The organism is Nitrospirota bacterium (genome assembly GCA_015233895.1).
In the GTDB taxonomy this organism is placed as follows: domain Bacteria; phylum Nitrospirota; class Thermodesulfovibrionia; order Thermodesulfovibrionales; family Magnetobacteriaceae; genus Magnetomonas.
This window is the reverse complement of record JADFXG010000025.1, coordinates 1-44221: the sequence shown is the minus strand read 5'-3', so window position 1 is coordinate 44221 and position 44221 is coordinate 1. Positions and strand designations below refer to the sequence as shown.

The window sequence follows — 44221 nt, the reverse complement described above, 5'->3', positions numbered from 1 at the left end:
GATAGATAGATAGATGTTACTGCGTTTAATTGCATATTTCTCAGAGAACTATAAAACATAAACGCTTAAGCATCTCCCCTTCCTGCCCGTGATTGAGGAGACTTTAGCATATGTAAAAAAATAAGTCAAGAAAAAAAATATTTATCGCTTTTAGTAGATTTCATCGTGAGAGCTTATATTAAGCAGATGTACAGTATCTTTATTAATTTGAACAGTAGAGGGATATAGTTGAATATCAGAGCAGGTGTCTTTTACCCTGTTAATTATTCACTATCTTTCCCAAATCCAATTATCCTCTTTGGCTTAATAGCTGGGTTCATAAGCTGGCTAATAACATCAAAGACTGTTTTAAACTGAGAGTCATATTTACTCTCCATCTCGTTAAGTTTTAGTGCAAGGTCCTTGTGAGTGGAAAGAATCTCCCTGAGTTTTACAAAAGCCCTCATTATCGTAATATTGACTTCTATCGCTTTGTCACTCTTAAGCACGCTGGAGAGCATTGCCACACCCTGCTCGGTAAAAGCATATGGTAGTGAACCGCCAAGATACTTTTTGTGAGGTATCACATTTTGTGATACCAATGATTCCACCTCAGTGTCATAAATCTGAAACATGAAATCTTCTGGAAACCGTTTGATATTTCTTTTAACAGCCTGAACCAACGCTCTGGTCTCCACTGCATAAAGTTCGGCAAGGTGCGGGCTGAGCATAACCCTATGTCCACGGATTAAGATTATCCTATTCTCTATAATCTCATGCAGTTTAAGATTGGTCACTTCAGACTCTTTTACTATATCTTAAAAGCAAAAATCGTATTTTCACTAAACTATATCATTATTATGTGTAACTCGGTATTTTACAAAACAGCTGGCTTCAAACCGCTAATCACATGCAGTCTTTTTCAGAGAACTATAAAACATAAACGCTTACTGCACTCCTCTCTCTGACCGTTGTTGGGGAGACTTTAGCATATGTAAAAAAATAAGTCAAGAAAAAAATTATAATGTCTTTACAGTAATTTATAAGTTTTTTTAGGTTATATGATAGTAGAGATGTTAGTTCTGGTACTTTTTATTATTTATACACACTACCTCTGACGTCAGCTTTATAAAAAAGAACTAAGGAACTTTCATCATTCACTTCATACAAAAATCTATATTTCCCTATCCTTAGTCTGTAATGTTTCTTTTTCCCTTGCAGCGCTTTAATGCCCAGGTTATTATAATAAGGATTTTCTGCTAATTTGTTAAAAATACAAAGCAAATTTTCTTTAGTTTAATATCTTTTAATTTTATGAATTTATATACATCCTTAGAAAAATGGAGTTCATACATCAATCAATTCTTTCCTGAGTTGATCCAAAGATATAGTTTCTTTTGCCTCCAGTTCTCCTAATGCCTTTTCATATGAGACTTTATCTTCTTCTGTAAAAAAAGTATCATCAATTATCTCAATTTTATCTTTAGGTAATTGATTCAAAAACCAGAGAACATTATCGTAAATGCTTTCATCTATCTCTATATGTACCTGCTGCATTCAAACACCCCCTTTTCAAACACCTTACGACAGATGTTATTTCTGTTGTCAAAGCTCCTGATGTTAGTTTAATCCAACCACTTTGATTTTGTAAATTTGTATGTAAATATTTTTTACCTGTTATGGTCTCTTATCGTCAATTTCCCAGTACCACACGCTTTTTTTGTGTATTAAGGCCTAAAAGATTGGCAATAATCCTAATTGCACATGGGTTGTTAAAAATTATACGACAAGAAGGATAAAAGTGAGTTATCTAATAGGGATGGTTTTGCTGATGTCCGTTTTTGATGTCAATGTATAGCCAAATAAAGAGAGTTTTTAATAGTTTTTCGATAGTATCAACAATTTTGTCACACGAGCACTCTATCATGGCGTTAACTGTTGTTGCGGTAAATTCTCCGACATTTCTTACATCAGTTCTTATGCCGACTATTTTTTGTCTTTGCTGCTTGTGTTTAGTGAAATATCCGACCTCCCAGGCCGTGCCATCGTCCACCTGACTTCCGTCTAAAACTGCCACCAATATATCCACCTCATCAAGATGGCTCCTGCAGCGATTGAATATTTCAAATTTTGCATTTTCACCTAAAGCCAATATCTCCTTATAGGATATTAGCTCCTGAGGGTTTATTATGTTGACATCGAGGCCCTTATCCTCCGCAAATCGTTTAATATACCCCTTTATAAGATTAACCCACCTGCGTTCAGCTTTAGAAAACAAAGGGCCTGCTAAATATATAGTTTTCAAAATGTTTTTCTCATTTTATTTTCTCCAGATTACCACTCTTATTTTATTCGGCAGAACAGAGCAAAATCTTTACAGGGTAAAGGCGTAACAATCATCTTGACCAGAGAACCACTAAAAAAGTTAAAGTAGATTATATGGCTGATTTTAAATTTGGTTTCATACGCTCTCATATAAGCAAAAAATCTGTGCTTATTTTCATAGTAATTGTAATAGCCTGTTTGACTCCGCTAATGTATAAGTCGTGGACTAATACATCGCTTGAGTGCGTAAACTGCCACGGCAATCAGAGTGTAATGGAAAAGGCAGGTTATCCCTTTTTTTATGTTACAAACGAAATGGCTCAAAGGCAAAGTAAGCATCCGTTTGTCGAGTGCCGCGCCTGCCATCTGGGTAATGGACGGGCAAAGGACAAAGACACGGCCCATAAGGGTATGCTAAAGGCGCTTTTTGTCTCAGAAGATGGCACTCTTATTAAAAGAGACAATATATTTAAGGGCCCGCTTTTGCCCCATGGGGAGGATAAAATCTACGAGCTTATTCCTAAAGTTGAAGCCGGGGGCAAATCAGTTATCCCCTTTGAATTAAGAAATCTCCTCTGGCATGACAGAAACCCGGAAACCCTTAACTTTGATCCCCAAATTGCCAAACAGACTTGCGGCGCTCCCTCCTGCCACCCTGAGGAACTAAAACAGTTCAAACACTCCGTTATGGGCAGAAACTACCGGCAGCGTTATATGAAAACGTGGGTTAACCCTTATGGTCCTCACAACTGCGGACCGTCTTTTGCCGACACACCGCCTGTTGAGGTGCTTGAAAGCGCTGGTTTTGACTATAAAAACACTAAAGAAATCGCTAAAAACCTTAATGTTCCGTTTACTAAACATCAGGCAGAGGACAAACAGAAGTTCTGTAACGTCTGCCATGCCGGATGTCTTGACTGCCACTACAGTCCTAATGTTAAGGAGGGAGTCCATTCCTTTAATAAATCTCCAAAGTCTGAGACCTGCGCAGGCTCAGGGCGAGGCACAAGCATATGCCACCCTGGAGCTATGCAGTCCCGCCGCGGTGAGACCTACATAGGCGGCGATTACTCTATTCCAACAGGGATGAAGCCCGATGTCCACTACACGCGTGGTATTCACTGCGTAAGCTGTCATCCTACAGGGGAAAAAGGCATGGCCGATATGGAACGCAAAGCGACATGCCAGGATTGCCACATTGAAATTGAAGACGCTCACGCACGCAGTATTCACAAAAATCTGGACTGCAGCTCTTGCCATATAAGCGAGCTGCGCGGTTATCAAATCACTATATGGGGGCCGGGCAAAATTGCAGGCATAGAAAATCCATTTAAAAAGTATTCGCTCTACTATGGCATACAGAGCCCTCCTATAATAATGAAAGACGAAAAGGGTATATGGCGCCCTTATAAGGTGTGGCCCCATAGTGTGGGAAATATTAAAAATGATGTTCCTCCCTCTAAGTCTGTAATGTTTAGGTGGCCTAACGGCGAAACTAATGACGCATACTTTATAAACGGTACGTTTGACAATTTAACAGCTAATAACAAACATCTGCTGTGGATTCAGTTTGATCAGGCAGCACATCCTTTTGGTAAAGCACGAGAGTGTGCCTCTTGCCACGGCCATGCCCAAAAGTCCAGTTCAACGTGGGAGTTTTTCGATGATGAAGGAGCATATTCGTTTACCGGTTCCCACTCTATCAAGGCCGATGAAAACGGCCTCAGAATTGAGGATATGAAAAACACATCCCCTATTGAGCTAATGGAAGGGGCAAAGCTTGAAGATTTTGCGTCGTGGGTATTTTTAAAAGACAAGTGGCAAATGCCGGGGGATTTCTCTGTTAAGGCGGATGCTGAAAAATACAAAAAATACCTGCAAATTTCGGAGGAAATCGAGGGGAAAATAAAAATTCTGGCAAAAGCTGCCAGTACACTTGATAATGTTACACGAAAACGTGTAAAATCAACCGTTGGTGTTGCACTCCATGACCCTGATGAGACTGCAGCTCTTGATGGTTTTTTTAGGAAATGACTAAAAGTCATAGGCGGGGTTTATACAGCTGAAGTGGATTTGGCAACATAAAGTACAGTAAGAGCAGCAACAAGCGGAGGATTCAATGAAAAGAGTAGCCGTAACTGAAATATACGAGGATGGGCAGGCGATAATCAAGCAAGGCACACATGGGGAGGGGACGTATGTGATACTTTCCGGCTCTGTTGCAATTAAAATAAAAGTAGATGGTGTGGATATAGTCATTGCAACTTTGAACAAAGGCGATATATTTGGACATATGAGCTTTATAGACAAACAACCTCGTTCGGCCACAGCTGTTTCAATAGGACAAACAAAAGTAGGGATTTTCGATATGGATTATCTTGAAAATGAGATAAACAAGACCTCTGAGGATTTTAGAATGATTATAAAAGCATTAACTGAAAGACTCAGGGAAACAACGTCAAAAATGGTCAGTTTAACAGCTAAGTACTATAAACTTACTGGTAAGACTGAATAAAACATAGAGGATTTTAATAAGGAAGGGTACTAAAATTGAAGTTTTTTGCAAAATATAATGCTTATGCCTGCAGTGTAGTTTCTTTTTTGTGTGCTCTTATGCTATAGTTCTCTAGTTCATAATATACAAGGCTGCCCAATGCGACGGTGTTTATTTTAGCAGTGGAGTCGCCAATAGCATTAACAAGGGGGTTGTAATAGGTTATGTCCGGGTTTAAAAGATATATCAGACGTTTGTTCAGTCCAATAACGATAATGATTGTTCCCCATGACGCTGAAAAAACATACCATTTTAAGATGCCCTCTGTCGGCATTGTTATTCTTTGCGGTTTTTGGTTTACATTTACCGCCTATATGATAAATATGGGCGTAACAACAAAAAAGTATAACGAATTAAAAGATAAAACCGATTACTATTACACACAGTTTGTAGAGGTAAGATCAACAATCAGTTCAATTAAAAAAGCCGAGTCTCAGTTAAAAACCATGCTCGGCCACAACAAGGGAAAAGAGGACTTATTTAAAAACATGGATCAGACCGATTCCGGCTCCGTAAATATCGGGCTGATAAGGCAGCAGATAGAGGAGTCAGTCAACACTGTGGCTGAGTTAAAAGAATATCTTAAGCAGCAAAAAGATGTTTTTTACTCTACTCCTACAGGGCTGCCGGCAGGGGAGGGTAAAATCAGTTCAGGCTTTGGCTGGAGGACGCATCCAATGAGCGGGAGGTCTGAGTATCACACCGGAGTGGATTTACCAATGTCCCCAGGCTCATCCGTAAGAGCAACAGCAGACGGCATTGTGGTGTATGCTGACTGGAGTTCCGGAAACGGGCGGCTCGTAATCTTAGAACATGGTTTTGGCTTTACTACTTGTTATGCCCATAACAGCGAAATAGCCGTAAAAGTGGGTCAAATGGTCAAACGTGGCGATGTAATAGCCTATTCAGGTTCAACTGGCAACTCAACAGGTCCGCATGTCCACTATGAGGTATGGAAAGATAACGTCCCTATAGATCCTCAGCCTTTTTTGCATAAGGACACCTAAACATGTTTAATAAAAAACACGACAGGATAGAGACTTTAATAGGGGTAAATTCAGAGATAAAAGGGATTATAACCTTAAAGGGAACTCTTAGGGTAGATGGTTATTTTGAAGGAAACGTGAAAGCCGACTGGGTAATTGTTGGAGAAAAAGGCCACATTAAGGGTGACATGGTTGCCAGCGGTGTTGTGGTGGGTGGTTTTGCCGAGGGCAACATACATGCCTCTGAATACATAGAGATAATGTCAAAGGGCAGGGTGCTTGGAGATGTAGATACCCAAAAACTTGCCATTTTAGAGGGTGGGCTTTTTGAAGGCCACTCTAAGATGCACCAGGGCGGCAAGATGGAAAAAGAACTATCCGTTGAAATAAGAAACCAGATAGAGCAGTGAAGGGTGCACCGCAAATAGACGGATTTATCGGCACAGGTGTTGTTTTAACCGGCAGACTGGTCTTTGATGGTACACTCAGAATTGACGGTAAGTTTCAGGGTGAAATTGACTCCTCCGGTACGCTTGTTGTAGGGGAGGGCGCCTTCATAGACTCTATGAGTATAAGTGTGGATACGGCTTTGATCTCAGGTGAGGTAAGGGGTGTGGTAGAGGCTAAAACCAAAGTGGAGCTTCTCTCACGGTGCAGAGTGTATGGGGATATAAAGACCCCTCTTTTAGTCGTTTACTCAGGGGCTTTTTTTGAAGGTTATTGTGAAATGTCAAGATTCAGGCAGACTCCCTCCAATCAGGTTGCCATAGAGATTGAGGGGTAATTGAGGAAATCTTTTACGACATTTCAATGAGTGTTTGTTATTTGAATGAAAATCCGGCAAACTATAACTTTAATATATTTTAAAGATAAAAGCGGCAAGGCCCTGACCCTGAAGCTTCGTTCGTGGTTGTTTAAGTTCCTTGTGGTGTTTACTCTGTGTTTTTTTGCTTTGTCGGTGTTTGCTATTTACTTTGTCTACAAACTTAAAAAAGAAAATATAAGTATTCTTACTGAGTTAGACGCAACCGACAGGGAAAACAGGAATATAAAAGCAGCTGTTAAAGAAGCAGAAGCTAAAAAGCCTGTTTTAGATGTGCGTGTTAAAAAACCTGAGGTTGCTACTGAAAAACCCGTCCAGAGTGTTTCCTCTGAGGTGCAAAACATCAATACAGGGTTAATTGGGATAGAAAATATTCTGGCAAAACGATCTAACCGGGGTGATGCCCTTGTGATTTCTCTTGATTTGGTAAAGGCACAGGTTTCCACTACAAAACTCTCAGGATATGTTTTTTTAGTGTGGAAACTGTCTGATAAGTATCATAGTCTCCCGGAGTCTGAGGAAATAAAAAATGGCATTCCGGCTGATTTTAAAGAAGGCGATACTTTTGATATAAGGTACAGAAAACCAATCTCATGGAAAATCAACTACAGTGGCTCTGGCATACAATCGCTTACCGTTGTGGTTTATGCCTTAGACGGAAACATCCTTTTAAGGGAGAATATTACAGGGAAAGTTCTTGGAGCCAGCAAATGACGAAATTATTAAAAAAAGTAATTTTAATCAAATAATGCTAAAATACAACCATAGGCACTTAGAAACAGGAGGGAATATAGATGAAGGTTGTTAAATATTTCGTTTTATCTCTGGCATTTCTGGTTGCAGTGTTGCAAAGTCCTTGTTTTGGTAAGACTGAACATACGGTGTATTTTGAAAACACTGATTATGAGCTGCATGTTTACCATATCTCTGGCACAGAAAAGGGTAAAACTCTTATGATTATAGGTGGCATTCAGGGGGATGAACCGGGAGGTTATACAACTGCAGATCTTTTTGCGGATATTACCCTGAAAAAAGGCAACATGATTGTTGTTCCCAGAGCTAATTTCCTTTCGATTATCAAACATAAAAGAGAAATAAATAACGACATGAACAGGAGATTCAAAGTAAAAGACCGTGAGGACTATGAGGACAAAATAGTGGAAATCCTGAGAGAGCTTATAGGCAAGAGCGACTATCTGTTAAACCTCCACGAGGGATCCGGTTTCTATTCAGAGACGAGGGTCAGCAATCTTATAAACCCAGACCGCTTTGGGCAGTCCATAATAGCCGATGCTGACATGTATAAAACAGATGACGGAAGGGTGTTGTATCTGGGGAGAATTGCCTCTGAGGTTGCAACTGAAGTAAATGCAACAATAAAGGATGAGTCTCACTACTTCAGATTTAATAACCACCATACTTTTGAGAAAACCACCAGACATCCTGAACAGCGAAAATCGGCAACCTTCTATGCCCTCTCAACGCACGGTATTCCGGCTTTTGGAATAGAAGTCTCAAAAGAGATACACGACCTTGAGAAAAAGGTTCGTTACCAGGCGACGGTTATAAATGCTTTTTTAGAGAAATTTGGAATACTGCCGGATAATCCGCGCATTGTGCTTGATGCCCCACGGCTTAACTACATCGTGGTTTCCGTAAACGGTGATGAACACATAGTTCACAATAACAACTCCCTGCGGGTAAGCAAGGGCGACAATGTAACTATAACCGACATATCGGCAAATTACAGAAGGGGATTGAGTGCCGATATCAGCGGTATAGGGGTGGCTAATATGTTTAAAAGGGACTTTATCGTCCAGTCCTCGGTGAAAGCAAATATAAAGAAGGATGGAGTGCGGTTTGGCGGGGTGAGTTTTGATTTAGCTGAAAACCAGCCTGCTGCCATTAAAGCTGCAGTGTCTCATAAACCGCTTAGTGTTAAGGATGCAAAGTTCAAGTATCTTGTTGTAGAACTCAATGGCTTGAAACACGTATTAAATGACAAAGAACACCTGAAGTTGATCCGTGGTGATAAGCTCATGCTGCTTGATGTGGTTGCTGATGGAATCAGTCCCTCAGCGCTTACAGTTAATTTCCTTGGTTTTGTCGGTGATAAGGTGCATAACACAGGAGAGGACAGAGGATACACCATTAACACAGCAAAGGACCTATGGAAAGATTATTCCCTCGATAAGGCCGGAAAGTCATACTCCGTTGAGATAAGTATAGGGAAATCCTTAATAGGTGCTGTTTATGTTGATATTGATGAGCCCAAAATGGACTACATCGTATTAAAGCAAAATAGCGGTGTTAAGCGCTGCTATACAAGCGGAGATGTAATTACATTTAATTCAAAAGATACGGTTGAAATTGTTGATGCCAAAACTAATGTTAATAAAAACGACGGAGTAACTTATAGTTTCGAAAAAGCCTTGCCACAACGTAATGGAGAAATTGTTAAGAAAATGCTCCCCGGTGATTCCTTTCATATAAACGAGTTAACTGCTGATAAAGCTTCTCATTACAATATTGTGGTAAAAAGGGATGGAATTGTGTTAGGCAAAACCCAGGTTAAAATTGACGAGAAAATTGCCTTGTTAGAATCAGAAGATACCCATTAATACGCCTTACGCATATACGTTTATTTTAATTATGCGTGAATAAAAAAATCCTTTTACATTATCATACAAACTATGTTATTATTAATGTTATGAAAAAAAGAGATGATTTAAGAAACATAGCAATAATAGCCCATGTAGATCATGGCAAGACCACACTGGTGGATGCAATGTTCAGGCAGTCAGGGACTTTCCGGCAGACCGAGAGGGTTCAAGACCGTGTTATGGATAATATTGACCTTGAACGAGAGCGCGGTATCACTATAATGGCAAAAAACACGGCTGTCTATTATAACGGAATTAAGATTAACATAGTTGACACGCCAGGGCACGCCGATTTCGGTGGCGAGGTGGAAAGAACCCTCAAAATGGTGGATGGGGTTCTGCTTCTTGTGGATGCCTCAGAGGGCCCCCTTCCTCAGACACGATTCGTGCTAAAAAAAGCCCTCGAACTTAACCTTCCTCAGATTGTTGTAATTAACAAGATAGACAGACAAGATGCCAGAATCTCAGAGGTTCTCAACGAAATATACGATCTGTTTATTGACCTTGACGCCAAAGAAGATCAACTTGAATTCCCGATTATCTATACAAATGCCAAAAAAGGAGTGGCAAAGACCGATATCAATGGTGATTCAACTGACCTTAAGGCTCTCTTTGATGCCATAGTAACCCGTATTGCTCCGCCAGAGGACAAAAGAGACGAAACGCTGCAGATTCTTGTAACTAACATAGACTACAATGACTACGTAGGCAGATTGGCTATTGGCAGGATTTTTTCCGGCACAGTCAGAGTGGGCGACACCATATCCGTAGTTAAAGCCCAGGATGAGACGATGAAAACCAAAGTGGTCTCACTCTATACCTTTGACGGATTAAAAAGGGTTGATACTAACGAATCGTGCTGTGGCGACATTATAGCACTGGCAGGAATTGAGGGAATCACCATAGGGGATACCGTAACAAGTGTTGATAACCCAAAACCGTTAGCTCGAATAAAAGTAGATGAGCCGACAATTTCCATGTTGTTTTCAATAAACACGTCTCCGTTTGCCGGTAAAGAGGGCAGATTTGTAACAAGCAGAAATCTCAGGGAGCGGCTGGAAAAAGAGCTTCTTTATAATGTATCCATACGAGTTAATTTTTCTGCTATGGAAACATTTGAGGTTATGGGCAGAGGGGAGCTGCAACTGGCTATTCTTATCGAGATGATGCGCCGTGAGGGCTATGAGCTTTCGGTTGCGATGCCTACCACAATTACAAAAGAAACAGACGGCACAGTTTACGAACCAATGGAGGTGCTGGTGATAGACATTCCTGAGGACTTTGTCGGCGTTATCACAAAGCAAATTGGAATTCGTAAGGGCCGGATGCTTAAAATGCACAATAAGGGATTTGGGCGTGTTCGGCTTGAGTACAAAATACCATCAAGGGGGCTAATAGGTTTCCGTTCTCAGTTTCTGACTGACACTCGTGGCACAGGTCTTTTAAACCATATATTTGATGGGTATGAGCCATGGCAGGGGCCCATAAGTAAGCGTCAAACAGGTGCTCTTGTTGCCGACAGAGCCGGACGCACTACCGGCTATGCACTGTTTCATTTGCAACCCAGAGGGACCCTCTTTGTCACAGAAAACACTCAGGTCTATGAGGGAATGGTTATTGGTGAAAACTCCAGAGAAAACGACATAGATGTTAATATAACGAAAGAGAAGAAACTTACAAATATGCGGGCAAGCGGCTCAGATGAAGCACTGTTACTGGTTCCGCCAAAGATTATGAACCTTGACAATGCTCTTGAGTTTATCAAAGAGGACGAGCTTGTGGAGATTACACCTCAATCGATAAGACTGCGAAAAAGTATCCTTCAGGCTGGCAAAAGGCCAAAAAAGAAAACAGAATAAAACCTTTATAGATATTTAAGTCCTTAGGTGCACGTTACTGCCAAGCTCTCGGTACGTGCATTGTTTAATTTTGGCCATATGCGAGAAAATATATACTGAAATTTATGTTATCTTGTTTTATTGTTTTTAATGATACAAGTTTTGCTTTATAATTTACGTTTTTAAGGCTATTAACTGCATTTTCGTAATCCTCGTTATTAGAGGTAAGAAAGACGATTTTAGTTGAATTGTCAGGATGTATATTTTTTTCTATTTTAGGAAATTCAGTCCCAATCCGGCGGTATCTCCACATATATGCTGAATTGACAGCACGAAACATTCGCCCCATTGGGTCAGTTTCAGAGTTATACCAAAACAATGCTTCACAGTCAGGGTTGATTTCTTTTAAGTATTCAATTGTTTTTACAACAGCAATATGAGCACTCTCTCTTTCCGGGTTATTAGTGTTTTGAAAAACCTCCCTGAAAGAGGATAAATAGTTTATAACGCTGAAAGATAAACAAAAGAAAAGCACATAGGCAACATACCTGTTAGTTTTTGAAGTAATGTAAATAAAAAAACTACCGGCAATAAAAATAAATAATAAGATAAACCTCCTATACCTTATCATGACATAGATAAATCCTTCATCTGAATATAAACCAAAAGGAATGAGCAAGGTAGCAATCGAGCACACTACCACAAGGAGCATTTGTTTGCTGTTAAGTTTTTCCAAAAAAGGATAAAACCATGTAGCTATGGATAAAAACAAAAATGGTATTAGATTAGAAGCATAAAACATCTGTTGAAGGACTGGCTTTTTAAGTAATTCAAAAATAACGGCCATAATAAAACTTAAAACATATAATAAACGTAATAAAGTAATATTTTTTTCATTTGTTTTTCTAAAAAAAGAATAAAACAGAAGTATCAAGTTTATAAAAAAGGCTATTACCGGTATTACCAGATGGCCCGCATTGAAAAGCCACACAGCAAATGGTTGCTTCCACCTGTGATATCCTAGCGATAAATCCAATGCCACTTTAATTTGTGGAAGAAAAAAAAGTATCTGTCCGGAAACAGCGTAGTTTAAGATACAAAAAGAAATTGTTACAAGGAGGAAACTGATAGAAATCCAGGTGGCCAATTTAACGAAATCAAAATTGGTTTTCAGGGCTTTATTCCCATAAAAGAAAAATATTAAAAATGTTGGGGTATAAATTATCATATACAAATTTGTATATAATAAAAGTGCATAAAAGAAACCTGTGAAAAAACCTAAAAGAAGTTTTTCATTTGTTTTCTTTAAGTTAACCAGACACAGTATGATAAGTAAGAGATAAGTAATTTCAGCGCCGTCAACATAATCCCATCCTAACGAAAAGAGAAAGTATGAGTAGCAACCGAGTAAAATAGTAGTGAATAAGGCAGAGTTTTTATCGAGAACATTTTTAATAATAAAATATGCTGAAAAAAGGGCAGTATATAAGAAACCAAGATGTAAAACATAGTTGGCTGTAAGAGGTGGAAATACTTTGTATGCCAATATGCCTGGAACAATCCATGGGAAACGAGTGCCGAAGTAATTTGTATAAAAATAGCTTTTAAAGGCATTAAGGTGTCCTGAGAAATCCAGGAAATAACCTAAATAAATCCATGGATCAACATATATAAAAAACGCATTTGTAAAAATCCATTTATTGTTTAGTGTTAATAAAATAATTGGGAAAACTGCAATTGTAACAATATGGTATAAGTCAATCCGCTTGTTGAAACAAATATCTAAAATTACTCTGTTTTCTTTTGCCTGTAATGTCAAGATGTTTGTCCTGTCTGATAAGTTATTTGCAAAAAGCAGCATATATATAAGATTATTAAGTAGCCCTCATCTGCCATCCTCATGCCCATAATATTAAAACTATAGCATTTTTCTCACACAGATATACATAGGGGGCAAACGCAGTTGCTTTTCCTTATTAATTTGCGTGTGCTATAATTCATCAAATCAGAATTATATGTAAAGAAGGAACAGTGTACGAAAGCCGCTGATGGCTGGGATTCGGTTTAATTTTAGGAGGTGGCAGACTTTGAGATTATCGCTTGGCAATAAAATAAGCGCTCTCCTTCTTCTTATGACGTTAATAGCGGTAGCTGAGCTCCTTGCTATTTATTCTTACCAGTCAATTCAAAAATACGATGCTGCAATAATCAACATAGCCGGCCAGCAGCGAATGCTCTCTCAGACAATCAGCAAGTACATACTGTCTGTGGCTTACGGTAAGCGCAGTGATATAAAACTTCTCGATAAGGCAGTAAACAACTATGATTCAGCTCTTGATATGCTTTACAAAGGCACGGGTGATTTCCATGGTGGTGCACATAGACCAAATGGCGAGGTAGTTATCTCCCCTGCACCAAAAGAGATGACGGCACTGTTTGAGGAAAACATAAAAATATGGAACGCATTTAAAAAGGACATTGATGCCATAAAAGGCGGGGGTATTATTAACGATACCCTTAGAACAGAATTTGTTAACAATGACACTCTGCTTGCCATAAGTAACAAAATAACTCACGGCTTTGAAGATATTTCCAACAGAAAACACAGATATCTTATGAATGTACTGCTTATGATGACAGCGCTTGATATTTTGATATTTCTTTTTGGCGGGTATAAAGTCTATGAACTCGTAAGGCCGCTAAGTGAGCTTTCACAGTCTGTTACTAAAATAGGAAAAGGTGATTTTCGCCAGAAGGTTGCCCTGCCAAAAACAAACGATGAGATAAAGGACCTTGCCGTTGCATTTAATACCATGTCTCATAGCCTGAATGAGACCACAGTAACAAAAGACTTCATAGATGGTGTGGTTAACGCCATGGTAGATATGCTGTTTGTGGTTGACTCATTGGGTATAATTAAGACTATAAATAATGCTGCCGAAAGCGTGCTGGGAATTGGACGTGATGAGCTTGTTGGCAGGCCAGTTACCGATATATTTATCCCTGCAGAAAAACCAATGGTGGAGGATAAGCTGAAAGAGGCATTAGACATGGGAGCGATGGGTAAAGGCGGTTTAGGCAATGTAGAGGGCACTTTCATTACGATAAGTGGCACTAAGTTTCCAGTTCAATGCAGTTTTTCTTTTATGCGGGTCTCAGACAGAAACGACATAGTTTGTGTGGCAAATGACATCACTCAGAGAAAGCGCTTTGAAGAGGATTTAAGGAAACTCTCCACGGCTGTTGAGCAAAGCATAAGTTCGATTGTTATTACAGATATAAACGGTAACATTGAGTTTGTAAATCAGAAGTTTACCGAGTGTACCGGTTACACCCTTGCCGAGGTAAAAGGCAAAAATCCCCGCATTCTTAAATCCGGGAAACATGATCAGGAATTTTATAAAAACTTGTGGGATACCATACAATCCGGCAACGAATTCAGGTGTGATGTGTGTAACAAAAAGAAGGATGGGACACTCTACTGGGAATATCTGTCTATCTCTCCAATTAAAAACCCGCGTGGGGAGATAACTCACTTCATTGCTGTTAAGCTGGATGACACAGAAAGGAAGAGAATGGAGGAACACCTGAGACAGCTTGCTCACCACGACGTACTTACAGGGCTTCCTAACCGCACCTTGTTTGAAGACAGGGTGAAGCAGTCTATCCTTCAAGCCACAAGAAACAACTACTCATTTGCGGTGATGTTTTTGGACCTTGACAGGTTTAAGCTTGTAAACGATACGCTTGGCCACAACGTGGGGGATCTTTTACTTAAAGAGGTATCCTGTAGGCTTGAAGACTGTGTCAGGAAATCTGACACGGTGGCCCGTATGGGCGGCGATGAGTTCCAAATACTGGTTTCAAAGATTCTTCAGCCAACAGATTTAGTGCCTATAGCTCAAAAAGTCATAAAATCCATAAATGAACCTTATGTGCTTGGTGAGCATACGTGTAAGGTAGGGGTCAGTATAGGTATAAGCATATTCCCTAATGATGGAGAAACACTTGAGGCGTTAAATAAGTGTGCGGATGTGGCCATGTATCAGGCAAAGGAGCACGGGAAGAACGATTACAGGTTCTATGATTCGTCTATGGATAAGGCCATAACTGAGCGTGTGACTCTTGAAAAAGCACTTGTCAATGCTTTGGATTCAGAGCAGTTTGTGCTCCACTATCAACCGCAAATAGATATGAGTTCAGGCAAAATAGCCGGTTGTGAGGCTCTTATAAGATGGCAGCATCCTGAGACCGGTCTGATATCTCCTGCTAAATTTATTCCCATAGCTGAGGAGACGCATTTGATAATTCCTATTGGCAAGTGGGTAATAGCTGCAGCCTGCCGGCAGAGCCGTAAGTGGCTTGAGGCAGGGTATAAGCCCATTGTTGTTTCAGTAAACCTCTCGGCACAGCACTTTAAACTGCATGAGCTGCTAAAGACGATTACTGATGTTTTGGATGAGACCGGCATCTCCCCTGAGTATCTGGAGCTTGAGATTACGGAAAGCGGCCTTATGCAAAACGTTGAGGAAAGCATAAAAATCATGAATCAGATCAGAGAACTGGGCGTAAGCATTTCTGTCGATGATTTTGGCACAGGATATTCGTCTTTGGTTTATTTGAAACGTTTTCCACTTCAAACTCTGAAAATAGATCAGAGTTTTATCAGAAACTGCCCATATGATGCTGCAGATGCGGTTATAACATCAACAATCATCTCGATGGCACACAGTCTTAATATTAAGGTCATTGCTGAGGGAGTTGAAAACACTCAACAACTGGAGTTACTGCGTACCTTTGACTGTGACGAGGTACAGGGTTATCTCTTTAGCAAACCCGTCAGCGCCCATGAATTTACAGAGCTGCTTGAGGATGAGCATGTCTATAGTTTATAAGCGCAGTACAAAAAAAGACGAGCCACAGATTCACAGCCGCAGAAAATCAATGCGTGAGGTAAAGGCCCACTGTATCAATAAAGAGTGCCGCCTGAGAGAGAAAGGTTGCAAAGGGTTTGAGGGGTGTCCGGGTTACAAAACCATCTGATACCAAGCCGAGACCGTTGCAAAAATAATATAATTGTTTATTGATTTAACTCCGATAGATGGCTTAATTACTTTTACGGATGTAGAGAAAAGGACTGGATCCCGCAACAAGTGCGGGATGACAAAGGGGTGGTTCTTATCCTGTCATTCCTGCGAAGGCAGGAATCCAGTCTTTTATTAGCTGAGTTAACTATAAAGACATTTTTGTGAATTTTGCAACGGTCTCAAGCCGCATTCATTCGCCTAACTTTGTGTGATTATAAGGGGAATTAGGTATTACCCATTACTTCTGACAAATTTATCAACAAGAAAATCTCTCAGTTTGGCTGATGCCACTGCTCTGTGGCTTATTTTGTTTTTAACCTCACCGCCAAGTTCGGCAAAAGTTTTATCGTAACCATCAGGCACAAACACTGGGTCGTAGCCAAACCCCCGATTACCTCGTGGAGAGTCAATGATTTTACCGTGCACCTCGCCCATAAAAAACGACTCTGCTCCGCCATCTATAAAACAAAAAGCTGAGACATATTTAGCAGTTCTTTTGTCTTTCGGCACGTCTTTAAGAGCACTGAGAAGTTTAGCGATGTTATCGTTATCGGTTGCATTGTTGGCTTTTAACAAATCCGCATACCTTGCTGAATGAACGCCTGGTGCTCCCTGAAGGGCATCAACCTCAAGCCCCGAATCCTCTGAAACCACATACGTGCCAGAGAGTTTATACACAAACAGAGCTTTTATTAAAGCATTTTCACGGTAACCATTGCCGTCCTCTACCACAGAGGATAAGTCAACGCCGCCTATAAACTCAATGCCTGTGTCTTTAAACAGTGAGTTTATCTCTCGTATCTTCCCTTTGTTGTTAGTGGCAAGATAAATTTTCATGCGCTTAGCGCCTTTTTCTGCATCTCTATCAACTCTCCTATCCCCTTAGCGGCTAAGGAAATCATGATGTCCATCGTTTCCCTGCTAAATGGAGGGCCCTCGGCTGTTCCCTGGATTTCAACAAATTTGCCGGAACCTGTCATAACAACATTCATGTCAACATCGGCAACACTGTCCTCGTCATAGCATAAGTCCAACACAGGGGTTCCCTCGATAACCCCAACGCTTACTGCTGCAAGGGAGTCTTTTATCACATTTTTGAAAATTATGCCGTTTTCCTTAGCAAATTTCAGTGCCTCAACAAGGGCAACATAGGCGCCAGTTATAGAGGCAGTGCGAGTGCCTCCGTCTGCCTGAATTACGTCGCAATCTATCAGAATTGTTCTCTCTCCAAGGGATTTCAAATCAACTACGGAACGAAGAGCCCGCCCTATTAGTCGTTGAATCTCCTGAGTGCGGCCACTTTGTTTCCCACCGCGTGCCTCCCTTTGCATTCGTTGATTAGTGGATCTGGGCAGCATCCCGTACTCAGCTGTTATCCACCCTTTGCCTTTGTCTTTTAAAAATGTTGGGACCGAGTCCTCTATCGTTACCGTACAGATTACTTTAGTGCTGCCAGCGGTAATTAAAACCGAACCCTCGGCGTGCTTCATAACTCCTGTTTCAATCTTTACGGCTCTTAACTCATCATCTGCTCTGCCATCTGCTCTCATACTGTAGTTGTTCCTGTCTTTAAAAAAGGATTAGACGGCCACTGCCGTTTCAAGGGATGTCACCTCGATTTTTGTTATGTCCTCTATTGGGTCCTCAAGAAATCGCTTCCCTATTTTCTGGAATCTCTCTGGGCTGTCAGTTACATAATATTTCCTGAAGGTACCATGTGAATCTTGTTTGAGAATATCTGAATCAGACAAAAGCTGCCTGATATTTAACGACTTCTCTATTGCTGAATCTATTAGCGTGACCTCGTCTTCCATCACAGCTGTTATAACATTTTTTAAAAGCGGGTAGTGCGTACACCCAAGTACCAGTGTGTCTATCATTGATTGTTTTAAGCCGGCAAGATACCTGGTTGCAACAAGATATGTAACGTCTGTGTCAAGCCATCCCTCCTCAACAAGCGGAACAAACAGCGGACACGGCCGTTCAAACACAACAGCAGATTCGTCAAGGTTCTGGATTGCTCGCCTGTAAGCTCCGCTTTTAATTGTGGTTTCAGTTCCGATTACTCCTATGCGGCCGTTTCTTGTGGCATTGACTGCTGCCCTGGCTCCTGAGTCAATGACGCCAAGAGCAGGTATGTCAAAGGTCTGCTTTATAACGTCAAGACTGATAGCTGAGGCCGTGTTACAGGCTATTATCAGAAGTTTTATTCCTTTTTCTATCAAAAAAGAGCTGTTTTCCAGGGAATATTTGGTCACAGTTTCGGGAGAACGTATCCCATAGGGTACGCGTGCTGTGTCACCTAAGTATATAGTACTTTCGTTAGGAAGCAGAGCATGTATAGCTTTTAACACCGTAAGGCCGCCTACGCCAGAGTCAAATATCCCGATAGGTTTATCAGCCGCATTCTTATGTTTCATTAAATTTTACCTCTTGTGTCAACATTTTTTTCAATGGATACTTTATATAGCAATGGCCGCCGAGGGTTTCCTCTTCTTTGCCGTTTATGAGTAAAAAAACATCATCAGCTTCAACGTTGCTTGTTATGGTGTCATAGAGACTCTTTAGCAAAAGAAACTCTCCGGCAGCGTCTCCACTAAAATTCCTTTTTAACTCAGACGATATATCAACATACACCATTCTGTCAACACCATAGTAAAGCCCCAGAAGTTTCGCTCCCTCAGGGATACCCTCTCTATCGGTAATATGCTCACCACTTAGAAGCTCAGACACTGCAGCCCCTGCCAGTTTCAGAGGTTCAAAGTATTTTTTTGTTTTAATTGTGGTGGTCTTTAATTCCATGCCTTTACGATACACCACTGTTACGGTGGATTCCTCGCCTATTACCTTGCCCTGTCCTGCCTCCTTAAGAGCAACGACACTTTGCGATAAGGGGAGATCGTCTCCCTTGGACATTAGAAAGTATCCGATACCAATTCCTGCCATTACAAATATTGGTATCAGCAGCAAAAAAACCGTGCTACTTTTTCGCATAAGACACCAAAGCTTTATAAATAGCTTCTGAGATGGATTTTAAAGTAGCTGCGTTGTATAGAAAATCGCTGCTATTAGGGATCTCTATAAGGACTGCTGGGGCTGCTATGGCACTGAGGAGCGGCAGCGGCATCTCTCTGTGGTAAACATCGACATCACTGAAAGTGTCTTTAAGCGATGTCTCAAGTGCTTGTGTAAGAGCCAAACTTCTCTCTAAGTATGCAGCCTGAAGCGTATCCACCTTGTACCTTGAGGCTATTGTTTGTGAGCCTGCTGGCAATGTAGTTCTGTAAACTGTAAAATACCTGCCCTCAGACACGTGTAGTGACAGGAACATACTTATGCGCCTCTTTGATGCCTCCGTTATACGCTGCGCCAGTGTCATTGAGGAGTCGTCTTTTCTGATTAAAACTGATTTAGCCGATCTGGCGTTTATCATTTTTGAGAGTTCATTAGCCAAAGACAGCGTAAGAACGCTCTCCTTTGTGTTAGCAACCGGTAAGCCTATATCATTGCCGCCGTGGCCGGCATCTATAACGATAGTCAGTTGTTTGAGTTCTTTGCCCTCAGGGGGTGCACTCTGCTCTGGTTTCTTGTAGTCTGTCACATAAGCATCAACTACTAATCTGTAAGGGTTATTCAACCGTATTACTTTAATATTATCAAGATTTTTAATATTTAAATATATGCTGTTGTCTCTGGTAGAAAACTTGATGCCATCAGGAAGTTTGGGAGCTCCAATTGTAAAAGAGTCACTAAGCGATATCTTTATTACACTGTAAGAGGCCGCAACTTTAGCCTGGTTGAGCCATGTCTCATCAGGCAGCTCAAAGACAAATCGAAAGCTGCCTGTCTGTTCGCTAAAGCGCAAAGTCACATTGCTGCTTTCCATAGCCATTGCAGCCAATTGCCATAATCCCGCTGCCACGACAACAAGCACTGTTAAAAGCACATACCTCTTTGTCACAACCCAGACATTATAGCATACATGTCTTATGTTTGCTATAGAAATATTGATGCAACAAGCTCCGATTCAGGCATTTGCACCTGACAATATCTAAGATTTTGTTCTCTGAATGTTTCATAATACGTTCAGCAACCTGTATCGTTAGCAATGAAATAGTATAAATTTTTAGTTTGCAAATCTTATTATTTCTTTACATATTTCTGTAACAGAGAGGACTTTATCCACAGAGCCTGACTTTAGAGCCTCAGCATTCATGCCAAAAACTACCGAGCTGTCCTTGTCCTGAGCTAATGTGGTGCCTCCTTTTTCTTTTATTGCTTTGATTCCCTTGACGCCGTCATCTCCCATTCCTGAAAGTATTATACCCATGGCACCATTTCCATAAGCGTTGGCTGTTGAGACAAGGAGCTTGTCACAAGAGGGATGATAAATCTCATGAGGCAGCCGTTTGGTTAAATTAACAACCCTTTCCTCGCCAATTTCCATATTGTACTCAGATGGAGAAAAGTAAACAACAGCCGGTTTGAGAGGTTCCTGATCTTCTGCTATTTTTATATCTATTTGGACAATGGCATCAAGCCATGATACAAGGCCGGTTATAAAGCCGTCTGACATGTGTTGGGCTATAACCACAGGGCATGGGAAATCATCCGGTAATCCGGGCAATATTAGTGACAGAGCCTTAGGGCCTCCGGTTGACGAGGCTATGGCTATTATCTTTTTAAGTGCGGTTGTTTTTATAATATCCGGCTGCACACGGCTTTCCGCCACTATGCCAAACTTTCCCCTTATATGGCTTATGACCTTAACTTTTGAAAGGAGTTTTATTTTTTTTATGAGAGTTTCAGGCTCTGCGGCTACGTCTGCCTTGGTCAGTACCTCAAGAGCACCTGCTGAGATACAGCGAAAAGCCGTGTCAGCCGAGGACTGTGACGTCAGAACCAGGATTGGGACAGGATCTTCAGCCATTATTTGAGTTATAGTATGCAAACCGTCCAGGACAGGCATCACCACATCCATTATTATAATGTCTGGAGTTAAGGCTTTAGAAAGTTCAGTCGCCTTCCTGCCGTCTGCGGCCTCACCTATTACCTCTATCTCAATGTCCCCGCTTAGAATTTTCCTGATGCGGGTTCTGACAGAGGAGCTGTCATCAACGACAAGCACTCTTAGTTTACTGTCTTTTGGCAAGCCTTAACCCTTTAGGACAAACTTTTTCACAATATCCTGCAAATTACCAGACAAAGCGGACAGATTCTTAGCTATACCGTGGACATGGTTAATTGCTCCAGCTGACTGCTTCGCACCATCTTCGATTTCCCTGAGCGCTATGACGACCTGCTCTACTGCTGTGCGCTGCTGCATCGTGGAGAGGGAAATCTCCCTTGCCGCATCACTTGTGGCATGTGCTCCTTCTAAAATCTCAGCAAGAGTTCTTGTAGTTTCTGAGGATGTGCCAAGGCCTTCGGCAATAGCCCTTGAACTCTTTTCTGAGGCCACCACAAGGCGGTTTACAGAGTCCTGTATTTCTGTTATCTTTGATTCAATATCTGCCGTGGAATCCATAACACTATCGGCAAGCCGCCGTATCTCAACTGCCACAACTCCAAAACGTTTTCCGGCCTCTCCGGCTCCTGAGGCCTCAAGTGCCGCGTTAAAAGCTATCAGTTTAGTATTGTCCGCTATATTGTTTATTATTTCCATAACTCTGGTTATGTCTTTTGATTTTTTACCAAGTTCAAGCACCTCATTTAATCCACGTTTGTTATCGGTGCTGATTTCCGCCATGTTTTTGGAGGTTTTATCTGTAACGTCCGCTCCTGCTTGTGAATCAGTAAGTGTGTGCGCGGCTATTTCGGCTACCGACTGAGAGTGCTCAGCTATCTGAGTACTTGAGGCCGAGAGTTCCTCCATAGTGGAGGTTATCTCCGATATTGAGGCTGTCTGCTCTGTGGTGATAGCGGCTTGTTTTTCAACTGCCTCATAGATTTCATTTGCCGAGGTTGAGACGTTTCTTACTGTGGTGGAGAGTGTGCTTATGATTTGGTGGAGATTATCAATGTTGGTGTTGATAATTGTGGCCAGTGCGTATATTTCGTTACTGCCTTCTATTGGAATTTTTACGGTAAGGTCGCTTTCTGAGCCTTTAAGTGTCTTCATTATGCTTTGTAGCGGCCTGTTTATTCCGCGTCCAACGTAATATATAAACCCTGAGGTTATTGTAAGGGAGAGAAACATGATCGTAAGGAGATTTTTTCTTGTCCTGGACATAAAAACCTCAGTATCGTCAGTTACCTTTGAAAACTTATTTTTTTGCACGGCAATCAGGTCAATGAGTTTTTGCCTGACCTCACGCCACTTTGGGGTTTCTCTTACCACTATACACTCTGAGGCACTGGAGAGATTCTTTTGAGCGGACAGCGTTAGACACTCCTGCCGGAGGCGTTCGTTATCCTCCCATAGAGCTTTGATTTCCACAAGTGTTGTTTTCATTTGTCCACCAGATAAGATCATTGCGTCTTTATGGGCTTCAGCGAAAATCTCTATAGCTTTTTTGTAGTTGCTCCGTGCCTTGTCATCAGCGCTGTTTAAGATTATGTTTCTTGTTGCCTGTTCTGTTTGCAGGCCGTTAGCGTACATATCGTTAATGAGCAGCAGCAGTGCCTGGTCATTGTTTATTAGCTTTGAGATTCTATCTCTTGTATCAGCGCTATGGATAAAAAACAGCAGGGTTATCACTATAAAGACAACCACATTTAAAGCAGCAAGAAGATATAAATTCTTTTTAATTGTCATCTGAGTTACTATCCTCCTTAATTTCTGAAATAAGCTTTTTTAAATCTATAAGAAGCAGCAGCTTATCTTCTCTTAAGGCCGCTGCCCATATGGATTTCCTTTTCATGTGTTTTACTAAGACAGCAGGAAGCGGACTTATGGAATCAAGCCTGATGCTTTCAACATCACACAAATCCCCAACGGCTAACAAAGTGTTTTCTTGTGTTCCTTTTACGGCAAAACACACCTTTGAGCCACCGTGTGTTTCTGTGAGACCTATGATTTTATCTAAATAGAAAACCTTATAGTTAGCTTTAACAGCCTCATTAACAGAAATCATTTCAAATATGTCTTCAGAAAGAGCGGCAAATGTACTGCCTGAGGCGGATGTAAATGTTACAAAATCGCACCATTTTGACGTTGATACATCATGTGAACCGGCTGCTGTCATTTCAGAGCTTATCCGGTATCTTCTTAAAATCCAGAATGATTACATTTTTATCACCGTAGAGGAACTCTCCTATGGCAAATTCTCTGAGAGAACCGGAGATGGCTGCCAGTGAGCAATTTACAGAATGAACGGAGACATCAAGTACGTCAACTACACTATCTGCCACGATTCCGCTTTTGAAATCATCAGTCTGCCCGATAACTATTCGATTGCTTTTATGAAGTGTTATGTCAATGCCATAACTTTTTGGAGCGTAACCCAAAAACCCTCTGATATCCAGCACGGATTCAATATCCCCCCTGATGTTTATCACACCAACTATAAACTCAGGACAGCCAGGCACAAAGTACACTTTTAGAGGATGAAGTATCTCCTTTATAAACTCTCCATAAAAAGCGAACAATTTATCCTCTAAGGTAAAGACTACAAGTTTGACAGTTTTTTCCTCGACATCTACAACTTGCTTGTGCCCTCTGAGGGTTTTTGCCTCGGCAAGCAGTGCCTCGCTTTTAGTTGTTGTGTTTGTTTTGTCCATAATTGCTTTTCGTTAGGTTAATGATTGTAGCAATAACTTGATGATTTCTTCAATACATTTGAAAACTCACGCACACTGCGAGAGATCTGCTAACTGAAACCCTGAGAAAATAAAAACTGAACTCTATCGGGTTTTGTGCTAAGCAGGGATGGGATTCGTGAAATAATTCTCTGCTACAGGTTACTCAAATACATCCTTGATGTTGACGCAAAGCCCTTCTATAACATTAGAGGTAACCTCACCTTCAATTTCTGCATACGAGTGTGTCTTATACTTATCGTTTTCAATGATTAGAACCTCTATAGCGTCAAACTCGGGTAAAACTATCCAGTACTCAGGCACCTTGTATTTTTCATATATTGCTCTCTTTACGGCGGTATCTTTTTTGTACGTGCCGGGGGAGACTATTTCACAGACCATATCCGGCACACCTCGTATCCAGTCCTGAAAGATTGCCATATTCTCTTTTTTTATAAATAAGATGTCAGGCTGTAGCCTGTCAATTTCCTCTTCAAAGATTACATCAAGCGGAGAAAAATACAATTTACCTAAATTGTGTTTTTTGATATACTGACGCACAATGTCATATAAGTTAGCTGCCACGTTTTGATGTTTTCCAAATGGGCTTGGCCCCACAACTTCCTCCCCGTTAATGATCTCCGTTAAGTCTAAATCTCGTACGAGTGTCTGCATAATGTTAATGTATCAAAAAAACTGCGGTTTCGTCAATTACAGATTAGATTACAACCGAAAGATGAACCCCAAGGTTTTTATAGTTAGATAGCCACAGCTCTGCAGTTTTATCACCAAAAGCCGCCCGCTCCCTTAAACTTTCCATATGTTCTTTCCCAATAATAAAGTATGTGTTCTGAGCGCTCCATAAATCCGGCTCTATTCCTATCGAGCTTAAAGACTCAAGCACCCCTGCTATTTTTTCGTACAACTCTGCGTAGTCCCACTGAGTCTTTAACGCATCCATCAGGTAGTTAACATGTTTTGTGGCATAGAGGTTGAGTCTTTCCTTGTCTATATGGACATCCCACCGCTTTACCTCGGAGACGGCGTCTTTGAGTTTTTCAGCGTCAAGAAATCTCTCCTCTAAAACACTTTCAAGGTCTCTCTTAAGCACATAGACAAGCGCTATGGAGAGGGACTCGGGAAGTGGAATATCCAGTCCCCTGTGAAAATTCATAAGGGAAATATTGCTTTCATAAATCTGTCTGTACAGGCTGTCAATTTTTTCATAAGAGCGCACAAGTATCTCATCAAGTACCTTTCTCTGCTCGTCCTTAAACAAGTGCCACAGTGAGTAGTGGCTGTCGCCAAAGCGCTCGTGCATAATCCTGACAGAGTAAGGAATACGGCCTTTTTCAAATGCGTCAAAAATATCTTTTCTAACAGATGAAAACTCCTCCTCAGAGGTGTAATCGGCAAGTGCACAGTTTACACCGTGTTCTCCTCTGAAGACGAAAAACTGAAATATCTGCTCATCCCATGTATTTTCCGAAAATATTTTCAGGGTGCCTGCTGCAATCCTTAAGCGTCCTGAACGTCTCTCGTCATAAAACAGAGTCTCCACCTGATAGTTATACACTTTTACATTTGGCGGATAGTGTTCAAAGATTGAGGAGATGGCAAAGTGAGCGCCAGCCCGCCGCAGGTCAACCATCTGGGGTTTGACAAACATCTCATAAGCATACTCCCCTGCCCCATAGACATTGCTCTCAGCCTCTTTGAGTTTATTTATAAACTCTCCATCTAAGCCGCCGTCAATAAATTCGGCGGCATACTGCATGGCAAGCGCTGCATAAGCCATAGACTGCACTGTTTCTATCCCTGAGATTTCATCAAAAAACCACCCGCAACTGGTAAACATGTACATAGCGTTTTTTTGCATTTCCATAAGTTTAAGCACAAGGCGGCACTCCTCCAAAGATAACTCCCTGAGCGCATGGCGGTTTATAAAGCTGCCGAGGCTTTCTCTGTCGCTTGCCAATAGGCACTGCACATAGGCATCCCGTGCGTGCCACGGGTCTTTCAGATACTTTGAACCCTCATCGTAAAACACTTCTGCAATGCTGTCTCTGACAACATCCATGCCCTGCCTGAGAGGCGCTCTCCAGTGCTGTGTCCACTCCTGATGCATACCGGAGTTGCAGCCACAGTGTTCTTTCCACCTGCCCACGCCGTGAATACAGCTCCAGGAGGAGTTGTCATATATTTTGACCTCATAAACAGGCTGGTGCAATTCCATAAACTGGCCATAGTTGGTGAGTCTTACAAGATCATGTCCGTGGTACTGTCCCTGTTCAAAGAGGTGAAGGCAGTAGGTCAGAGCCATTTCACCTTGTCTGTGGTGATGGCCATAGGTCTCACCGTCAGTGGCTATGTGAATAATCTGGGGGTGTTGCCTTTCACCATTGATAGCGCCCATCAGTTTTTCAACGAAACGCTCTCCGCTATTAAGAAGTCCGGAAAAGGCTATCTCTGAGGATATTGGGCCGTCATAAAAAAACAGGTGTATTGTTTTACCAGATGGGAGGTTACAGAGATATACGGTTGATGGGTCAATTTTGCCGTGGCTAACGTCAGTCCATGGGTCAAGGGTAGTTTCAGAGCCGTCATCAGTCTGAAATTCCACGTCATTTTGAATTTCATCCTGCACAATCTTTTTTACCATCGAGGCCTGCCGCGGGGCTAAAATGGTGAACTTTATACCGTGTGCCGCTAAGATTTCAAGAGTTTCTACATCAACTGCCGTCTCAGGGAGCCACATACCCTCCGGCATTCGATTGAAACGGTACTTAAAATCCTCAATAGCCCACACGACCTGAGTGATTTTGTCTCTTTCGTTGGCCAGTGGCATAATCATGTGGTTGTAGCACTGGGCGAGGGCTGAGCCGTGTCCGGAAAATCTCTTCATGCTTAATTTATCAGCTTCAACAATGGCCTCATAGACGTCGGGGCGGTGCCGCTGTAGCCATGACAGGAGGGTTGGCCCGAAGTTAAAGCTAACTCTGGAGTAATTATTTACAATATCTGTAATTTTCCCAAAGCTATCCAACATCCTTGAAGCTGTGTTTGGGGCATAACACTCGGCAGTAATACGTTCGTTCCAGTCGTGGTACGGGTAGGCTGAGTCCTGAAACTCCACCTCACCAAGCCACGGGTTTTCTCTCGGCGGCTGGTAAAAGTGTCCGTGTATGCAAACATATTTTTCCATCTCTTGCCCCTTATGTGTTTTTTCAGTAATATGTGAGTATTCTCTATTATAGAATCCATATGTGTTAATTCTCAAGGGGCTGTTTATTCCCAGATTCTTCACATTATTTATGATACACTTGATTTTATTTGAATTGTGGTATATTATATAGTGACTGTGATTTAAAAAATTGCTGGAGGTTAAAACTATGCCAACATCTGAGGATGTTATTGACGGCTCATTTAAGCTAAAGCCTAAGCATAACGGTTTGTCTTTTATTATGGAGATCAAAGATGCGTCCATCCGCTTTGATGGTTTTTTTGTTGATATAAACTCAGCTTTGATTCTAAAACTTAATGACGATAGGTTAAGCAAAGGAACTGATAATTATTTCAACAATGGCGACAGCGTGCATATAAGTTTTTCAATATATGATAAATTCTTTTTCTTTCAGTCGCAAATTACAAATATAATCACAGAACCGACGTTGTTGTTGATTATAACCAGCCCTAAAAAGATTGAAGAGTATGAGCGCCGCAGGGGTGACAGGTCTAACTGTAAATTACCTTGTAAAATTATTCTGAAAAATAATAAAATTAAAGCTTCAATAACAAACATAAGCGACTCGGGCTGCAAGTGCGAGCTCTATGATTCCAGTCTCATTGACAAGGCATCTATGCACTTTTTCTACGAGGACAATTGTCCTGTAAATATTTTACTTTCCGTCAAAGAGACCGTAAATGAACAGAGTTTTAATGGAAAGCTGAAGTATTTCAAAGAAGCGGATAAGTCGTATGAGGTGGGAGTTGAGTTCTTCTTTGCTAATGCGGAGGAAATTGCAGCTTTGGAGACTATTGTAAGCAGTATTTAAACTCATGTAGTTCAGAGAGAGCCGTTATCTTTTAACGGCACGTTATACATAATCTGCCTGGGCTGGCAGCTATATTTAATTTTGGTATTTTTATAAGTATAGTCAGTGTCCCCTTAAGATGGTTTTTATGGCCGCTCCGTTGTCCCGTTTATAAAACTCCTCAAACTTGACAGAAATGCAATCTAAAATGTAGCATATATATTGAGGTCATAATGTATATATATAATTATCAGAGTGTTGGAGGCTTGGTTTATGAGTGAGAGAAAAGACGTAAGCGTTGATTTGATACAATTTCTGGGGTTTATAAAATCGTCTTTTTACGCTACTTTAGATAATATATATGAAATACACGAGTTAAGTGAAAAGGTGCTCTTAGAGATGACATCCTCCGGGAAAGCTATGCAGAATGAGGGTGAAAAAGTAATACGGGAGTTTTTTGAAACTTCACGGAAAAGCAGGGATGAATTCAAAAAATCAATTGATGATGGTTTTAAAAAAATCGATGAGACTCTGAAATGATAGCGCGGTACGCGGACTAATCATAACTTGCTGCAAATAAAAAACCGTTACTGGGAATCGAACACAATGAAAGAAGGATATTTTGGCATATATGGCGGACGATATGTTCCTGAAACGCTGATACCAGCTCTTAGCGAGCTTGAGGCAGCATATAATAAATCAAAGGATGACATTGAATTTCAGAGTGAATTAAAGGAAATTCAGAGCACATACGTGGGGCGGCCTACGCCTCTTTACTATGCAAGGAGACTCACTAAGCATCTGGGCGGAGCTAAGATATATCTGAAACGAGAGGATTTGGCTCACACCGGAGCCCACAAGATAAATAATGCTGTTGGACAGGCACTGCTTGCTAAAAGGATGGGGAAGAGACGCCTGATTGCTGAAACCGGAGCCGGACAACACGGTGTTGCCACAGCTACCGGGGCAGCCCTGTTTGGACTTAAGTGTGAAATTTACATGGGCTCAGAGGACATGGAACGGCAGTCGCTAAACGTCTTTAGAATGCGGCTTCTTGGGGCTCAGGTAAAAGAGGTTTCACTGGGCTCTAAAACCCTTAAAGATGCCATCAACGAGGCTCTGAGAGACTGGACCACTAACGTCAGAGAGACCCACTACGTGTTGGGAACCGTCTTTGGCCCGCATCCTTTTCCGGCAATGGTGCGTGATTTTCAGTCAGTAATCGGTAATGAGGCAAAGCAGCAGATTATTGAAGCCGAGGGACGCCTCCCTGATTACCTGATAGCCTGTGTTGGCGGAGGGAGCAATGCGATGGGGCTTTTCAGCGCTTTTTTAAAGGATAGAAAAAAAAGACATATGGAGTTTATCGGAGTTGAGGCAGGCGGAATGGGAATTGAAACTGGTAAACATGCAGCGCGGTTTTCAGGCGGCTCGGTGGGGGTTTTTCAGGGCTGTAAAAGCTATCTGTTACAGGATGAAAATGGAAATGTCCTCAGCACACACTCTGTCTCAGCAGGCCTTGACTACGCATCAGTTGGCCCTGAACACGCTTATCTCCACGACACTGAGGCCGTGCAGTACTCTTATGCGATTGACTCTGAGGCACTTTCAGCTTTTGAAACTTTAGCCGAAGTGGAGGGTATCATACCGGCTCTTGAATCTGCCCACGCTGTTGCAGAGGTCATTAAACTTGCTCCCACTCTGTCAAAGGATGCCGTCATTATTGTTAATTTATCAGGGCGCGGCGATAAGGATGTTCAACAGGTAGCAAGGATAAAAGGTATTGAACTAAAGTAACACTTTTGTTTCATGTCATCGAGATGAAGGAGGTATAAAGACATGTCAGATATTCGTAATCTTAAAAATATCATGTCAGGATATGGTAAAAGCAGGGTTCTCTTTACTGCTAATAATCTGAGAGTCTTCGATTACCTTAAAAAACCTAAATCGGCTAAAGCCTTAGCCGCTAAACTTGACACAGACCTTAGAGCAACAACCATTTTGCTTGACGCTTTAACTGCCCTTGAATTTTTGCAAAAGGACGCTGATTTTCGCTACGTAAATACGCCGCTTGCCGCACTGTATCTGGTTAGCTCATCTCCTCTTTATCAGGGGGATATCATAAGCCACAGCGATACACTATGGAAAAACTGGAGCGGACTCGATGAGATTCTAAAAACCGGAAAACCAAACCGCAGTGCCCACAATCACAACAGTTTTATACGGGCTATGCACAATCTCTCCGTGTTGAAAGTGAAAGACGTGATTGATTGTATTGACTTATCCGGTGTTAAAACTGCTATTGATATTGGAGGCGGCCCGGCCACTTACACCATAGAATTGGCTAAACGCGGAGTTGAAACCACCCTGTTTGACAGACCTGATACAATTGCTATTGCTAAAGAATACGTAAATAAGTCCCGGCGCAAAAACATTAAATACATAGAGGGTGATTTCACAACTGACCCACTCGGTGGCGGCTACGATTTGGTGTTCATCAGCCAGGTGTTTCACTCTTATTCGGTTAAGGAATGTATGGGGCTTATAAGAAAGGTTAAGAAGGCGCTAAATAAAAACGGCAAAATAGCTATTCAGGAGTTTATCATTGAGGATAATATGGCATCCCCGCTTGATGGCGCTATGTTTTCCGTAAATATGCTTGTTAACTCTGAACATGGCAGGAGCTATACTGTCAAAGAGATGGACCTGTGGCTTAACAAATGCGGGTTTACTGCTATTTCTATAACCCACGTTAACGAGGCCGTAGTGATGTGTGCACGGTTAACAGACCAGACGCTTGACTTTTGACTACACAAAGGGTAAACAGATTTGCTTAAGAAACTAAAGGTTTTAATGGTAACCTCAGAGATGCTGCCGTTTGCTAAGGAAGGTGGGTTGGCCGATGTTGTTGGTTCACTGTCTGCGGAGCTTGCAAAGTCAGGCCATGACGTCAGAGTCGTTATGCCGAAGTACAGTAGTATAAGTGAAAAGATTACGGCTCTTACCGATTCAGGTAAAACCCTTAGTGTTCCTATGGGCTGCATTGGTGTGGTAGATTCGGGAGTTTTTAATGGAAAACTTCCCGGAACTAAGGTCACTGTTTATTTCATAGATAACAGGCAGTATTTTGGCAGCGAAGGCGGACTGTATTCAGATATTCACGGCACCGGCTTTCTGGATAACGATAACCGTTTTGTGTTTCTTTCACGGGCTGCTCTTGAGCTCTGTAAACTTATAGAATTTAAACCGGACATTATCCACGTTCATGACTGGCACACTGCTGTTGTGCCGGTGTTTGTAAATAAGGTTTATCAGAGTGACCCTTTCGTTGGTGAGGCAGCAACTGTGCTGACTATCCATAACCTTCAGCACCAGGGTGAGTTCTACGAGGGTCTTATGGATGTGCTAGGGTTAGGCTGGGAACACTTTAACTACCTGTGTCTTGAAAAAGACGGTAACACAAATCTGCTTAAAGGCGGCATATATAACGCAACAACTATAACTATAGTGAGTGAGTCTTATGCACGGGAGATTCTTACGCCGGAGTTTAGTTTTGGACTGGATGGGGTTTTAAGGGAACGTGCTGGTGATTTGTTTGGAATCCTCAATGGCGTCGATTATGGGCTGTGGAATCCTGAGACCGATTCTTTGATAGCGGCAAAGTACAGCGATACCGATATGTCTGGCAAGGCACTGTGTAAGTGTGACCTTCAGAGGATATTTGGTTTACCAGAGCGCCCTGACGTTCCGCTTATCGGCATAGTGACCAGACTTGTCAAGCAAAAAGGGATTAACCTGCTTGCCGAGGCAGTCTGTAATATTCTTGAAATGGATATTCAGATAGTGTTGCTTGGAACGGGCGAGGTGTGGGCTAATTTTTTCTTTGGTGATCTCCCCAACAGGGCAAAAGACCGCTTTGCCTGCTACATTGGTTACGACAACGCACTTGCGCACAAGACAGAGGCAGGCTCCGACTTTTTTCTCATGCCCTCAGAGTTTGAACCATGCGGCCTAAACCAGATGTACAGTATGCGCTATGGCACAATACCTATAGTGCGCTCAGTAGGCGGACTTAACGACACCGTTGAAAATTTTGACGAAACAACTGGAACCGGCACGGGATTTAAGTTCTATGATTTTAACGCTGAAGCTCTGAAAAACACAGTTGGTTGGGCAGTTCATAGCTACTATAATAATAGGGACAAGCTTGAGGCGCTTAAAAAACGTATCATGAAAATTGACTTTTCATGGAAAAATGCTGCTGTTAAATACGAAAACCTCTACTATGATTCGGTGAAAAAACGCATTGGTGAAACCAGATTTGAAAAACGATTTCAATAAAAGGAGCAGGTTATGGAAACAGAGAAATCAGAGCAAATCAGAATAAAATACCTCTACAGGGCATTAATTATAAAGGGGAAAATCAGGATTCCTTATAAGGCTGCCGCTAAAATGGTGGGACCCGACTGCGCTTATCACCTTTACGGCACTTATAAAACTGGTTCGTCTGAATTAGAATCAGAATAAGACAAGAACAAAGTTAGACGAATGAATTAGAATTGGATATCAATGGATTTTTCAATGCGAATTAGCATGGCTAAGAGGTTCTCTTCAGATATTGACAGAGGAGGCATAATCACTAAAACATTACCTAGCGGCCTGATAAATACCGATCGTTTACGCGCCTCATAAGCCACTTGCCATCCGGCCTTTTCCTCAAAACTAAAAGGCTCCATAGATGCCTTGTCCTTTATGAGTTCAACACCAGCCATCATCCCACAGACTCTGACATCCCCAACATTAGGATGATTAAATATTGAATTTAACCAATCTCTGAGGATTTTTATTTTTGGTTTCAAATTGGCCAGCACGTGTTCTTTTTCAAAAATCTCCAGAGATGCCAGTGCGGCAGCGCAGCCCAGCTGGTTTCCTGTGTAAGAGTGGCCGTGAAAAAATGTTTTCTTTTCGGCAAATTCTCCTAAAAAAGCGTTATAAACAGTCTCTGTGGCAATTGTCACGGCAAGGGGCAGGTATCCCCCCGTAATCCCCTTAGACAGACACAAAATATCCGGTACAACACCCTCACGCTCACAGGCAAACATAGTCCCCGTTCTGCCAAAGCCGGTTGCTACCTCATCGGCTATCAAAAGCGTGTCAAATTCGGTGCATAAATCCCTGACACCCCTTAAATACCCAACTGGAGAGGTTATCATTCCGCTAGCGGCCTGAATCAGTGGTTCTATCAAAACTGCCGCCACATTTCCCTTTAAATTCCCAAGGATATGTCTTAATTCCCTAAGGCATGGAAACTCGCCCTCTGCATTGCACCTGTACTTAGACGGGGTATCTGTTTGGTTTGAAACTACACCATGTGAGCAGTTAAAACAGTATGGTGAGGGCGTTTTAACAGTCTTAAAAAGCAGGGGAGCGTATGTTTTATGAAATAAATCAATTCCTCCGGCACTGACTGCGCCTATTGTATCGCCGTGATAGCCGTTTTCAAGGGTTACAAATAGTGCATCATCTGCGCATTTCTTTGTGTGCTGAGTATATTGGAATGCCATCTTCAAAGCCGCCTCAACTGCGGTTGAACCATTATCGGAGTAAAACACCTTGTTAAGTTTATCAGTTTTAAGGTGCTCACCTACGAGGCTGATGAGTTTTCCGGCTAACTCTGTGGATGGCACATTGGCAAGTCCTAACAGTGTGGAATGAGAAATTTTTGTAAGCTGATTTATCAGAGCGTCGTTAATTTCTTTTTTGCCATGTCCATGGATATTTACCCATAACGATGACACCCCGTCAATGTACCACCTGCCGTACGTATCCTTGATGAAACAATCATGCCCCTCAGCTATCACAATGGGGGTGTCGTTTATCCAGTCTTTCATCTGCGTAAACGGATGCCAGATGTGGGCTTTGTCGAGGTCTTCAAGCCTCTTGTTATTTTCTATAATGTCAAGTTCTAAAATAAGAAAAAAACTCCTTAAAATTATTTGCGAATGTCTGGTTTTTTAATAAACTTAAGACACTCCGTACCTGAGGCAATCTTAACCTCTCTGGATGGCAACGCCTTACTCTTAAAGCCAAGTCCACGGCAGCCATATGGGAACTTACTGTCCCATGTAATATAAAAATTCCTGCACTTAAAACAATCAATTTTGTTTGAGTCCATTAAAGTGAAATTCTCCAAAGCTTCACAGTGTTTAAGATTATATCATTATTGCCTGTATTTCGTTAAATAAGTTAAAATGCTGATATCGAGTAGCAATGAAAACTATATTATCAGGGGGTACTTGTGAACACTACAAAAATCGTATTAGATGAGAAGGATATACCACGCAAGTGGTATAACATAATGGCAGATATGCCAAACCTGCCTAAAGCGCCCCTTCATCCGGCTACCAGAAGACCTGTCGGCCCGGATGACTTATCGGTTATTTTTCCTATGTCGTTAATAGAGCAGGAGGTAAGCCATGAGAGGTGGATAGACATTCCTGAGGAGGTGCTTGAAATTTATTCATTGTGGAGACCAAGCCCGCTTTACAGAGCTCACAGGCTTGAAAAACACCTTCAAACACCGGCTAAGATTTATTATAAATATGAGGGAGTAAGCCCGGCAGGAAGCCATAAGACAAACACATCTGTCCCTCAGGCGTACTACAATAAAATTGCAGGCATAAAGCGAATTGCAACGGAGACCGGAGCCGGCCAGTGGGGTTGCGCAATGTCTATGGCCTGTAAATTCTTTGGGCTGGATGTAACCGTTTATATGGTAAGGGTAAGCTACGATCAGAAACCCTACAGGCGCATTATGATGGAAACGTGGGGTGGTAAGGTCTTTGCAAGCCCAAGTTTTGAGACCGAATCGGGCAGAATAATTCTCTCTGCTGATGCTGACAATCCTGGGAGCCTTGGCATTGCTATATCCGAGGCCGTAGAGGATGCCGCTACCCATAAGGATACAAATTATGCACTGGGGTCGGTGCTTAACCACGTGGTGCTACATCAGACGGTTATAGGCCTTGAGTTAAAGAAACAGTTTGAGTTGATAAATGAATACCCGGATGTGGTAATAGGGTGCTGCGGTGGCGGGAGTAACCTTGGCGGCTTGAGTTTTCCATTTATCCATGACAAGATAAACGGTAAGCAGGTGCGCGTCATTGCGGTAGAACCGGAGTCATGTCCAACGCTAACCAAAGGGGAGTTCAGATATGACTACGGGGACTCAGCGGGACTAACCCCGTTTCTTATGATGTACACACTGGGACATAATTTCATACCGCCGGGAATTCACGCTGGCGGTCTCAGGTACCATGCCGATTCCCCATTGGTTTCTCAGCTTGTCCATGACAAACTGATTGAGGCTGTTGCATACGGACAGACAAAAGTGTTTGAGGCAGCCATAACATTTTCGCAAACTGAGGGTATAATACCTGCCCCTGAGAGCTCTCATGCCATCCGAGCAGCAATTGATGAGGCACTAAGGGCTAAAGAAGAGGGCAAAGAAAAGACAATTGTATTTAACCTTAGCGGCCACGGTTATCTTGACTTAACTGCCTATGCTGATTACATGGACGGCAAAATTATTGATTATCCGTATCCGGTCGAAAAGATAAAAGAATCACTGGCTAAACTTCCGGTTATCAAGTAATAATTATGCCAACGATGGTAGGTGATAGAATAGACATGTACAACCGCTTTTTTGGTTTATGTCTTTATCGGGTACGTTTAAGATATAATAAAGACATAAGCCTTTGTTTGTGTGATCAGAAAAACGGTGATTGTTCGGTATTATATTGACGCGGAGTCTGGATTGCCGCACATATACAAACACGATGTTGGTGAGCAGGAGGTAATGGAGATTTTAAGCAGACCTGGAGAGGATCGACGTGGTCGTGAAGGCTCGCGTGTTGCTATTGGTCAGACTCAGACAGGACGTTACCTTCGTGTCATATATGTCGTTGAGCAATCAAGCATTTTTTTAGTAACTGCTTATGAGTTAAAAGGTAAGCCCTTGTTAGCTTACAGACGGCGCAGGAGGAGAAGAGATTGAGACAAACCAGATTTCCACCCGGGTGGGATGAGAAAAGAGTTCAGACTGTACTAGCGCATTATGAACAACAAACTGAGGAGGAGGCTGTTGCCGAGGATGAATCTGCTTTCGACAGACATATCCCAACCATTATGGAGGTTCCGAACGATTTAGTACCGGCTGTTAGGCAGCTTATCGCAAAGCATCACAATTCCACTAAGTAATAAAACGCCTCTTTAAGGTGCTCTACGACCACTGGCGTAACGCTGTAGTCTGTTCAAAAAGTGCCAGCACTCCAAAATGCAAGATTCTTGACAATAAAGGTAATAACCACTCCTAATGTTGGTGTTGAAATCCCAAACGTTATGGACTTGACTGCTCCAACGCGTAGAAAGAAGTTAAAGCTTCTGCCAACTATAATATTCCCCATGCGCTTTTCAACCGTTGTGCATTGACTTTTACTGGCTGACTTAGGACATTAGAAATGACTATAGGGGTGTATCTGGCAAGATTTGGAGTGGGTGTCAATCTTGCTCCTTTAACCAATTCTGCCACACCAATAATGTTCCACCCATAATTTTTAAATTCATCAAGATAAGTCGCTGCATCAGGAAAAAGGTTACCATGTTTAGTTGTACCATTTGTGCGAAGTGTCACAATTACGATGCTAACGTTATGCTTATTCACCTCGGTAAAAAAATCTTTTGCGTACATTTCCGATTCCTGAAGAGCTGGTATTTGCACATAAGTATGCTGGCTACCATTTATGTAAGGAATAGACCGTGGACCACTACGTGATGCGCCAGTAAGCTCTTTGATGGTAAGACTTTTTCCCGTATTAGTATTACCAATTATAGCAATAATATCCATGAAAGTCCCTCCTGTTAAATTAATTTAATACAGTATTTTAACATACTGTAGATTATAATTACAAGCACATGTCATTTCTGATATTTCTGCATAACCTCATAAAAACTTAGACAAAAAGGATTCTTTTGTCTAAGTGAGAAAGCGGACATTTTATTTGTGTTTTGTGATTTATCATGTTATATTTGACTATATGTTATTTTTTATAGATGAGAGTTGGCAATCGTCACTTAACAAAAAACACAAAGTGGGAGTTTTGTCAGCAATGCAAATTAATAGCCGCGATTTCAATGAATGTTCTAAACAGATATATAGGCTAAAAAGTGCTTTTTTAGGGGTCAATAGCGGCGAAATTAAAGGAAAAGATCTTTTCAAAAATTTTTATTTTAAACTTGAAGCAAGATGTATAAAATCTAACGGATTAGAACTTGCAAGAAATATTTTTGGTTATATGGAGACTTTAGGTGTAAGATATTTTGCTTCTATTGTATTTTCAGAAAAAGAGATTGACCTGGCTTGCGAAAATGTAGATCAACTTGAAAGACCATATTATTTCTTATTTGAACGAATAGATCAGTTTATGAAAGATAATTGTCCTGACCTTATGGCAAAACTAATTTTTGATGACCGTGGTGTAGAGTCTAATAAGAAAACGTCTAAAAGTCTAATTAATTTCTTTCATAAATGTAAAGTAGGACAAAGCTTTGATTCCATCATCAAAGTTCCGTTATTTGCAATTTCCTCAGAAAATGTCGGCATACAAATGGCAGACGTGGGTGCATATGTTTTAGGAAAAAGATTTACTGGTGACAAAAAAAGCATTGAATTTTTTACAAAGGTAAAAGCTTTACAATTTATAAACAAAACGCCAGTTGTAGAGATAAACGGGAAAAAACTGCCATTAAAGGGATTTAAAGTTATAAGAGAAAAATAGAAAGAGGCTGGCGATTCAGTCAGTCTGGGAAAGACTAAATAAATCTATATTAGGAAACTAGAAAGCTCCCCACCAACCTCAACCATATTATAATATTAACACAGGAACATTTGTCAAGTTAAAATTTTGAAACTATACAAAAACAGTTCTTTTATCTATGTTTCTGATTTTTTGTCGATTACTTGCATTGCGATAAAGGCATGCCCCCTTTGTCAATGGAGTGGAGTTTAGAAGCAAAACAGTGATGATTTGCCTGTATCTCGTTAGATAAGTTAAAATCTAACATAATGAGATATGCAGTTCTTGGCACAGCAGGCCACATAGACCACGGGAAGAGTTCATTGGTTAAGGCTCTTACCGGTGTTGATCCGGACAGGCTAAAAGAGGAAAAACAGCGCGGTATAACTATAGATCTTGGGTTTGCCGAGTTAAAGTATGCAGAGGCAACGGTGGGGATTGTTGATGTACCGGGGCATGAAAAACTCATTAAAAACATGCTTGCAGGCGCTCAGGGAATAGACATGGTGCTCTTTGTAATTGCCGCAGACGAGAGCATTATGCCTCAAAGCAGAGAACATCTTGCTATTTGTAACCTGCTTGGCATTAAGACAGGGATAGTTGCAATCACTAAGTGTGATTTAGTTGACTCAGAGTTTTTGTCATTGGTTTTTGAGGACGTCCGGGGGTTTGTGCGTGGCACGTTTTTAGAGAATGCCGAAATTATATCGGTATCCGTTAAAGACGGCACTAATATTGACAATCTGAAAAAAATGATCGGTGTCCTTGCAATGCAAACACTGCCGAAATCCAATGGCGGGATATTCCGTCTTCCGGTTGACCGGGTTTTTACTCTAAAAGGGTTTGGCACTGTTGTAACCGGAACGGCAATATCAGGGATGGTAAGAGTTGATGACCACATAGAGATACATCCATCAGGGATTAAGACAAAAGTGCGGGGACTGCATAGCCATAACCAGCCGATAACCACAGGTTTTGCTGGTCAGCGGCTTGCAGTAAACCTTCAGGGAGTTGACAGGGTTGAGTTAAGCCGGGGCAATCTCCTGACTGAACAAAACAGAGGGATTACAACCAGGCGGATTGATGTTAAAATCACTCTGCTAAAGGATGCTATTGCCCTTGATGGTAAGGCAATCGTCCATTTTCATATAGGGACATCAGAGTTAACTGCAAGAGTGATAGTCCATGGCGGAGGGAAAATCCTGCCCGTTGAGAGCGCATACTGTCAGATACGACTGAAAGAGCCCATAACGGCAATGGTTAATGACAGATTTATCATAAGGAGATTCTCTCCGGTTGAGACCATAGGCGGAGGGATTGTACTTGATATTTTACCACCACTCAGAGGAAAAGACATGACAAGCCTTGAGATTTATGAAAAAGGCACATTGGAGCAAAAAATTTCAGAGAAAATCAGACGAGTGGCTCAGTCTGGCTTTACCCGCAAACAACTGCACAGCTGGATTAATGAGGATGTCAAACAAATTGATGCTGCCATTGAAAAATTAAAGAAAAGCAGTACAATTGTAGAAGTTTCAGAGATTTTGTACCATATGGAAATGATAAAGGCTCTGGAGTCAAAAGTAGCAACAATACTCAAAGATTTCCATAAATCTAATCCACTTAAAGCAGGGATTTCTAAAGATGAGCTTTGTGGAAAGTTTAAAGCGGTTGATTCAAAAGCGTTTTTTAAAATTTTACCTTCTTTTCCACTGTTGGTATCAGACAAAGACATTGTGCGGTTAAAGTCTTTTAATCCCACCCTTACCGCAGATGATGAAAATGTCCGTACGGCGATAGTTAAAATGCTTAAGGCTGCGGGATTTCAGCCTCCCCTTAAAGATGAAATAGCATCAAAGCTTTCGTTAAAATTAAATGCAATTACAGATATTTTGAAACTTATGGCCTCAGACGGGACAGTTAGCAGAATAAACGATTCGATTTACCTTTTAAAAGAAGACCACAGTAAGATGCTTACAGCATTAAAGGAATTCTCAAAGAACAAAACCGAGATAAGTGTTTCCGAATTCAGAGACCTCTTGCAAACCTCAAGAAAGTACGCTCTCCCTTTTCTTGAACATCTCGACGGGAAAAAAATAACCATGAGAATAGGTGAGGCCAGAAAGATTATAGGGGGAGGTTAAAAGATTTTTATTTTATACGTGTAAATTAAAACCTTAAAACTATTTTTATTTGTTATAATATATAATTAGTAATACAGAATTGGTCAGTTTATAAGAATGAAAGGAATTGGGATAGATGTGGATAAAGAGCAAAAAGACAGCACTACAGAGGAGACAACTGTAGTGCATAGATTTACAGGGGACTTTGAGGCTGTTTTGACAGGCAGCAGTAATTCTGATATTCATTTGCTTGATGCTATATTAGACATAGTGGGCGCTCTTGTCATTGTTTCAGATGTAAATGGTTCAATTGTGCGCTTTAACAGGATGTGTGAGACTACCACAAATTATTCCTTTGACGAGCTGCAGGGAAAATGTGTATGGGAGTCCCTGCTAAGAAAAGAGGATGTGGAGCCGTTTAAAGTGGATTTTGCTAAAATTGTAGATGGTCAATATCCTCTTAGCATTGAAAATTTCATGCTTACTAAAAATGGCCAACAGAGATTGATAACATGGTCAAATACAGCACTTTTAAATGAAGACAGTGGTCAGGTTGAATACGTAGTATTAACGGGATTAGACATAACAGAAAGAAAAATAGCGGAACAGCGCCTTCAATACCTTGCCCATTTCGACTCACTTACGGATTTGCCCAACAGAACGCTCTTTTACGACAGATTGAGCCACACGCTGGGCCACTCACGCAGATACAACCAGATGTTTGCCCTGTTGTTTATAGATCTTGACGGTTTTAAGCACATCAACGACACACTGGGGCATGATATGGGAGATTTGCTTCTGAAACAAACTGCCAAGAAACTTCCCAACTGTGTCAGGGATACCGACACTGTGGCCCATGTGGGAGGTGATGAGTTTGTTATAATCCTGCCGTTTATAAAAAAAGTGCAGGATGCAGCTTTTGTGGCTGAAAAAATTATTGAGACACTTTCCGAGCCTTTTTTACTTGACGGACATGATTGTTTTGTAGGCGCTAGCATAGGCATAAGTATTTATCCCAGTGATGGAGACGATATAGATACGCTTCTGAAAAACTCTGACATCGCTATGTATCAAGCTAAGGAAAGGGGTAGAAGCAACTATCAGTTTTTCAACACAGAGATGAACTCAAGAGCGTTAAGACGCCTTAAGCTTGAAAACAACCTGAGAAAAGCGTTAGAAAGAAACGAATTTGTCCTATATTACCAACCCAAAATAAACCTTACAACCGGTAAAGTTTGTGCTGCTGAGGCATTAATTCGTTGGTTAAATCCCAAGCATGGCATAATCTCTCCTGTGGAGTTTATTCCTCTTGCTGAGGAAACCGGATTAATTATACCAATAGGAGAGTGGGTACTAAGGACAGCATGTAAGGAAAGTATTGCATGGCAGAGGGCAGGCTACCCCCCTATCGTAATTGCGGTAAACCTCTCAGTCAAGCAATTCAGGGCGGAAAACCTTATAAAAACCATAGAGGATATTCTTGAAGAAACGCAGTTAAGTCCTGAACTTCTTGAACTGGAGTTAACCGAAAGCATAGTGATGGAGGATGCCGAGAAGGCCATAAAGGTGCTGCGCAATGTCAGGGACAAGGGCATACACGTTGCTATTGATGATTTTGGTATGGGGTATTCGTCTTTGAGTTATTTAAAAAGGTTTCCCATATGCAGGCTTAAGATAGACAGATCATTTGTAAGAGATATAACGACCGACCCCGATGATGAGGCAATATCTACTGCCATAATAGCCATGTCTCACAGCCTTAAACTTGACGTCACTGCAGAGGGGGTTGAAACATATGAGCAGTTGGAGTTTTTGCGGGCGCTTAAATGCGATGAGGCACAGGGCTACCTTTTCTCCCAACCATTACCATCAAAAGAATTCCTTGAGTTTCTTGACAGTTCCGTTACTTTTTAGAAGAATCAATAAACCACAAATTTATATTCTGAATCCTTGATTGGGGTACATGCTGACGCTTGATTTCATTAAGGATATAAAAATATATCAAAGAAAGCGTGGATACAGGTTTTCCATTGATTCGTTGCTGCTTTGTGATTTCGTAAGGGGTGGATTTCATACAAAGTTAATAGCTGACTTTGGGGCAGGCTCAGGGATTATCGGAATTCTGCTTGCCAAAAAATTTACAAAATCCGGCGTCCACTTAGTAGAAATTCAGGAGGAGTTATCGGCACTTTCAAAAAGAAATGTTGAAATTAACGCTCTCGATGACAACATTACTGTTCACATGCGCGATATACGAACAGTAAACGGGTATTTTAGCCAAAACAGTTTTGACATAGTTGTATCAAACCCCCCATTCCGCAAACCGGTAAGCGGTATGATTTGTCCGGATATGGAAAAAGCGATTGCAAGACATGAACTTAAAATCACTTTTGATGAACTTGTTAACTCCGCCTTTTACTTGCTTAAAGGTAAGGGGAAACTTGTTTTTATTTACCATCCATCCAGATTTGTTGAGACCATAGAAATTCTGAAAAAAAATAAATTTGAGCCTAAACGAATAAGATTTGTTCATTCCAACACGGAAACTGAGGCAAAGATGTATTTAATGGAGGCGGTCAAAGAGGGAAAACCTGAACTGACAATAGAGCCCCCGCTTTTTCTTTACGAAACACACGGCCAGTACACTCAAGAAGTGCAAAATATTATTGGAAAGACAATCAGCTAAATGTGGCTACTAACTCATTAAACTTTTTTCATATCTTTTGTGTTATTATTAGTAAGGTTATTACAAAAAAACCGAGGTAATATTATGAATGACATTAAATTAAATTGCTGGGAATACAACAACTGCCAAAGAGAAGTTGGTGGTGCAAAAGTGTATGAATTAGGTGTATGTCCTGTACCACTGGAGAGTCGTCTGGATGGATTTCACGGGGGAAAGAATGGCGGCAGATCGTGTTGGGCAATAGCGGGCACTCTTTGTGGTGGTAAGCCCAAGGGCACAATGGCTCAAAAGCTAAAGGATTGTACGTTATGCAACTTTCATCAGTTAGTCATCATGGAGGAGGGAGACCATTATACAAGTGTTGCCACATTCCTGAGGCAATCGAGGCTGGATGAAAGGAAGATGATTTTTAAGGAACCGAGTTTTTTAGAACATGTTTACTCCAAGAGCAAAATGGCTTCTGAGGATGGTGTTGATTCTTTGTATATAACACTCTTAATAGCATGGACAAGTCTTTGCCCGTCTATTACAATGTTGGAGGGATCAAAGAGACTTTGCAAGGAGGACCTTGTGGATGAGTTGATGATTATAGATGCGGTAGCGGATAACCCAAGAACAAGAGCTACCAGGCTTTTTTTGAAAACAATATTTAAATCTCTCGGCAAACAGGTCGGTAATTATTTTTCACCTTTGTTTAAAAACTCCCGATAGAATACTATTTAAAAATATAGGCTCTATAACGTTTTTCACCCACTCAAAACGTGAAAGAGCCTTAAAGATTTACGCTTACCTTCATTGCTACATGTGCTAATGTTGAGATTGTAATATGTGGGAGATGCCGGGCTGTCAGATATGGAAATACGAATAGAGCAACATACGTTAAAAAGAGCAATGGAGCGAGGTACATGTGAAGCTGAGATAATAGATGTCATAAAGACAGGCTTCCCTGTTTTGGCAAAATACGGAAAGAACGGTAAATACAAAATATTTTCTACAAACAGATTCGTTTAAACAAATACTATGAACACAAGAGGGTTGAGGTGTTTTATACTGTAGAGGAAAATATTATAATAACAATAACGGTTTATGTTTTTTATGGAAAGTGGGAGGTTTGAATGAATGTTTCATATGATGACAAGGGAGATGTACTTTATCTCAGATTAGATGATATGACACAAGAAGTTGTAAACACGCGGGTATCAGAAGATGTAGTTCTTGATATTGGAACCGGTGATAAAATAGTAGGCATTGAAATCATGAATGCCTCAAAAAATATAAGACTGGACAACTTACTGCCTGTCAAATACGCATTATCGGTGAGATAATAGACAGGTGGTTGTCTGTAAAAAAGAAAAGGCGATGGTGGGGAGCAAGGTAACCTTTAAACTCTACCTATCCAAACGTTAACAACAAAACCGGGGGTCACGGGGAATCATTCCCCGTGCAGTAGGGGAATCACCTTTAGGGGAGTGGGGTTTAAGGCGGACATTACCCGAAAAAAGACTTGACAAAGCGGATAGAGTAAGGTA

Annotated in this window: 43 protein-coding genes; 25 read left to right on the top strand and 18 right to left on the bottom strand. The window is 41.3% G+C overall.

What is annotated here, in order from left to right; translation table 11 throughout:
• Positions 1 to 263: 263 nt before the first annotated feature.
• The 3 genes from HQK88_13530 to HQK88_13520 form a co-directional block, all read right to left on the bottom strand.
• Complete coding sequence (locus tag HQK88_13530; GenBank protein MBF0617824.1) at positions 264 to 776, bottom strand: ORF6N domain-containing protein; 513 nt, start codon at positions 774 to 776, stop codon at positions 264 to 266.
• A gap of 550 nt (positions 777 to 1326) precedes the next feature.
• Positions 1327 to 1536 (bottom strand): hypothetical protein, encoded by a 210-nt coding sequence (locus HQK88_13525; GenBank protein ID MBF0617823.1) that lies wholly within the window; start codon positions 1534 to 1536, stop codon positions 1327 to 1329.
• A 253-nt stretch (positions 1537 to 1789) separates the two neighbouring features.
• The gene (locus HQK88_13520; GenBank protein MBF0617822.1) at positions 1790 to 2287 is read right to left on the bottom strand and encodes a nucleoside 2-deoxyribosyltransferase; all 498 of its coding nucleotides are present in this window, start codon (positions 2285 to 2287) and stop codon (positions 1790 to 1792) included.
• A gap of 131 nt (positions 2288 to 2418) precedes the next feature.
• Between HQK88_13520 and HQK88_13515 the strand changes: the two genes are divergently transcribed.
• From HQK88_13515 to typA, 8 genes are all read left to right on the top strand, one after another.
• Positions 2419 to 4338, top strand: coding sequence for a hypothetical protein (locus tag HQK88_13515; protein ID MBF0617821.1), 1920 nt, complete (start codon positions 2419 to 2421; stop codon positions 4336 to 4338).
• A gap of 85 nt (positions 4339 to 4423) precedes the next feature.
• Entirely contained in the window at positions 4424 to 4819 is a 396-nt protein-coding gene (locus HQK88_13510) for a cyclic nucleotide-binding domain-containing protein (GenBank protein ID MBF0617820.1), read from the top strand.
• Positions 4820 to 5022: 203 nt separating this feature from the next.
• Complete coding sequence (locus HQK88_13505) at positions 5023 to 5865, top strand: M23 family metallopeptidase (protein MBF0617819.1); 843 nt, start codon at positions 5023 to 5025, stop codon at positions 5863 to 5865.
• A 2-nt stretch (positions 5866 to 5867) separates the two neighbouring features.
• On the top strand, positions 5868 to 6254 hold the full coding sequence (locus tag HQK88_13500) for a polymer-forming cytoskeletal protein (protein MBF0617818.1): 387 nt from the start codon (positions 5868 to 5870) through the stop codon (positions 6252 to 6254).
• Positions 6251 to 6628 carry a polymer-forming cytoskeletal protein gene (locus HQK88_13495; GenBank protein ID MBF0617817.1) on the top strand — a complete coding sequence of 126 codons (378 nt, stop codon included), beginning with the start codon at positions 6251 to 6253 and terminating at the stop codon, positions 6626 to 6628. Before HQK88_13500 ends, HQK88_13495 begins: the two co-directional genes overlap by 4 nt.
• Before the next feature lie 45 nt (positions 6629 to 6673).
• The gene (locus HQK88_13490) at positions 6674 to 7381 is read left to right on the top strand and encodes a hypothetical protein (GenBank protein ID MBF0617816.1); all 708 of its coding nucleotides are present in this window, start codon (positions 6674 to 6676) and stop codon (positions 7379 to 7381) included.
• A gap of 80 nt (positions 7382 to 7461) precedes the next feature.
• The gene (locus HQK88_13485) at positions 7462 to 9288 is read left to right on the top strand and encodes a succinylglutamate desuccinylase/aspartoacylase family protein (GenBank protein ID MBF0617815.1); all 1827 of its coding nucleotides are present in this window, start codon (positions 7462 to 7464) and stop codon (positions 9286 to 9288) included.
• 89 nt (positions 9289 to 9377) lie between these two features.
• Positions 9378 to 11189, top strand: a complete 1812-nt coding sequence (gene typA, locus HQK88_13480; protein MBF0617814.1) for a translational GTPase TypA — start codon at positions 9378 to 9380, stop codon at positions 11187 to 11189.
• A gap of 64 nt (positions 11190 to 11253) precedes the next feature.
• On the opposite strand, the gene HQK88_13475 is transcribed toward typA, so the two are convergent.
• Positions 11254 to 12987: a hypothetical protein gene (locus tag HQK88_13475; protein ID MBF0617813.1), complete on the bottom strand. Its 1734-nt coding sequence runs from the start codon at positions 12985 to 12987 to the stop codon at positions 11254 to 11256.
• Between the two features lie 268 nt (positions 12988 to 13255).
• On the opposite strand from HQK88_13475, the gene HQK88_13470 reads away from it, so the two are divergent.
• Positions 13256 to 16063, top strand: a complete 2808-nt coding sequence (locus tag HQK88_13470; GenBank protein ID MBF0617812.1) for an EAL domain-containing protein — start codon at positions 13256 to 13258, stop codon at positions 16061 to 16063.
• Complete coding sequence (locus HQK88_13465; GenBank protein ID MBF0617811.1) at positions 16047 to 16211, top strand: hypothetical protein; 165 nt, start codon at positions 16047 to 16049, stop codon at positions 16209 to 16211. Before HQK88_13470 ends, HQK88_13465 begins: the two co-directional genes overlap by 17 nt.
• Positions 16212 to 16486: 275 nt before the next feature.
• On the opposite strand, the gene rdgB is transcribed toward HQK88_13465, so the two are convergent.
• The 11 genes from rdgB to HQK88_13410 form a co-directional block, all read right to left on the bottom strand.
• Complete coding sequence (gene rdgB / locus HQK88_13460; GenBank protein MBF0617810.1) at positions 16487 to 17092, bottom strand: RdgB/HAM1 family non-canonical purine NTP pyrophosphatase; 606 nt, start codon at positions 17090 to 17092, stop codon at positions 16487 to 16489.
• Positions 17089 to 17805 carry a ribonuclease PH gene (gene rph, locus HQK88_13455; protein ID MBF0617809.1) on the bottom strand — a complete coding sequence of 239 codons (717 nt, stop codon included), beginning with the start codon at positions 17803 to 17805 and terminating at the stop codon, positions 17089 to 17091. Before rph ends, rdgB begins: the two co-directional genes overlap by 4 nt.
• Positions 17806 to 17835: 30 nt before the next feature.
• Entirely contained in the window at positions 17836 to 18675 is an 840-nt protein-coding gene (locus tag HQK88_13450; protein ID MBF0617808.1) for a glutamate racemase, read from the bottom strand.
• The gene (locus tag HQK88_13445) at positions 18665 to 19225 is read right to left on the bottom strand and encodes a GerMN domain-containing protein (GenBank protein ID MBF0617807.1); all 561 of its coding nucleotides are present in this window, start codon (positions 19223 to 19225) and stop codon (positions 18665 to 18667) included. The genes HQK88_13450 and HQK88_13445 overlap by 11 nt, the downstream gene beginning before the upstream one ends.
• Before the next feature lie 10 nt (positions 19226 to 19235).
• A complete protein-coding gene (locus tag HQK88_13440; protein MBF0617806.1) occupies positions 19236 to 20216 on the bottom strand; it encodes an N-acetylmuramoyl-L-alanine amidase in 981 nt (326 codons plus the stop codon).
• Positions 20217 to 20381: 165 nt separating this feature from the next.
• A complete protein-coding gene (gene cheB / locus HQK88_13435; protein ID MBF0617805.1) occupies positions 20382 to 21407 on the bottom strand; it encodes a chemotaxis-specific protein-glutamate methyltransferase CheB in 1026 nt (341 codons plus the stop codon).
• Positions 21408 to 21410: 3 nt separating this feature from the next.
• Positions 21411 to 23012, bottom strand: a complete 1602-nt coding sequence (locus tag HQK88_13430) for a HAMP domain-containing protein (protein ID MBF0617804.1) — start codon at positions 23010 to 23012, stop codon at positions 21411 to 21413.
• On the bottom strand, positions 23002 to 23442 hold the full coding sequence (locus HQK88_13425) for a hypothetical protein (protein MBF0617803.1): 441 nt from the start codon (positions 23440 to 23442) through the stop codon (positions 23002 to 23004). The genes HQK88_13430 and HQK88_13425 overlap by 11 nt, the downstream gene beginning before the upstream one ends.
• A gap of 1 nt (position 23443) precedes the next feature.
• Positions 23444 to 23977 carry a chemotaxis protein CheW gene (locus HQK88_13420; GenBank protein MBF0617802.1) on the bottom strand — a complete coding sequence of 178 codons (534 nt, stop codon included), beginning with the start codon at positions 23975 to 23977 and terminating at the stop codon, positions 23444 to 23446.
• A gap of 180 nt (positions 23978 to 24157) precedes the next feature.
• Positions 24158 to 24613 carry a Uma2 family endonuclease gene (locus tag HQK88_13415; GenBank protein ID MBF0617801.1) on the bottom strand — a complete coding sequence of 152 codons (456 nt, stop codon included), beginning with the start codon at positions 24611 to 24613 and terminating at the stop codon, positions 24158 to 24160.
• A gap of 100 nt (positions 24614 to 24713) precedes the next feature.
• Positions 24714 to 27200, bottom strand: a complete 2487-nt coding sequence (locus HQK88_13410; protein ID MBF0617800.1) for a DUF3536 domain-containing protein — start codon at positions 27198 to 27200, stop codon at positions 24714 to 24716.
• Positions 27201 to 27387: 187 nt separating this feature from the next.
• On the opposite strand from HQK88_13410, the gene HQK88_13405 reads away from it, so the two are divergent.
• From HQK88_13405 to HQK88_13380, 6 genes are all read left to right on the top strand, one after another.
• Positions 27388 to 28050 carry a PilZ domain-containing protein gene (locus HQK88_13405; GenBank protein ID MBF0617799.1) on the top strand — a complete coding sequence of 221 codons (663 nt, stop codon included), beginning with the start codon at positions 27388 to 27390 and terminating at the stop codon, positions 28048 to 28050.
• 252 nt (positions 28051 to 28302) lie between these two features.
• On the top strand, positions 28303 to 28569 hold the full coding sequence (locus HQK88_13400) for a hypothetical protein (GenBank protein MBF0617798.1): 267 nt from the start codon (positions 28303 to 28305) through the stop codon (positions 28567 to 28569).
• A 66-nt stretch (positions 28570 to 28635) separates the two neighbouring features.
• Positions 28636 to 29826 (top strand): tryptophan synthase subunit beta, encoded by a 1191-nt coding sequence (gene trpB, locus HQK88_13395; GenBank protein ID MBF0617797.1) that lies wholly within the window; start codon positions 28636 to 28638, stop codon positions 29824 to 29826.
• 42 nt (positions 29827 to 29868) lie between these two features.
• Entirely contained in the window at positions 29869 to 30837 is a 969-nt protein-coding gene (locus tag HQK88_13390; protein ID MBF0617796.1) for a methyltransferase domain-containing protein, read from the top strand.
• A gap of 45 nt (positions 30838 to 30882) precedes the next feature.
• A complete protein-coding gene (glgA, locus tag HQK88_13385; protein MBF0617795.1) occupies positions 30883 to 32370 on the top strand; it encodes a glycogen synthase GlgA in 1488 nt (495 codons plus the stop codon).
• A 12-nt stretch (positions 32371 to 32382) separates the two neighbouring features.
• Positions 32383 to 32556, top strand: a complete 174-nt coding sequence (locus HQK88_13380; GenBank protein ID MBF0617794.1) for a hypothetical protein — start codon at positions 32383 to 32385, stop codon at positions 32554 to 32556.
• Between the two features lie 26 nt (positions 32557 to 32582).
• Here the strand turns inward: HQK88_13380 and bioA are convergent, their stop codons facing one another.
• Positions 32583 to 33983: an adenosylmethionine--8-amino-7-oxononanoate transaminase gene (gene bioA, locus HQK88_13375; protein ID MBF0617793.1), complete on the bottom strand. Its 1401-nt coding sequence runs from the start codon at positions 33981 to 33983 to the stop codon at positions 32583 to 32585.
• A gap of 38 nt (positions 33984 to 34021) precedes the next feature.
• Positions 34022 to 34204 (bottom strand): uracil-DNA glycosylase, encoded by a 183-nt coding sequence (locus HQK88_13370; GenBank protein ID MBF0617792.1) that lies wholly within the window; start codon positions 34202 to 34204, stop codon positions 34022 to 34024.
• 123 nt (positions 34205 to 34327) lie between these two features.
• Here HQK88_13370 and HQK88_13365 point away from each other — a divergent pair, with 123 nt between their 5' ends.
• Positions 34328 to 35683: a TrpB-like pyridoxal phosphate-dependent enzyme gene (locus tag HQK88_13365; protein ID MBF0617791.1), complete on the top strand. Its 1356-nt coding sequence runs from the start codon at positions 34328 to 34330 to the stop codon at positions 35681 to 35683.
• A 398-nt stretch (positions 35684 to 36081) separates the two neighbouring features.
• The gene (locus tag HQK88_13360) at positions 36082 to 36288 is read left to right on the top strand and encodes a hypothetical protein (protein ID MBF0617790.1); all 207 of its coding nucleotides are present in this window, start codon (positions 36082 to 36084) and stop codon (positions 36286 to 36288) included.
• A gap of 190 nt (positions 36289 to 36478) precedes the next feature.
• Here HQK88_13360 and HQK88_13355 read toward each other — a convergent pair whose 3' ends face one another.
• Positions 36479 to 36934: a hypothetical protein gene (locus tag HQK88_13355; GenBank protein MBF0617789.1), complete on the bottom strand. Its 456-nt coding sequence runs from the start codon at positions 36932 to 36934 to the stop codon at positions 36479 to 36481.
• Positions 36935 to 37067: 133 nt separating this feature from the next.
• Between HQK88_13355 and HQK88_13350 the strand changes: the two genes are divergently transcribed.
• The 7 genes from HQK88_13350 to HQK88_13320 all read left to right on the top strand — a co-directional run bounded on the left by HQK88_13350 (position 37068) and on the right by HQK88_13320 (position 44017).
• Entirely contained in the window at positions 37068 to 37865 is a 798-nt protein-coding gene (locus HQK88_13350) for a DUF3800 domain-containing protein (protein ID MBF0617788.1), read from the top strand.
• Positions 37866 to 38152: 287 nt separating this feature from the next.
• Positions 38153 to 40027, top strand: coding sequence for a selenocysteine-specific translation elongation factor (gene selB, locus HQK88_13345; protein MBF0617787.1), 1875 nt, complete (start codon positions 38153 to 38155; stop codon positions 40025 to 40027).
• 96 nt (positions 40028 to 40123) lie between these two features.
• Entirely contained in the window at positions 40124 to 41920 is a 1797-nt protein-coding gene (locus tag HQK88_13340) for an EAL domain-containing protein (protein MBF0617786.1), read from the top strand.
• 49 nt (positions 41921 to 41969) lie between these two features.
• A complete protein-coding gene (locus tag HQK88_13335; protein MBF0617785.1) occupies positions 41970 to 42692 on the top strand; it encodes a tRNA1(Val) (adenine(37)-N6)-methyltransferase in 723 nt (240 codons plus the stop codon).
• Positions 42693 to 42776: 84 nt separating this feature from the next.
• Positions 42777 to 43403: a hypothetical protein gene (locus HQK88_13330; GenBank protein MBF0617784.1), complete on the top strand. Its 627-nt coding sequence runs from the start codon at positions 42777 to 42779 to the stop codon at positions 43401 to 43403.
• Between the two features lie 117 nt (positions 43404 to 43520).
• The gene (locus HQK88_13325; protein ID MBF0617783.1) at positions 43521 to 43703 is read left to right on the top strand and encodes a hypothetical protein; all 183 of its coding nucleotides are present in this window, start codon (positions 43521 to 43523) and stop codon (positions 43701 to 43703) included.
• A 104-nt stretch (positions 43704 to 43807) separates the two neighbouring features.
• Positions 43808 to 44017 (top strand): DUF2283 domain-containing protein, encoded by a 210-nt coding sequence (locus HQK88_13320; protein ID MBF0617782.1) that lies wholly within the window; start codon positions 43808 to 43810, stop codon positions 44015 to 44017.
• Positions 44018 to 44221 lie beyond the last annotated feature (204 nt).

Coding starts and splice junctions, on each gene's coding strand:
- HQK88_13525 (MBF0617823.1), bottom strand. CDS start 1,536: ATGCAGCAGGTACATATAGAGATAGATGAAAGCATTTACGATAATGTT.
- HQK88_13515 (MBF0617821.1), top strand. CDS start 2,419: ATGGCTGATTTTAAATTTGGTTTCATACGCTCTCATATAAGCAAAAAA.
- HQK88_13510 (MBF0617820.1), top strand. CDS start 4,424: ATGAAAAGAGTAGCCGTAACTGAAATATACGAGGATGGGCAGGCGATA.
- HQK88_13505 (MBF0617819.1), top strand. CDS start 5,023: ATGTCCGGGTTTAAAAGATATATCAGACGTTTGTTCAGTCCAATAACG.
- HQK88_13500 (MBF0617818.1), top strand. CDS start 5,868: ATGTTTAATAAAAAACACGACAGGATAGAGACTTTAATAGGGGTAAAT.
- HQK88_13490 (MBF0617816.1), top strand. CDS start 6,674: ATGAAAATCCGGCAAACTATAACTTTAATATATTTTAAAGATAAAAGC.
- HQK88_13485 (MBF0617815.1), top strand. CDS start 7,462: ATGAAGGTTGTTAAATATTTCGTTTTATCTCTGGCATTTCTGGTTGCA.
- typA (MBF0617814.1), top strand. CDS start 9,378: ATGAAAAAAAGAGATGATTTAAGAAACATAGCAATAATAGCCCATGTA.
- HQK88_13465 (MBF0617811.1), top strand. CDS start 16,047: ATGTCTATAGTTTATAAGCGCAGTACAAAAAAAGACGAGCCACAGATT.
- rdgB (MBF0617810.1), bottom strand. CDS start 17,092: ATGAAAATTTATCTTGCCACTAACAACAAAGGGAAGATACGAGAGATA.
- rph (MBF0617809.1), bottom strand. CDS start 17,805: ATGAGAGCAGATGGCAGAGCAGATGATGAGTTAAGAGCCGTAAAGATT.
- HQK88_13450 (MBF0617808.1), bottom strand. CDS start 18,675: ATGAAACATAAGAATGCGGCTGATAAACCTATCGGGATATTTGACTCT.
- HQK88_13430 (MBF0617804.1), bottom strand. CDS start 23,012: ATGACAATTAAAAAGAATTTATATCTTCTTGCTGCTTTAAATGTGGTT.
- HQK88_13425 (MBF0617803.1), bottom strand. CDS start 23,442: ATGACAGCAGCCGGTTCACATGATGTATCAACGTCAAAATGGTGCGAT.
- HQK88_13420 (MBF0617802.1), bottom strand. CDS start 23,977: ATGGACAAAACAAACACAACAACTAAAAGCGAGGCACTGCTTGCCGAG.
- HQK88_13410 (MBF0617800.1), bottom strand. CDS start 27,200: ATGGAAAAATATGTTTGCATACACGGACACTTTTACCAGCCGCCGAGA.
- HQK88_13405 (MBF0617799.1), top strand. CDS start 27,388: ATGCCAACATCTGAGGATGTTATTGACGGCTCATTTAAGCTAAAGCCT.
- HQK88_13400 (MBF0617798.1), top strand. CDS start 28,303: ATGAGTGAGAGAAAAGACGTAAGCGTTGATTTGATACAATTTCTGGGG.
- trpB (MBF0617797.1), top strand. CDS start 28,636: ATGAAAGAAGGATATTTTGGCATATATGGCGGACGATATGTTCCTGAA.
- HQK88_13390 (MBF0617796.1), top strand. CDS start 29,869: ATGTCAGATATTCGTAATCTTAAAAATATCATGTCAGGATATGGTAAA.
- glgA (MBF0617795.1), top strand. CDS start 30,883: ATGGTAACCTCAGAGATGCTGCCGTTTGCTAAGGAAGGTGGGTTGGCC.
- HQK88_13380 (MBF0617794.1), top strand. CDS start 32,383: ATGGAAACAGAGAAATCAGAGCAAATCAGAATAAAATACCTCTACAGG.
- HQK88_13370 (MBF0617792.1), bottom strand. CDS start 34,204: ATGGACTCAAACAAAATTGATTGTTTTAAGTGCAGGAATTTTTATATT.
- HQK88_13355 (MBF0617789.1), bottom strand. CDS start 36,934: ATGGATATTATTGCTATAATTGGTAATACTAATACGGGAAAAAGTCTT.
- selB (MBF0617787.1), top strand. CDS start 38,153: ATGAGATATGCAGTTCTTGGCACAGCAGGCCACATAGACCACGGGAAG.
- HQK88_13340 (MBF0617786.1), top strand. CDS start 40,124: ATGAAAGGAATTGGGATAGATGTGGATAAAGAGCAAAAAGACAGCACT.
- HQK88_13335 (MBF0617785.1), top strand. CDS start 41,970: ATGCTGACGCTTGATTTCATTAAGGATATAAAAATATATCAAAGAAAG.
- HQK88_13330 (MBF0617784.1), top strand. CDS start 42,777: ATGAATGACATTAAATTAAATTGCTGGGAATACAACAACTGCCAAAGA.
- HQK88_13320 (MBF0617782.1), top strand. CDS start 43,808: ATGAATGTTTCATATGATGACAAGGGAGATGTACTTTATCTCAGATTA.